General features: G+C 54.0%; 45 protein-coding genes and 1 other RNA gene. 7 read left to right on the top strand and 39 right to left on the bottom strand.

Annotated elements, in window-relative coordinates; all coding sequences use genetic code 11:
- Together VF260_07225 and VF260_07220 are read left to right on the top strand one after the other, a co-directional pair.
- Positions 1-536: hypothetical protein (locus tag VF260_07225; protein HEX7056974.1), on the top strand; the 536-nt coding region annotated here is incomplete at its 5' end.
- A 39-nt stretch (positions 537-575) separates the two neighbouring features.
- The gene (locus VF260_07220) at positions 576-1,655 is read left to right on the top strand and encodes a hypothetical protein (GenBank protein ID HEX7056973.1); all 1,080 of its coding nucleotides are present in this window, start codon (positions 576-578) and stop codon (positions 1,653-1,655) included.
- Here VF260_07220 and VF260_07215 read toward each other — a convergent pair.
- Positions 1,652-3,007, bottom strand: coding sequence for a hypothetical protein (locus VF260_07215; GenBank protein ID HEX7056972.1), 1,356 nt, complete (start codon positions 3,005-3,007; stop codon positions 1,652-1,654). The two genes, VF260_07220 and VF260_07215, sit on opposite strands and share 4 nt — an antisense overlap.
- A gap of 51 nt (positions 3,008-3,058) precedes the next feature.
- A complete protein-coding gene (locus VF260_07210) occupies positions 3,059-4,390 on the bottom strand; it encodes a PhoH family protein (GenBank protein ID HEX7056971.1) in 1,332 nt (443 codons plus the stop codon).
- A 118-nt stretch (positions 4,391-4,508) separates the two neighbouring features.
- On the opposite strand from VF260_07210, the gene VF260_07205 reads away from it, so the two are divergent.
- Positions 4,509-5,051, top strand: a complete 543-nt coding sequence (locus VF260_07205) for a YhcN/YlaJ family sporulation lipoprotein (protein HEX7056970.1) — start codon at positions 4,509-4,511, stop codon at positions 5,049-5,051.
- 31 nt (positions 5,052-5,082) lie between these two features.
- Here VF260_07205 and VF260_07200 read toward each other — a convergent pair whose 3' ends face one another.
- The 9 genes from VF260_07200 to VF260_07160 all read right to left on the bottom strand — a co-directional run bounded on the left by VF260_07200 (position 5,083) and on the right by VF260_07160 (position 12,971).
- Entirely contained in the window at positions 5,083-5,544 is a 462-nt protein-coding gene (locus VF260_07200) for a pyridoxamine 5'-phosphate oxidase family protein (GenBank protein HEX7056969.1), read from the bottom strand.
- Positions 5,545-5,654: 110 nt separating this feature from the next.
- Complete coding sequence (locus VF260_07195) at positions 5,655-6,599, bottom strand: LCP family protein (protein ID HEX7056968.1); 945 nt, start codon at positions 6,597-6,599, stop codon at positions 5,655-5,657.
- Between the two features lie 107 nt (positions 6,600-6,706).
- Positions 6,707-6,985: a hypothetical protein gene (locus tag VF260_07190; GenBank protein HEX7056967.1), complete on the bottom strand. Its 279-nt coding sequence runs from the start codon at positions 6,983-6,985 to the stop codon at positions 6,707-6,709.
- Positions 6,982-7,311: a YlaH-like family protein gene (locus tag VF260_07185; GenBank protein HEX7056966.1), complete on the bottom strand. Its 330-nt coding sequence runs from the start codon at positions 7,309-7,311 to the stop codon at positions 6,982-6,984. Before VF260_07185 ends, VF260_07190 begins: the two co-directional genes overlap by 4 nt.
- A 24-nt stretch (positions 7,312-7,335) precedes the next feature.
- Positions 7,336-9,180: a translational GTPase TypA gene (gene typA / locus VF260_07180; GenBank protein HEX7056965.1), complete on the bottom strand. Its 1,845-nt coding sequence runs from the start codon at positions 9,178-9,180 to the stop codon at positions 7,336-7,338.
- Positions 9,181-9,305: 125 nt separating this feature from the next.
- Positions 9,306-9,791, bottom strand: a complete 486-nt coding sequence (locus VF260_07175) for a hypothetical protein (protein ID HEX7056964.1) — start codon at positions 9,789-9,791, stop codon at positions 9,306-9,308.
- Positions 9,792-9,919: 128 nt separating this feature from the next.
- On the bottom strand, positions 9,920-10,588 hold the full coding sequence (locus tag VF260_07170) for a TerC family protein (GenBank protein ID HEX7056963.1): 669 nt from the start codon (positions 10,586-10,588) through the stop codon (positions 9,920-9,922).
- Positions 10,589-10,608: 20 nt separating this feature from the next.
- Positions 10,609-11,820 (bottom strand): tRNA uracil 4-sulfurtransferase ThiI, encoded by a 1,212-nt coding sequence (gene thiI, locus VF260_07165; protein ID HEX7056962.1) that lies wholly within the window; start codon positions 11,818-11,820, stop codon positions 10,609-10,611.
- Positions 11,817-12,971: a cysteine desulfurase family protein gene (locus VF260_07160; GenBank protein HEX7056961.1), complete on the bottom strand. Its 1,155-nt coding sequence runs from the start codon at positions 12,969-12,971 to the stop codon at positions 11,817-11,819. The genes thiI and VF260_07160 overlap by 4 nt, the downstream gene beginning before the upstream one ends.
- A 207-nt stretch (positions 12,972-13,178) precedes the next feature.
- Between VF260_07160 and VF260_07155 the strand changes: the two genes are divergently transcribed.
- Positions 13,179-14,216 (top strand): anion permease, encoded by a 1,038-nt coding sequence (locus tag VF260_07155; GenBank protein HEX7056960.1) that lies wholly within the window; start codon positions 13,179-13,181, stop codon positions 14,214-14,216.
- A 141-nt stretch (positions 14,217-14,357) separates the two neighbouring features.
- On the opposite strand, the gene VF260_07150 is transcribed toward VF260_07155, so the two are convergent.
- On the bottom strand, positions 14,358-14,891 hold the full coding sequence (locus tag VF260_07150; protein HEX7056959.1) for a hypothetical protein: 534 nt from the start codon (positions 14,889-14,891) through the stop codon (positions 14,358-14,360).
- A 56-nt stretch (positions 14,892-14,947) separates the two neighbouring features.
- Positions 14,948-15,154 (bottom strand): DUF1540 domain-containing protein, encoded by a 207-nt coding sequence (locus VF260_07145; protein ID HEX7056958.1) that lies wholly within the window; start codon positions 15,152-15,154, stop codon positions 14,948-14,950.
- Between the two features lie 156 nt (positions 15,155-15,310).
- Here VF260_07145 and VF260_07140 point away from each other — a divergent pair, with 156 nt between their 5' ends.
- Positions 15,311-17,128 carry a S8 family serine peptidase gene (locus VF260_07140; protein ID HEX7056957.1) on the top strand — a complete coding sequence of 606 codons (1,818 nt, stop codon included), beginning with the start codon at positions 15,311-15,313 and terminating at the stop codon, positions 17,126-17,128.
- A gap of 17 nt (positions 17,129-17,145) precedes the next feature.
- On the opposite strand, the gene rnpB is transcribed toward VF260_07140, so the two are convergent.
- From rnpB to yqfC, 18 genes are all read right to left on the bottom strand, one after another.
- Positions 17,146-17,558, bottom strand: an RNA gene (gene rnpB / locus VF260_07135) — RNase P RNA component class A.
- Positions 17,559-17,615: 57 nt separating this feature from the next.
- Positions 17,616-18,731, bottom strand: coding sequence for a Nif3-like dinuclear metal center hexameric protein (locus VF260_07130; protein HEX7056956.1), 1,116 nt, complete (start codon positions 18,729-18,731; stop codon positions 17,616-17,618).
- The gene (locus VF260_07125) at positions 18,707-19,468 is read right to left on the bottom strand and encodes a class I SAM-dependent methyltransferase (GenBank protein ID HEX7056955.1); all 762 of its coding nucleotides are present in this window, start codon (positions 19,466-19,468) and stop codon (positions 18,707-18,709) included. The genes VF260_07130 and VF260_07125 overlap by 25 nt, the downstream gene beginning before the upstream one ends.
- Positions 19,461-20,288: a hypothetical protein gene (locus VF260_07120; protein HEX7056954.1), complete on the bottom strand. Its 828-nt coding sequence runs from the start codon at positions 20,286-20,288 to the stop codon at positions 19,461-19,463. Before VF260_07120 ends, VF260_07125 begins: the two co-directional genes overlap by 8 nt.
- Positions 20,289-20,393: 105 nt before the next feature.
- A complete protein-coding gene (gene rpoD, locus VF260_07115; protein HEX7056953.1) occupies positions 20,394-21,515 on the bottom strand; it encodes an RNA polymerase sigma factor RpoD in 1,122 nt (373 codons plus the stop codon).
- Between the two features lie 67 nt (positions 21,516-21,582).
- Positions 21,583-23,403 (bottom strand): DNA primase, encoded by a 1,821-nt coding sequence (dnaG, locus tag VF260_07110; GenBank protein HEX7056952.1) that lies wholly within the window; start codon positions 23,401-23,403, stop codon positions 21,583-21,585.
- Between the two features lie 38 nt (positions 23,404-23,441).
- Complete coding sequence (locus VF260_07105; GenBank protein HEX7056951.1) at positions 23,442-23,903, bottom strand: YaiI/YqxD family protein; 462 nt, start codon at positions 23,901-23,903, stop codon at positions 23,442-23,444.
- Positions 23,904-23,978: 75 nt separating this feature from the next.
- On the bottom strand, positions 23,979-26,051 hold the full coding sequence (gene glyS / locus VF260_07100) for a glycine--tRNA ligase subunit beta (protein ID HEX7056950.1): 2,073 nt from the start codon (positions 26,049-26,051) through the stop codon (positions 23,979-23,981).
- On the bottom strand, positions 26,048-26,941 hold the full coding sequence (gene glyQ / locus VF260_07095) for a glycine--tRNA ligase subunit alpha (GenBank protein HEX7056949.1): 894 nt from the start codon (positions 26,939-26,941) through the stop codon (positions 26,048-26,050). Before glyQ ends, glyS begins: the two co-directional genes overlap by 4 nt.
- 286 nt (positions 26,942-27,227) lie before the next feature.
- Complete coding sequence (gene recO / locus VF260_07090; protein ID HEX7056948.1) at positions 27,228-27,977, bottom strand: DNA repair protein RecO; 750 nt, start codon at positions 27,975-27,977, stop codon at positions 27,228-27,230.
- Positions 27,978-28,046: 69 nt separating this feature from the next.
- Positions 28,047-28,205, bottom strand: coding sequence for a YqzL family protein (locus VF260_07085; GenBank protein ID HEX7056947.1), 159 nt, complete (start codon positions 28,203-28,205; stop codon positions 28,047-28,049).
- A gap of 95 nt (positions 28,206-28,300) precedes the next feature.
- Positions 28,301-29,200, bottom strand: a complete 900-nt coding sequence (gene era / locus VF260_07080) for a GTPase Era (GenBank protein HEX7056946.1) — start codon at positions 29,198-29,200, stop codon at positions 28,301-28,303.
- A gap of 23 nt (positions 29,201-29,223) precedes the next feature.
- Positions 29,224-29,931: a diacylglycerol kinase family protein gene (locus tag VF260_07075; protein HEX7056945.1), complete on the bottom strand. Its 708-nt coding sequence runs from the start codon at positions 29,929-29,931 to the stop codon at positions 29,224-29,226.
- Positions 29,928-30,416 carry an rRNA maturation RNase YbeY gene (gene ybeY / locus VF260_07070; protein ID HEX7056944.1) on the bottom strand — a complete coding sequence of 163 codons (489 nt, stop codon included), beginning with the start codon at positions 30,414-30,416 and terminating at the stop codon, positions 29,928-29,930. The genes VF260_07075 and ybeY overlap by 4 nt, the downstream gene beginning before the upstream one ends.
- A 3-nt stretch (positions 30,417-30,419) precedes the next feature.
- Complete coding sequence (locus VF260_07065) at positions 30,420-32,672, bottom strand: HDIG domain-containing protein (GenBank protein ID HEX7056943.1); 2,253 nt, start codon at positions 32,670-32,672, stop codon at positions 30,420-30,422.
- A complete protein-coding gene (locus VF260_07060) occupies positions 32,669-33,655 on the bottom strand; it encodes a PhoH family protein (protein HEX7056942.1) in 987 nt (328 codons plus the stop codon). The genes VF260_07065 and VF260_07060 overlap by 4 nt, the downstream gene beginning before the upstream one ends.
- Positions 33,656-33,658: 3 nt before the next feature.
- Positions 33,659-34,849 carry a sporulation protein YqfD gene (gene yqfD / locus VF260_07055; protein ID HEX7056941.1) on the bottom strand — a complete coding sequence of 397 codons (1,191 nt, stop codon included), beginning with the start codon at positions 34,847-34,849 and terminating at the stop codon, positions 33,659-33,661.
- A gap of 49 nt (positions 34,850-34,898) precedes the next feature.
- Complete coding sequence (gene yqfC / locus VF260_07050) at positions 34,899-35,180, bottom strand: sporulation protein YqfC (GenBank protein HEX7056940.1); 282 nt, start codon at positions 35,178-35,180, stop codon at positions 34,899-34,901.
- Between the two features lie 220 nt (positions 35,181-35,400).
- Between yqfC and VF260_07045 the strand changes: the two genes are divergently transcribed.
- Positions 35,401-36,810, top strand: coding sequence for an NAD-dependent malic enzyme (locus tag VF260_07045; GenBank protein HEX7056939.1), 1,410 nt, complete (start codon positions 35,401-35,403; stop codon positions 36,808-36,810).
- Positions 36,811-36,873: 63 nt separating this feature from the next.
- Here VF260_07045 and VF260_07040 read toward each other — a convergent pair whose 3' ends face one another.
- The 5 genes from VF260_07040 to addB form a co-directional block, all read right to left on the bottom strand.
- A complete protein-coding gene (locus VF260_07040) occupies positions 36,874-37,317 on the bottom strand; it encodes a GatB/YqeY domain-containing protein (GenBank protein HEX7056938.1) in 444 nt (147 codons plus the stop codon).
- Positions 37,318-37,327: 10 nt separating this feature from the next.
- Positions 37,328-37,501: a 30S ribosomal protein S21 gene (gene rpsU / locus VF260_07035; GenBank protein HEX7056937.1), complete on the bottom strand. Its 174-nt coding sequence runs from the start codon at positions 37,499-37,501 to the stop codon at positions 37,328-37,330.
- 137 nt (positions 37,502-37,638) lie between these two features.
- A complete protein-coding gene (locus VF260_07030; protein HEX7056936.1) occupies positions 37,639-37,986 on the bottom strand; it encodes a histidine triad nucleotide-binding protein in 348 nt (115 codons plus the stop codon).
- Between the two features lie 84 nt (positions 37,987-38,070).
- Positions 38,071-41,931 carry a helicase-exonuclease AddAB subunit AddA gene (addA, locus tag VF260_07025; protein ID HEX7056935.1) on the bottom strand — a complete coding sequence of 1,287 codons (3,861 nt, stop codon included), beginning with the start codon at positions 41,929-41,931 and terminating at the stop codon, positions 38,071-38,073.
- Complete coding sequence (addB, locus tag VF260_07020; GenBank protein HEX7056934.1) at positions 41,928-45,482, bottom strand: helicase-exonuclease AddAB subunit AddB; 3,555 nt, start codon at positions 45,480-45,482, stop codon at positions 41,928-41,930. The genes addA and addB overlap by 4 nt, the downstream gene beginning before the upstream one ends.
- Before the next feature lie 204 nt (positions 45,483-45,686).
- On the opposite strand from addB, the gene VF260_07015 reads away from it, so the two are divergent.
- Positions 45,687-46,658, top strand: a complete 972-nt coding sequence (locus VF260_07015; protein ID HEX7056933.1) for a Na/Pi symporter — start codon at positions 45,687-45,689, stop codon at positions 46,656-46,658.
- Here VF260_07015 and VF260_07010 read toward each other — a convergent pair.
- From VF260_07010 to VF260_07000, 3 genes are all read right to left on the bottom strand, one after another.
- Positions 46,655-47,074, bottom strand: coding sequence for an NUDIX hydrolase (locus tag VF260_07010; protein ID HEX7056932.1), 420 nt, complete (start codon positions 47,072-47,074; stop codon positions 46,655-46,657). The genes VF260_07015 and VF260_07010 overlap by 4 nt on opposite strands.
- 44 nt (positions 47,075-47,118) lie before the next feature.
- Positions 47,119-48,465 (bottom strand): tRNA (N(6)-L-threonylcarbamoyladenosine(37)-C(2))-methylthiotransferase MtaB, encoded by a 1,347-nt coding sequence (gene mtaB, locus VF260_07005; protein ID HEX7056931.1) that lies wholly within the window; start codon positions 48,463-48,465, stop codon positions 47,119-47,121.
- 3 nt (positions 48,466-48,468) lie between these two features.
- A partial coding sequence (locus VF260_07000) for an RsmE family RNA methyltransferase (GenBank protein HEX7056930.1) occupies positions 48,469-49,091 on the bottom strand: 623 nt, incomplete at its 5' end.

The following is a 49,091-nucleotide window of genomic DNA, read 5'->3' as shown; positions in this document are numbered from 1 at the left end:
CGAAATCGGCAAACCAAAACCATTCCTTGAACCCCGAGGTCGTCAAGCAAACTTCGCAGGCGATCACGGCGTTCATGAAAATCAGTCTGGACGCGATGGATCCCAAATGGTTCCGCCATGAGAATGAAGACTCCGCAAATGATGGACTAAACCGCATTACGGCAGAGATCAAGCCAGCGGATTGGGGCAAGTTTGTCGCTTCCGCAACAGCCGGTTTACTGCAAACGCAGGCAAACGCAACCGCCGATCAGCCGTTTCGCGGCCAATTGCCGCTTAAAGATTGGGCCGAACTGTTAAAAGGCAGCGAGTTGCAACAACCGGCCGTCTTGAAGCTGGCGATTGACGAGGAAGGATTTGTGCGCAAGGAAAACGTGTTTTTGGCATTGAATCTGCCGCCAAAAGACGGCAAAACAAGAAGCATGATGCTGGATTTGGCCTTGCAAACGGACGATATCAACCAAAATCCGGCTTTTACGATGGAAATCCCCACAAACACGAAGCCGTTTGCCGACGTTTTGCGTTTATTGAATCAATAGATCGGTTGTTTGCCACGCCGCCACAATGGGGGAGTTCACATGCGTTTGCTGTTGAAAATGCTGCCGCCAATTTTAGCGTTCACTTTTATCGCATCGGCTTACGCAACAAATTCAACCGCGGACACATCATGGGATGACACAAAAAAATTGTTGCAAAAAGGGCTGACGATTAACGAAATCGACCGGGAAGTCGAGCGGCTGTCCGCGAGCGAAAAAACAGTCATGGAAAAAATCGCGGCCAACAAACGAGAGATCGCCGCTTTGGAAAACGAGACCAAAATCAGACGCGAAGCGGCTGGAAATGTGCTGCGGGCCTATTATATGGGAGAGCGCGACAACTTATGGCTGTTCATTTTTTACGCGCAAAACTTTCACGATTTGCTTCTCATTTACAACTATTTAAACGCCATCCTCGATGGTGACCGGAAAATACTGAACGGTTATGCCGACAGCATGCGGGAAATCGCCGCCGCGAACGAGCGGTTGGATGAAACTTTGCATGAATTGGCGCAGGTCAAAGCGCAATTTTTGGCGCAGCGCAAACACCTCGTCGAATTGCAAAATGAACTGGACAAAGAGCTTGTGCGGCGCAACGACGCCGAACTGTTGCGGCGGCAAATCGAACAATTGAACGAAACATGGGAAAAAGACGGGCTGCCGCAGTTCAACGAATATCTGGCGACGTTCACGCAGGCGATGGATTTGCTTCCCGATTATTTGAACGAGCACGGCGCAAGTTTAAAGTTTGCCGGATCGGACATTACGCTGGAGCTTGCGGAAAGCGAATTGAACGCTTTTCTGCGGGAGAAAGACGAAAAATTCAAGCGCATCACGATCGCCTTTGGCGACGGAACGCTGACGCTCACCGGCACGCTAAACGATCGCGAGATGGTGATAACAGGCCATTATGTCGTACGCGACAAACCGGAAAACTCCATTCTTTTCCTGATCGACAGTTTGACGTTCGCCGGATACGAATTGCCTGAAACGACCATCGCTTCTTTGGAAGAAAAATATGATTTGGCTATCTATATAAAAAAATTGGTCGCTTTTTATCGAGCGACCGAAGTTAAAATTGAGAAAAACAAGTTGCTGGTGAAACTCGTTTTCGACTTTTAATTTTCCGCCGAATTTCCGGCAGGTTGCGGCTTTTGCCGTTCCGCTTGGGCTTGCCAGAGACGGTCAAACTCTTCGGCAAGCTGCGGCCATGGGCTTCCCCCGGCGTAAAATGCCGCCGCCGCTTGCTCCGTCGCGGCCAGCTTGGCCGGCAAATCGGGATTTCCCGCCAGCGCAACGCCTGATGCGATTGCCTGACGCAAGCCCGGCAAGATTCCGCCATACAGCCTGGAATGTTCGCCGAACACATGTTGCAAAGCCGGAAGGATTTGCGCTTCCTGCAATGCCGCCTCTTCATATTGGGCGGACACGGCTTCATAAATCCAGGAAAACGCCGTTTGCGCATCGTCCGTATAGGCGGATACGACATAACTTTTGCCGGTTAAGACCGGGGCTGAATCCCCTTCTTTATCCTTCGCCGCGTTGAACGGTTGCAAGGCGGTCGCGTCGGACAAATGCCGCAAATAATCGCTGGCCTTCCCCACCATCATGGGCATTTCCCCACTGGCAAGGAGTTCCCACGGGTCAAAATCATTTGTTCCGGGATAATAGTTTTTCAAGATTCCGGCCGCTTTGCCGTCGGGAAAATACAAGCTGGCCAGCGGACCGAGTTCGCCCGCGGCTTCCGCAGCCGCTTGCGCCCCGGAATCTTCGGCGGATTGCGCGCGCATATACCAGGCCAATGTCAAAAATGCGTACGGGTCCGCGGGATTCACATAGATGCCGGAAAATGCGCCGTTAGCTTCCGCAAACTTTTGATTGACTTGCAAAAGCTCCGCCGGGGTTTGCGGAGGCTGCCCGATCCGGTTGTCCGAAAACGCTTTCTTGCTCCAGATCAATACGTACAGTTCGGCCTCCTTCGGTATTCCCCAACTGAACCCGTTCCATTTCACCTGCGCAAGCAATTGGTCAAACGGGCGGCTGTCGGTATTGCCCGCGGCAACCGCCTCCGGTTCCGGGGCGAGCAGGCCCAGCGCGGCAAATTCGCTGACCCAGGCGTTGTCCAACAGGAAAATATCGGCTAATCCGGCGGCGGCGCTCTCTTTCATCCGCGCATACACGTTGCGATCCGTTATATTTTCCAGGGTTACGGTTATTTCCGCATGCTGCCGCTCAAACACCTGATTCATTTTTTGCAACGTAAAAAATTCGTCGGGAGACATGGAAACGATCACTTTCAACTTCCGGGGCGCGTCCGTTTGCCTGGATATATCGGGATCAGCCGGCAAATTCGCCCCGTTTCCGGATGCCGGCGCATTTTTCCCGGGGACATTGCGGTCCATCAATTGCGTGAGCAAAACGACCGAACTTAACGCAACGGCAAATAAGATGACGGCGCTTCTTTTCCCAAACACAACACCAACTCCCCAATTAGTACCAAGGCGCGCGTGGACGGGGCGATGAGCTTACAGCAGATCCGTTGCCAGCTGCGCAATCCGCGAACGCTCGCCCTTTTCCAGCGTGATGTGCCCGCTTGCCGCCTGTTCCTTGAAGCGCTCGACCACGCACGTCAATCCGTTGCTGGTCGAATCCAGATACGGATGGTCAATCTGCTCGGGGTCGCCCATCAGGATGATTTTGCTGCCTTCGCCGACGCGCGACACGATCGTCTTCACTTCATGGCGCGACAGGTTTTGCGCTTCGTCGATAATGATGTACTGGCCCGGGATCGACCTTCCCCGGATATACGTCAACGCTTCCACCTGAATGCTGCCCAGCCCCATTAATATTTTCTCGATATCACCGGGTTTCTTCGTATCGAACAAAAACTCCAGATTATCATAAATGGGCTGCATCCAAGGACGCAATTTCTCGTCTTTTTCGCCCGGCAAAAAGCCGATGTCTTTGCCCATCGGCACAACCGGCCGGGCAATCAACAGCTTTTTGTATTTCCGTTCGTCTTCCACTTTCATTAAACCCGCGGCGAGCGCCAACAGCGTTTTTCCCGTGCCGGCGCGGCCGGTAATCGTCACCAGCGGGATGTCATCGTTCAACAGCAATTCCAGCGCCATGCGCTGCTGCGCGTTGCGCGCGGTAATTCCCCAGATCGCTTCATTGCCCAAATGCAGCGGTTCCAACTTCCTGGCGTCGGGGCTCACCTTGAGCAGCGCCGATTTGGTGCTGCCCATTTCATCTTTTAAGAGGACAAATTCATGGGGATAAAATTCCCTGATTGCTTTGATTGCTTTCGTTTCCAGCACGCGATGCGAGTAAAACGCGTCGATCAGCGAAGGGTGAACCTGTATGGCAATGCAGCCGGTATATAATTCCGAGAACGTTGCGATTCTGTCCGATAAATAGTCTTGCGCGGTTACGCCAAGCACATCGGCCTTAACGCGGACAAGCGTATCTTTGCTGACAAGGATTACCGGTTTGGCCCGTTTTTTGGCTTTTTCCTCCAAATGATAGTTCAACGCGACCGATAAAATCCTGTTGTCGTTCGTCATGTCGCCGAAATGTTCCTGGGTCTTGTTGTAGCTTCGATGATTTAATTCAACCTTGATGCTGCCGCCGTTTTCCAGTTCCACCCCATCGTACAGATGCCCTTTGGCGCGCAATCCGTCAAGCAGCCGGGAAACATGGCGCGCATTGCGGCCAATTTCGTCCACATTCCGCTTTTTCGAATCTATTTCTTCCAAAACGACTGAAGGTATGATAATTTCATTATCCTCAAAAGCAAAAATGGAGTTGGGATCGTGCAGCAGAACATTGGTATCAAGCACATATATTTTTTTCATTTCAGCCCTCCGGATCCGTTCGACTGTGAACCGTATGCTAAAAAGGTGGAAAATACATAGCTTTTTTCAGATTGGACAAAATAGAAAATGCTTAAAATGAAATGAAAGGACGACTTTTATGCCGCGTTTAATCTTGCTGTTTGCCGTCATGCTGTTGCTTGGCGGATGCAACTGGTTTGACAACGGTCAGGCATCCCCTCCCCCGCGCAATCAGATTCGCGTCAAAGAATCAACGCAACAAACGCAAACATCGCCCAATCGGACTGCGGTGGCCGACCGGCTGGAAATGCTGGCTGAGAGCATTCCGCAAGTTCGCAACGCAACGTGCGTCGTTTTCGGCAAAACCGCGGTAGTCGGTATCGATGTGCAAGGAAATCTTGACCGTTCCCGCGTGGGAACAATCAAATATTCCGTGGCGCAGGCGTTGCAAAAAGATCCTTACGGAGCAAACGCCCTCGTAACCGCAGACATCGATTTGAATCACCGGCTCGCCGAATTGCGGGACAAACTGCGGAAGGGTGAGCCGATCGCCGGCTTCGCCGACGAAATGTCCGATATCATCGGCCGCATCATGCCGCAATTCCCGCACGACGTCGCTCCTCCCGCCAAACCGCCGGCAAACGTGGACGAGCGAAGCCGGTTAAAAAACCGCAGCCTGTAACTTGCCAGACGGTATACAAAAAAAGCCGAGTTTAACCAAACCAGGCTTTTTTTATGGCTGCGAACACTTGATTGTCAAGCTTCTCGGCCGCACGCTTGTCATATGTTTTTTCGTATTCCGGCTCAACCGACACGCGCGCGCCGTAAAACATAATATCTTTTACCGACTCGACGGCCATTTCAAAGCAAGCAAGCTTGAACGGAACGCCTTCCAGCGCATCGGCGGCAATTTTTGCCTTGCCGGACGCCGCGTACACGGATCCGCCGGCAAAAAAAGTAATCGTAACATGCGGGGCGGCCTGAATGTTGCTTATCAAGCGCGACCGCTGATCGATGGCAAAGCGAATGCGGCGGGAATCCGGCGCATAAACCCAGGAAATTGCGCTGCTTACCGGGACAGAAGTCTCGGCATCGATCGTGCCAAGCAAAACGAATGGTTCTTTTTGCAATTGATGCAGTTGGAGATCCGACAATTCGGCGACTATTTCAGCCATTGGCATACCTCCCGTTCAACACAGGCCGAATCTTTTTTTACCTTAGAATCAGTATATCATAGCCGGCCGCATCTTCAAATAGCGCCCGTTTCCGCAGCCACGGCGCCGGGCTAGTCCGCTGTCGCCGGCGGTTCGGTTTCTTCCGGCGCGATGTTCCCGTCCTCGCCGCGCAATTCTTCCTGCAGCGCGCTTTTCGCCATATTAAGCGTTTCCGGATTCAATTCGGTATACGGGCTCACCCATTTTCCGTCAAGCGGGATATAACGAATGTGGTCGTTTTTAATGCCGATATAGGTTTTAAGAAAATTTTGCACTTGTTTTTTCGGCATATCCGTTTTGATATTGCTGCCGATCGCTGTAAAAATTTCGCCAAGTTTGAGCACGCCGCCGATTGATTTCAGCTTGCCGACAATGGCCGCCAGCACTTGCTGCTGCCTGCGGTTGCGGTCAAAATCGCTGGAAGGGCCGGTGCCCATGTTTGATTTCCGGTACCTGACAAAATCGAGCGCCTGTTCGCCGTTTAAATGCTGAAAGCCTTTCCGCAAATTGATATCCGTTCCGTCGGCATGATCGACATAACGCATATCCATATCGACATCGACATCAATGCCGCCGAAAGCGTCGATTACGTCCTCAAACGTTTTAAAATCGACAATGGCAACATAGTCAATCGTAACGCCAAGAAAATCGCCGATCCATGTTTTCATTTGCTCCGGCGCATGTTCTTTGTCCGCGCGGACGGCGACGGAATAAAACGCGTTGATTTTGCGCGCCCGGTAGCCTTCCGGCTGAAAATACGTATCGCGCGGTATGGATACGATGGTGGCCGATTTTGTTTGCGGATTGAAAGTTGCCGTCATGATTACGTCGGTGTTCAGCGTGCCCGTTTGCGCCCTTGTGTCCAGCCCGAGCAGCAATATGGTGATCGGTTTGTGCGCAGCCGCCTCCGGTTTCGGGACTTCCGCCGGGGTGCCGGGAAGTTTCGCGTTTTCCAGGGCATTGTCGAACTTGAGGTACAAATAGCCGGCATAACCGGCGCCGGCTAAACAGATCATGAAGAGGAAACCAAAAACCGTTTTCAATAAACGCCGGTTGCCGCGTTTTGCCAACCGGCGGGGAGGCATGGGCGGCAAACTCTCGTTGTACATGATTACACCCGATTTCACTGATTGTTGTACTTGGGATTGGAATTGATGTCGGCCAACAGTTTTTCCGCCAATTCCCGCCGGAATTTCATCGTTTTCTTTTCGCCGTTCTCGACATATTCAACATGAAAATATGAATCAAAAACGCCGGTGACGGCCACTTGCGTCAAATGATGATCGGTAGCAAGCATATCCGCAAAGAAATCCAGCGTATCTTTGGCGGAACGATCATCGGGGCGACCATCCGCCACAATTTTCATTTGCAGCCAGTTAAACAGCGTGTCTTTCAAATTCATGAACGATCCCCCCGCTGAACTTTTATCTGTTCCTGTTTCGATTTTGTCCTGTTTGCCCTGTTTGTGAAAAAATTCCGCACACGCAGCAACAGCATTGCCGCGATAATCGAAAGCAAGCTGTACACAACAGGCAGCTTCGTCGAGAAAATGAGCAGCATAAAAGAGCCCAGCGCGAGCAGCGCATAGACGATGAACTCTTTCAATAGCGGCAGCTTGCGCACGCGAAACACTTTGTTATAAATATATACCAGACAAACAAAGATCAGAATGTAAGTGACCCAAGGATGATACAAAAGCCAAGCGTTCAGGCTTTTCTCCTGATCCATGTTGAACACCTCGCCTTCGGGGGATTACCGGGCTTGCGATTCAGCCATTTTGCGGTGCTTTTCCATGCGCTCCCGCTCGCCTTTAGGCAAAATCTTTTTGCGGAGGCGAACCGATTTCGGCGTAATTTCGCAAAGTTCATCATCGTTCAAGTATTCCAGGGCTTGCTCCAAACTGAACACTTTGGCGGTTTTCATTTTCACCGTCTCGTCTTTGGTGGCGGAACGCACGTTGGTCAAATGCTTTTCCTTGCAAATATTCACGACAATATCGTTATCGCGCGTATGTTCGCCGACGATCATGCCTTCGTAAACATCCACCCCGGGTTGCACAAACAAAATGCCGCGATCTTCCACCGATAAAATGCCATACAGCGTCGACACGCCCGTTTCGCTGGCAATCAGCACCCCTTGCCTGCGTCCGCCCAACTCGCCTAAAACCGCCGGCGCATAATGGTCGAACGCGTGGTTCATCACGCCGTACCCGCGCGTCAACGTGAGAAATTGCGTGCGATACCCGATCAAGCCGCGGGAGGGAATCACAAACTCAATGCGCACATTGCCGTTACCGTATTGGATCATATTGACCATTTCCGCTTTCCGCTGCCCGAGCGATTCCATCACGCCGCCCACCGCATCTTCGGGAATGTCGACAATCAGCCGCTCCATCGGCTCCATCGGCACGCCGTCGATTTCCTTGATAATGACTTCCGGTTTGGAAACCTGCAGTTCGTACCCTTCGCGGCGCATCGTCTCGATTAAAATCCCCAGGTGCAGCTCGCCTCTGCCGGAAACGATAAACGCGTCGGCGTTATCCGTATCCTCGACGCGCAAACTGACATCGCTTTCGAGTTCTTTGTAGAGACGTTCCTTCAACTTGCGCGATGTGACCCATTTGCCTTCTTTCCCGGCAAAAGGACTGTCATTGACGAGGAAGGTCATGCGTATGGTCGGTTCGTCGATGTGCAGCATCGGCATAGCCTCCGGATGCGCCGGATCGCAAACCGTGTCGCCGATCTGAATATCTTTAATGCCTGCGATGGCGACGATGTCGCCCGCGCCCGCTTCCGCGATTTCCAGTCGCTTCAATCCGCGAAAACCGAACAATTTTTCAATGCGCGCCTGTTTACGGCTTCCATCGCCGGACAACACGGCAATGGCTTGCCCGCTTTTCACTATCCCGCGGTTGACGCGTCCAATCCCGATTCTGCCCATGTATTCGTTGTAATCCATCAACGTAATCTGCATCTGCAGCGGTTCATCCCTCGTATCGGGGGGCGCCGGAATATGTTTGATTATCGCCGCAAACAACGGGCGCATGTCATCCGCCAGCGCATCGGGAGAAGTGCCCGCCACGCCTTTCAGCGCGGAAGCGTATACGACCGGGAAGTCAAGCTGCTCGTCGTTTGCTTCGAGTTCGATAAACAATTCCAAAACTTCGTCGACAACTTCTTCCGGACGCGCATTCGGCCGGTCAATCTTATTCAGCACCACGATCGGCGTCAAACCTTGCGCAAGCGCTTTGCGCAGCACAAATTTCGTTTGCGGCATGACTCCTTCGAAAGCATCGACAACAAGGAGAACGCCGTCGACCATTTTCATGATCCGCTCCACTTCGCCGCCAAAATCGGCATGTCCCGGCGTGTCGACAATATTGATCCATATATCCTGATATTCTATGCCGGTGTTTTTCGCCAAAATGGTAATTCCCCGCTCGCGCTCCAGATCGTGTGAATCGAGCACCCGCTCGGCCACGTCTTCGTTATCCCGAAAAATGCCGGATTGCCGCAGCAATTTGTCAACCAATGTTGTTTTTCCATGATCGACATGGGCGATGATGGCAATATTGCGAATTTTATTTCTTGGATTCATCAGGCAAATTCCTCTCGGTGAATAGAAATGAAAAAGCGCCGGACACCGTTCATGACACCGACGCCTGGCATTCTATTATTATACCCTTTCAAACCGCGATATACAAGCAAATCCTAGCATCCCTTTTACCAGGTAACGCGGGATTTTTGCAGCAGCAACAATGCGCCGACTACAATCAGTGCGATGGCGAGCAAATAAACCCCCGCGGAAAACAGGATGCTAAAACTGAAAAAAATGACGGATAAAGCAGTCAGAATAAGCGCCGCGAACATAACGCCCGGAGGCTTGCGCGCGGAAAAAAAGTGCCATTCATACAGGCCCGCGGCCGCTCCCAGGATAAACCCGGGCCAAAGCGCGCCCATCAAGTGCCAGCCAAACCAGGCGCAAACAAAAAACAGCAAAGCGTACACAATCAGCATCCCGCCGGGCACAAGCACTCCCGCGGGCGCCGTCCCGGCAAAAAAGAAATAGTGGAACGCCAACCCCAAGAGCAGAATAAAAGCCGGCCAGAACCAGGCAAACAGCATTCCAATGACGCCAAGTTTGCCCAACAAGATCAATAGACCAACACCCAGCAAAACAAGCCCGCCCGTATACGGATTTCTGGCCATTTGGCCCCCTCCAATTTCCGTCAGTTTTTGACATGCCGATACGTTTATTTTAAACGAATTGTTAAAAAATTACTACCGGCATGATTGAGTGTTGGTTCGGCTTATCCCGCCGATGGAAAAATGCCGGGTTAATGGGGCCCCTTTTTCGCGGCGAATTGTTTGACCAATCCGGCGATAATCACAATCAGCGCTCCGGCTAGCGGGACAAGCCAATGATAGGAGGGATGCGCGTTGTGCAAGAGCTGCGCGATCTTCGCGTCCTCGGTCAGCATTTCGCCGGCGGTGTATCCCAAAATGGCCGCTCCGAGATAAACGAGAACCGGAAATTTATGCAGCAATTTCATGATCAGCGTGCTTCCCCATATAATAAGCGGAATGCTGAGCCCGATACCCAACACGATAAGCAGAAAATCGTTTTTCGCGATGGCGGCGATCGCCAGCACGTTGTCCAAACTCATGACGAAGTCGGCCAAAATGATCGTCCAAACAGCGCTAAACAACGTAGCGGCCGACTTTACATTGGAATGGCCGTTTTCTTCAAGCAGCAATTTCAACGCGATATACATTAACAATAGCGAACCGGCGGCTTGTATGTAAGGAACTTTCAATAACGCCACAGCTACAACCGTCAGGACGACCCGCAGCCCCACCGCGCCAAAGGCGCCCCACCATATTGCTTTTTTCCGCTGATCGAGCGGCAAATTTTTGCTTGCCATGGCAATCACTACGGCATTGTCACCGCTTAGAACGATATTAATCAGCATGATTTCCAAAAACAACAATAACTGTTCGAGCATCGTCGCAACCTCCCAATAATCTAAAACAATTGCTCATTTTTCCGAAAATCCGTTTCATTGCCGCCGATCGTCAACGTCTCCGTGCGCTCAACCGCCAAATTTAGCATGTCCGGCAGCCACAGAAGCCTTCGTTCGATCGTTTCCGTAATACGCAAATTCGGCTTCGTGCTGGGCGATTTGGGAACAAATAATGTGCAGCAATCTTCATATGGTAAAATGGAGGTCGCATACGTGTCGATTTTTTCGGCAATTTTGATAATTTCGCTTTTGTCCATGGCAATGAGCGGGCGCAGCACCGGCAAACGCACCTCCCGGCCAATGACGTGCAAGCTGGCGAGCGTTTGGCTGGCTACCTGCCCCAGGCTTTCGCCCGTAACGATTCCGCCGGCGTCATGTTTTAGCGCCAGCTTTTCCGTGATGGCAAACATCGCCCGGCGCATCAAGGTGATCAACAAATGCTTCATCTTATGCTCGTTCAGCTTTACCTGAATATCCGTAAACGGCACCATATGCAGCTTGATGCTGCCTCCATAAATCGCCAGTTTGCGCGTCAAGTCAATGACTTTCTGCTGCGCGCGTTCGCTCGTGTACGGAAAACTGTGAAAATGCACCGCCTCAAGCAAAAGCCCTTTTCGCATCGCCAGCCATCCCGCAACCGGGCTGTCGATCCCGCCCGATAACATGAGCATCGCTTTGCCGTTGCTGCCGCGCGGGTAGCCGCCAAGTCCAGGGATCGTTTCGCAGTAGACAAACGCTCCTTCCTGCCTCACTTCGGCATGCAGTTCCACCTCGGGCTGATGGACATCAACTTTTAATCCCGGCGTATGTTTCAGCAAATAACCGCCGATCAGATGATTCAGTTCCATCGACGAGTACGGGAATGTCTTGTCGGCGCGCCTTGCGGATACTTTAAATGTGCGGGGCGGCTGCGGCAGCCGGCGCATTTCCGAAAGCGCCGCTTCCCGGATCGCCTGCAGATCGAGCGGCGCCTTGCGCACCGGGCTAAAGCTTACGAGGCCAAAAACAGTCTTGAGTTTTTCCGCCACATCTTCATACGGTTCGCCGTTCAACTCCAGATAGCATCTGCCGAATGCTTTCGTAAATTTAATACGGGGATAAGGCGCCAATGTTTCAGAAATATGACTCATGACCCGGTTTTCAAACACATTGCGGTTTTTCCCTTTTAGCGTCAATTCACCGAATCTGAGCAAAATCATGCCGATACCGCTCAACGCGTTTTCACCACTTTCTTGAATTCATCAACCGTCGCGGCAATCGCTTCGGCAATGCCGGCAATGTCGTCAGCCGTATGCATCGGCGACATGCTGACGCGAATGCCGCTTTTCGCCGCCGCTTCGCTCATGCCCATCGCCATGAGCACGCGGCTTGGTTTTTCTTCGCCCGATGAGCAGGCCGATTGCGACGACACGCAATAGCCTTTCTCCTCCAAAGCGTGTACGACCACTTCCGCCCGCATCCCGGGAAAGGTAAAATGCACAATATGCGGCGCCATTTCCGGCATCTCATGCGATCCGGTAACGGCAATCGCGGAAATGCGGCGCAACCGATCGATTAGCTGCGCCCGATAGCGATATAAGAGTTCCATGTTGTTCGCTTGCTGTTCCATGGTCATGCGCAAAGCTTTGGCCATGCCGACGATTAACGGGACATTTTCCGTCCCCGACCGCAGGCCTTTTTCCTGGCCGCCACCGACAATGAGCGGGGCAATCTCCAGGCCCTCGCGCTTGAGCAAAAAGCCTATCCCTTTGGGCCCGCGAAATTTATGCGCGGACGAACTAAGCAAATCGATTCCCCAATCTTTAAAGTAAACGGGAATTTTGCCGACGCTTTGTACGGCGTCCACGTGGAAGCATATTTTCGGAAACTTTTTTAACATGTTCCCGATTTCGCGGATCGGCTGTATTCTGCCCATCTCATTGTTCACATGCATGATGCTGACCAGAATGGTGTCGTCGGAGAGCGCGCGTTCCACATCTTCCGTGCGCACGGAGCCGGTTTTATCGACCGGCAAATAGGTCACGCGAAAACCTTCGCTGGCAAGTTCGGCAAACGGCTGCAATACGGAAGGATGTTCGATCGCGCTCGTGATCACGTGCCTGCCGCGGGATTTAAACCGCCTGGCGACGCCTTTGATCGCCAGGTTGTTGCTTTCCGTCCCTCCGGATGTAAAAATCACTTCCCCCGGTTTAACCCGCATATGTCGGGCGATCACTTCCCTGGCTTGCTCAAGCAAATTTTCCGCCGCGCCGCCAATTTTGTGCAGCGAAGACGGATTGCCGTAAAATTCGCGCATTACCTGGGCAACCGTTGCCGCCACTTCATCATAAGGGGGGGTCGTGGCGCTATGATCAAAATATTGCATGTACCGTTTCCTCCATCAGCCGAAATGTCCTCAACCATTGTACACCCAATCGCTTGCGCCCGCTAGTTTTTGGGAAAAAGGCGCGGCTATTTATAACTTTTATTGATGAATATGCAAAAAAGGGTTAATAAATCAGACGTTTTGCCGTCACCGTGATAGTTTGTTACCCATATGCTGAGGTATGCGAACCTATGGAGAGTGGAACAGGTGATTTTGGTTTTGGCTACATTTGCCGCGGCATTTTTTTTCGCAGTCAATATCGGAGCCAGCGGGACGGCGGCGGCCATGAGCGCGGCCTATGGAGCGGGCGCGGTGCAAAGCCGCAGGGCTGCTGTTTGGCTTGTGGCCGTATGCGCGTTTCTGGGCGCGAATTTCGGCGGCGCCGAAGTTGTCCGAACGTTGGGGAAAGGAATCATTCCGCACGAACTGTCCGGCAGCGAAATCACGTTGATCATCCTTATTTCCGCCTGCATGACATTGTTTTACGCCAACCGGCTGGGTTTGCCGCTGTCGACAAGCGAGGTGACCGTCGGCAGCATTGTCGGCGTCGGCGTCGCATTTCAACAAATCCATTGGCCGACGCTGTTTGCGATCATTGCGGCTTGGCTTATGCTGCCCGTATGCGCGCTGCTTATCGCCTTTGCAATCCGCAAGCTGTGCGCCAAAATCGGCCGGAAAGAAACTGTCCGCTTGGGGATGAGCGCGAAATGGTTGTCCTGTTTATTAATCGCCGCGGGCTGTTATGAAGCGTTTTCCGCCGGCATGAACAATGTCGGCAATGCCGTCGGGCCGCTGATTGGGGCCGGTCTGATTGACATACGCACAGGCGTTTTCTTTGGGGCCGTCTTTTTGGCGTTAGGGGCGATTACGCTGGGGGGAAAAGTGTTGGAAACGGGCGGCAAAAAAATCGCCAGTCTGACTTTGGCGCAGGGCAGCATAGCTTCGTTTACGAGCGGCTCGCTGGTCATTGCCGCTTCCTTGTTCGGCATTCCCGTGCCGTTGACGCAGGCGACAACGATGGCGATTATCGGCGCCGGCAGCGACGCGCTTTGCTTGCGCGTTTTCAAACAGCCCGTGGTCAGGAAAATCCTGAAAATATGGAGTCTGTCGCCGTTTATTTCAATGCTGGTTTCACTCATACTGGTTGAGGCTTTCATTATGCATTCCGCGCTGTTTTTATGGATATTTGCCAGCGTTTTTGTAACGACCGCATGTTTGCTTTACGTAAAGCTGAAAACGGTCTGAGTTTCGCAACCCGTAAGGAGCGAGCCGGTGCGTATAACGGCAAAAATGCGGATATAGCGCCCCATGCGGAGTGAATCGACGCCTTTGCTGCAGCGTTGGAAAACCCGGCAAGCCTCGCGGCTTTCCGGGTTTTGCGCGTGTTTACGAGTAAAACGGCGTGATGACAACATAAGCGATAAAAGCGATCAGCCCGATGGCGATGGACCAAACTCCCAGCGCCCTGCTCCCCCGCATATACGCGAAAAAGCCCACCACCGCTCCGGCGGGCCCCAATACGGCAGGCCAGACAAATAATGCGGCAACCGCCAATATCAAGGCGACCCAGCCAAGGGTAGCGCTCCCGATACGATTGTTTCGCTCGTTGCCGTTCATACGCTTCGGTTCAGCCGCCGGCGGCCGGGTAATCGGTTCCGGAGCGGCTTCCGCGGCGAACTCGGTATCGGCGAAGCCCCGCCTCCATTCGGTTGCCTCGGGATCCCAATCGAAGTCATCGTTGTTTTTAAGCGCTGCATCCGGATCCGTCGCGGCAGAAGTTCCCGCATACGTTCGGGCTTCGGTCAAGTCGGCATCCGCGCCGAAAGCGTTGATTTTTTCCGCAAACGCGTTTTCCTCGCGCGACTGCGCGTCATCTTGATTTTGACCGTTTTTCCGCGTTGCGTCATCGTTTCCAGCCATGTGTGCAACCTCCCTGCATTTTCCGGGCAAATGATTCACAAATGATTCATTTTAACTTACTTGGCGGTTCGCTTCTTAAACGTATGGCAGCAAGTGTGCGAAACGCTTTCCGCCACATCCTGGTGCTCCGGTTCCCCTGCAAATTCTTCCTTATAATTCGCATTTGCATGCTGATCAATGTCAATCATGATTGCATCCGCCCGACAGTTGTTTCCCGGCGACCAATACTCGCAGTTGGCAACGCTGCACGCGACTTTAGGCATGTTTATCACCCCCAAGTCAAGTTTCCCCGAGGGAATTTCAACATATACCCGGCGGCTTTTTCCGATAACAGAAGGCAATCCTGTTTCCTGAATACGATGCGCGTGCTAAACGGCATAATAGCGCATATCAAGGCAAAAAGGTGGGACATTGGCGTCATGCAAACAAAAATATGGATATTGGCGGCAGCGGCTTTGGCCGTAGCCCTCATTCTCATACCGCGGCAAAATGGCAACCCGCGGCCGCACATTGCGCAAACGGCGGAACACTCGCGCAAAATGTCGCTGCTTGAACAAGATGTGGCGCATACGGACCGTTTGTGCCGCATCCAATGCGCGCGCAATTTCCGGCAAGCTTTAAGCGAAATGGGCGAAAATTCCGGAACAGAAACGATTGCCCGCAAATTGGAGAATATGCTGCGCATGCATCGCCACATGCAAATGCTCATTTACAGCAAACGCGACGAGCCCTTTTCGCAAGGCGTGAAAGCGGTCCAGAACGAAGGGCGGATCGAATGGAACAAAGCCGCAAAACAAATTTCCCGGGCAAAGGAAATCGTAAACCGGGGTAAAATGTACCAATCCAAACCGCTGCGCCTAAACGGCGCAACCTATTTTGTGCTGGGCGTGCCGTCCCGCAACGCGGACGCTTCACTCATCGGCCTGATCAAGCAAGATATTATCGACGAAGTAAGGCGGCATCAGCGCAAAAATTTACGGCTTATCGCTTTGCCCGGCGGGCATGCGGAAAAGCTTGAGACGGTAGACTCCGACACGCTGCGCGGCGTAAAAGTAAAATCGGGCGACGACAACGGCCGGACAAGCCATTTTCATCAATACCAGGTCGTGGTGAAATTCCGGAGCGCGCCTACTCCGCGGCAATTGGCCCGGATTCACCAGGATTTGCAGGCGACGCATGTAAAAAGGCTGGGGTATGCGTATGTATTCGAGTCCCGCAAAAAAACCGCCCGGGAAATGTTGGAATATTTCCGGCAATGGGACGTCGAATATGCCGAGCCGCATTTTTTTTATATGACAAACGATCAAAACGACGGGGTTTTCGTTCCGAATGACGTTTTGTATTCCGAATTCCAATGGAATTTGCCGTTGGTGGATACCGAACAAGGGTGGAGAGTAAACCGCGGCAGCAAAGACGTTATCGTCGGCATTGTCGATACCGGCGTCGACCCGCGACACCCCGATTTGCGCGGACATTTGCTGCCGGGCGTCAACGTAGTCGATGAGCAAAAATCGCCGCTGGACGACGTCGGGCACGGCACGCATGTTGCCGGCATCATCTCGGCGGTGGTAAACAACGGGGAAGGCGTCGCCGGCATGACCTGGCGCAACCCGATTTTGCCCGTTAAAGTGTTGGATCAATCCGGCTCCGGCAGCACGTATTCCGTTGCGCAAGGGATTATTTGGGCGGCGGACCACGGAGCCAAAGTGATCAATATGAGTCTGGGGAATTACGCCAGCTCGCGGTTTTTGCACGATGCGATTCGCTACGCCTTCGCCAAGGATGTGGTGCTGATTGCCGCAAGCGGCAACGACAATACGGAAAAACCGGGCTATCCCGCGGCTTATCCGGAAGTGCTGGCGGTATCGGCAATTGATTTTGCGCAACAGCGGGCGCCTTTCTCCAACTACGGCGATTATATCGACGTGGTCGCGCCCGGCGTCAGCATTGCCAGCACGTTCCCGCAAAACCGCTATGCCGCGCTTTCCGGAACTTCCATGGCCAGCCCGCATGTTGCCGCGTTGGCGGCGCTCATCCGCTCAACCAATCCGAAGCTATCAAATGTGGAGGTGATGGATATCATCCGCAAAACCGCGCAAGATCTTGGCGCGCCGGGAAAAGACAAATATTACGGATACGGACAAATCGACGTGGCGAGGGCGTTAAAGCGGGCGCAGGGAAACGACCGTCCTTTGGTCCATTTTTGGACGAGGCTTTTTGAGCGGTTGTTGGATTAACATGCTTGGGGTTATTTGGGAAAAGTTTGTCTGTAAGCCGGGTTCTGTACTTCCGGTGGTATCGCGGGGGTCTCCCTCCCACCATTGAAGCGACAATCATCTGTCTAGGCCGTCCATTGCTGAACGGCTCGAGCGACCAACCCGAACGCGCCTCGGGCAAAGGCTGCGCCGCAATAGCGGCGCCGCGTTCCTCTTTGGTCTTGCTTCGAGTGGGGTTTACCAGGGAATAAGTCGCCATATTCCCTCGTGGTCTCTTACACCACGGTTCCACCCTTGCCTGTGCGCATCAGCGCCATCGGCGGTCCGTTTCTGTGGCACTATCCTTCAGCTCGCGCTGACTGGACGTTATCCAGCACCCTGCCCTGCGAAGCCCGGACTTTCCTCCCGCACACGCCTTGCGGCGCATGCCGGCGATTGTCCGACAAACTTTTCGCGTCAAAAGCCAGTATAGCAGATCGCGCGCGATCATCCAAGTTCTTTTTTTTGGTTACAAAAACTGAAACGGCTCGGTATTGACCGCGGATACGGCGATTTCCGTCGCGAATTGCTTTTCCGCCAATTTTTCCCGTAACACGCCGGCAACTTTGTCTTTCATGATTTTCTCGGCATGATGTCCGCAATCGATAATGGCAAGTCCGGCAGCCAGCGCATCATGCGCCGTATGGTAATCGATATCGCCGGTGATCAGCACATCGGCGCCCGCCAGCAACGCGTGTTTTACATAGCGCCCGCCCGATCCGCCCAATACGGCAACCTTCCTGATGGAACGGGACAAATCCCCGACTACGCGCACCGCGGATACGGCAAATGACCGTTTTACCGTTTCGGCAAGTTCCCTAAGCTTAACCGCGCCTGGCAACCGCCCGACCCGGCCAAGACCGTACGCTTTGCCGGGCAAATCAAGCGGATACAGATCATAGGCCGGTTCTTCGTACGGATGCGCCGCCAGCATGGCGGCTACGACTTTCTTTTGCAGGCTCTCCGGCACGATCGTTTCAATTCTGACTTCCCGCACTTTTTCGATATTTCCGATCGATCCGACGTAAGGTTTCGCGCCGGCTTGCGGCTTGAACGTGCCCGTACCCGGCAAATGGAAGCTGCAGTGGCTGTACTGACCGATAAAGCCCGCTCCGGCCGCGAAAATCGCATCCATTACCCGCTCATGATGCTCCTCGGGCACAAACACCACCAGCTTGCGCAGCTTGTCCGTATGGATTTCTTCCAGGCAACTGACTTCGGAAAGTCCAAGCGCTTCCGCCAGCAAATCATTGATGCCGCCTTCGGCCACATCCAGGTTTGTATGCGCGATATAAACGGCAATATCCGCTTTGAGCAATTTTTCATATAGCCTGCCTGCGGGCAAATCGGTGCGAAGGTTTACGAGCGGGCGAAAAATGATGGCATGATGCGCGATAATAAGGTCCGCCTTGAGGGCGATCGCTTCTTCCGCGACCTCGTCCGTCACATCCAGCGTAACCAGCACTTTTTTGATTTCTTTCTGCAGGGTGCCAAGCTGCAAGCCGATCCTGTCATCGGGTACGGCATAATATTTGGGGGCGAATTGTTCAAACAGTTGGATTACGGTTTCACCGTTTGCAAACATTGCAGCACCTCCCTGATTTTTCGCGTTTGCTCTTTCATCAGCGCCAATTTCCGCTGCGCATGCGGGTTAATGGAGCGCTTAAGTCCGGCCATTACTTTTTCCCGTTTTATCAGCTCGCCTTCCCATTTGGCGAAAAAAGCCGGCGGCGGGGCGGCCAACAGATGCGGCCCCATCTCCAGCACCAAATCTTCCGCCTGTCCGCCGCCAATTCGCGCGCCGGTTTGCGCAAGCAGCGCGCTGTTCAACCGCCGCGCCTGCGGATGGCAATCGGCGACAATCACTTCATAAATTTTGCCGCCATCCAGCAAAATCGTTTCTTCCGCCAAAAGCCAGCCTTGGGCAATCAACCATTCCCGCACCAGTTTTTCGCCCGCATTGGGCTGCAGCAAAAGCCGGCGAACGTAAGCCAACTTTTCTTTCCCGTCGGCCAAAATCCGAACGATCGTGCCGCCTCCCATTCCGGCTATCACAACCACGTCCGCTTCCCCCGTATGCAGCACGGAAAGCCCGTCGCCGCGGCGGACGGAAATTCGCGCTTGCAAACGATGCTGCCGCACCTGTTCGCATGCCGCCAAATAGGGGCCCTCGTTTATTTCCCCGGCAATGGCTGTGCGGACGATTCCTTGTTCCGCCAAATAACACGGCAGAAGCGCATGGTCGGAACCGATGTCGGCAAGCGCCGCTCCAGCCGGGACGCGGCTCGCGATTGCGGCCAGACGTTCCGATAATTTAATCATGCCGTGAAATCCACCCCGTCCATTTTTTGCGCGATATAAACAACAAGAAAAAGACAACCGCCAGTTTAACGGCGGCCATGATTTGTACGGCAGCCGAGCTTCCCAGCACGGCAAAACCGTATATTTCCGGCATCGCCAGATAGATGAGCGCACTCAGCGAAAACACGCCCCCAACGGATTTATTTTTCCCGGCCGCAGCATGCCCGACCCAGCCGAACAAAAGAACGAAAGGCAGCCAGAAAAGTTCAGCTTCCCAAACGCTCGCCGGCGAAAAAACGGCGTAGACCACACATGCGTAATACACATTAAGCGCCATCCACCCGCTCACATGCCAGAGCACGCTTCCGCACGCAATCCCCAGCGCGACCCAAAGCAGGCCGCAGGCCGCTATATAGAGGGCAGCATCCCACGGCGGATTGCGGTCAAGTTCGCGGACGATATATTCGCCGGCCAAAAGCGTGACAAACGAAGAAAGCCCGATCAGCACATTGGCGGGGACAGGATGGCGCCGCAATAACATGGACCCGCGAATCGAAAGCCCGATAACCGGAATTCCCGCCAGTACGATTTGCAATACGATTGGAAAAGCGTTAAAATTAATAAAGGAAAATGAAATTATGGCAATTATTCCTGCGGCAATCAACCATGTTTTGCCTTTGCTTTCCCGGACGATTGCGGCAAAACCGCGGTTTTTCGGGCCCGCTGAAGAATGCTCGGCGTACAAATTGTGCAAAAAGTCGCAATATTGTTCAGGCAATAGCCTGTTTTTGCGCCAATATTCGATTTCTCGGACAATGACTTTTCTTCGTTCCGGTTCCATAAGCTTCCTCCCGATCTCATCGTAACATATACAGGGGGAAAAAAGGGCCCAGCTGCAAACTAGCAGAAGGCCCGGATGTAGCGCATTTACGGTTTTCGCCCGCGCTTATTCAAGAAAATCTTTCAGCCGTTTGCTGCGGCTTGGATGGCGCAGCTTGCGCAAAGCTTTCGCCTCGATTTGGCGAATCCGCTCGCGCGTAACGCCAAAAACTTTGCCGACTTCTTCCAGCGTTCTTGTCCGCCCGTCATCCAAACCGAACCGCAGCCGCAGCACGTTTTCTTCACGTTCGGTCAGCGTGTCCAGCACGTCTTCCAACTGCTCTTTCAGCAATTCGTAGGCGGCCGCATCGGCGGGGGCGAGCGCTTCCTGGTCTTCGATAAAATCGCCGAGATGCGAATCGTCTTCTTCGCCGATCGGGGTTTCCAGCGAGACGGGCTCTTGGGCGATTTTCATAATTTCCCGCACTTTTTCCGTGCTTAACTCCATTTCCGCGGCAATTTCCTCGGGAGTGGGTTCGCGCCCCAATTCCTGCAGCAGTTGGCGCGATACGCGGATCAACTTGTTGATCGTTTCCACCATATGCACCGGAATCCGAATCGTCCTTGCCTGGTCGGCGATGGCCCGCGTGATTGCCTGCCGAATCCACCAGGTTGCGTACGTGCTGAATTTGAATCCCTTCCGGTAATCAAACTTTTCCACCGCTTTGATCAAACCCATGTTGCCTTCCTGGATAAGGTCCAAAAACAGCATCCCGCGCCCGACATAGCGTTTGGCGATGCTTACGACAAGGCGAAGGTTCGCTTCCGCGAGGCGGCGCTTTGCTTCCTCGTCTCCCTGTTCAATCAGGTTGGCCAATTTCACTTCTTCATCGGCTGACAATAACGGGACGCGCCCGATTTCTTTCAGATACATGCGAACCGGGTCATTGATTTTAACGCCGGGAGGAAGAGCCAAATCATCGTCGAAATTCAAGTCTTCCGCTTCTCTATGTTCGTTGGCGTGCAAGGGCAAATCTTCGTCGTTTTCATTGACGACATCGATTTCCAAATCCGCAAGCTGGTCGAAAAATTCCTCGATTTGCTCCGCGTCTTGTTCGAAAGGGCTAAGCTTATCCATAATTTCTTTATACGTCAGCGAAGAACGTTTTTTGCCCTGTTCAATCAATTGCTCTTTCATTTGTTCCAGCGTCATTTCGTGTTCTGTTTCTGCATGCTGGTCATTCGCCATGGTTATCTTCCTCCTCCCTGGACGCCCATCCGATTCGTTTCTGGTTTCAATTTCGGGAATTTCCATATTATGAATCAAGCTCCCTTTTTAATAATACGATTTCGTTAAAGATACGGGCTGCCTCTATGGAATTCCCGGTGCGGCTCGCTGTCAGCGCCATTTCCTCTTTGGCCTTCAGTTGCTGTAAAACCGGAACTTTCCTGATTTCCTTTATATATTCGTCAATGGGACGGACGTCTACAGCCTCCAACGCGGCGATCGCGGCGGCAACCTGCGCCAATTGTTCATCCGCAAGCATGGTGATGAACTTGCTTATGTCGGGTTCCGGGTTTTCCCCGTAAAATGCATATAAATAAGCAGCCAGTGCTGCATATTCTTCAACGTTGAATTGACCGCCGAGGTGTTCCTGGACATACAGACAAACATCACGGTCAGTCATCATCGCATAAAGCAGGTTTCTTTCCGCAACATGATACGCAGGGAGCAGCGGCGGGGCGCTTTTCCCGCTTTTCCCGTCATTCATAACATTATTCCACGGTTTTTCCTCTTTATCCCTTATTGCCGCATTCTTTTGCAATTCCTGCCTGATTTGATGCAACTGTTCCGTAAGCGAAGCAACGGAGAATTGGAACTCGGCCGATAATTCCTTTACATAAAACTCCCGTTCCGTCGGAGACTTCAGTTCCGCGATTGCCCGCAGAGCCGAGTCAATGTACTTTAATTTCCCCGTGTCTTCTTGTAGTATATGGTTCCGCCGCAAATAAATTAATTTGAATTTAATTGCCGGTACCGCACTTTCGATAATTGCGCTTTTAAATCGTTCACCGCCATTCACAGTAATGTATTCATCCGGATCCATTTTGCCGGGGATGACGGCAATCAATGTTTCCAGGCCGGCCGCTTGCAGAAGCGGAATGCTTTTATACGCGGCGGCCTGACCGGCGTCATCGCCGTCATAACAGACGATAACGGTTTGCACATAACGCTTTAACAATTTGACATGATACTCGGTTAACGCGGTTCCCATCGTGGCGACGCCGTTTTCCACCCCGGCCGCCCATGCTTTCATTACATCGGCATACCCTTCAAATAGTACGGAAGTTTGCGATTTGCGCATTGCGTTTTTTGCTTTGTCGAGATTGAATAGAGTTCGGCTTTTGTTAAATAGCGGGGTTTCCGGAGAATTCAAATATTTCGGTTGCACCTCGGGGTTGAGCACCCTTCCGGCGAAAGCGATCGTTTGCCCTTGGGCATTCCGGATCGGAAACATGATGCGGTCGCGAAACCGGTCGGCGTATCCGCCGCCTTCAATAGGCGTTAACAGGCCGCCTTTTTCCATCAACCGCAAATCTTTTTCCTTGCTTTGCAGCATGCTGTACAGCTTGTCCCGCATAGGCGGGGAGTAGCCAAGTTGAAATTCGTCGATCATTTTGTCGGTGAAGCCACGATCCCGCAAATAATGAAGAGCCGCTCTGGCAATCTTCGCATTTTTCAGGAGATAGTGATACCAGTGGGCGGATAGCTCGTGGCCTTCGATAATGGCGCGCTGTTCCCGCTGCTCTTTCGTCTCCGTTGCGGCAAGCGGCGCCCAATCAGTCGCAATTCCCGCTTCGGCGGCCAAATGGCGAACCGCTTCCGCAAATGACAAGCCTTCTACTTCCATGATAAATGTAACGACGCTGCCGGTTTTCCCGCAACCGAAACAGTGAAAAATCTGTTTATCGGGGGAAACCGTAAAAGACGGGGTTTTCTCTGAATGAAACGGGCATAATCCTTTAAAATACTTGCCCGCCTTCGTAAGTTGCAGATATTTCCGTACCGTTTCTACGATATCGTGACGCTTTAAAACAGCCGCAATCAAATCGTCCGGTAGTCTGCCGTCACGCATAACTTTCACATCCCGATTAACTCGTAAATTACTATTCGCTATCCCGGTTCAATTTCCTGCAAAGCGGTCAAAAGTTTTGTCAAAGCATGTAGAAAAAAATGCCGGTCTTCGTCCGTAAAAGGCTTCGGGCCTTTCCCGTAGCGGCCTTTCCGCCGCAGCTTGGCGTTACGATGCCGTTGTTCCAACAAAAATGCCATCGTTTCATCTTTATAGTTTTGCCCTCTGTTTGACAGAACGTAGGCGCCCTTGCCAAGACCGATGGCGGCCAGCCCAAAGTCCTGGGTGATTAGAACGTCACCGCCTTGCAAATGGTTGGCAATATAAAGGTCCGCGGATTGATCCGAACGGTCAACCTGGACAACTTGTACACCATCTTCGGGAATGAGCCGATGATCAAACGAAGCGACCATCAGCACTTCAATCCCGTGCTTTTTCCCGGCGGCCCTGATTTCATCCTTGACCGGGCAGGCATCCGCATCCACTACGATCTTTGGCAAGATTTGAACAACTCCACCCTTTTGAATAACATCTATAATATACGCTTTAAGCAAGCGGAAATCCTGCTTGTGGACAAATCACCATACAATTTTCTGAAAATCGGCGAATTGGCTTATGTCGTCGGCGATCGCCCGCAGCAAGCCCAACCGGTTGTTCCGCAACGCTTCATCGTCGACCATTACCATAACCGCCGCAAAATATCGGTTGATCGGCTCCCGCAAAGCCGTTAACGCATAAAGCGCGGAAGAAGCGTTTCCTTGCGCCAAAGCATCGGCAAATTGGCCGTGCTGCACGAGAAAGGAATCGTACAATTCGCGTTCGCTCCGATCGGCGAATAGCGCGGCGGAAAATTCGGCCGTAGCCGCTTTCTGGGCCAAATTGCCGACGCGAACAAGCGCGTCCGCGGCTTCTTTAAAGCCGCCCCCGGCAACCGCCTGCATCAGCGCCTCGCCTTTTTGCACCGTCAACGCGACATTGTCGAAACCGGCGGCCATGACGGCATCGGCGACATCATACCGGATGCGGTCGGAAAACAGATTTTTGACCCGCAAGCCGAAAAAGTCGGTTAAATCCTGCACAATTTCATGATGTTCGCGTTTTAATCCGCGGGCGCGTTCCAATACGTCCAATGCGATGGCGAACAGCTCCGATAAACGGAGCGGCAGGCTCTTTTCCAGCAAAATTTGCACGATGCCGGCCGCCTGCCTTCGCAACGCGTACGGATCCTGCGACCCGGTCGGCACGATGCCGATGGAAAAGCAGCCGGCGATCGTGTCGATTTTATCCGCTATGCTTACGATGGCGCCGATTGGCGATTCCGGAACGCTGTCTCCGGAAAAGCGCGGCTTATAATGTTCAAAGATAGCGCGCGCGACTTCCGCCTTTTCCCCGGCTTTGCGGGCGTAGTCTTCGCCCATGATGCCCTGCAGCTCGGGGAACTCGTACACCATTTGCGTCACCAGGTCAAATTTGCAAATCGCCGCGGCGCGGCGAACCAGTTCTGCCGTCTCGCCCGTAAGGGACAGTTTTTCCGCCAAGGCTTCGGCTATGGCGCGTATCCGCCGCACCTTGTCGCCAATGGTGCCCAGCTCCTCATGAAACACAATCGTTTCCAAACGCGAAAGCGCGTTGTCGATCGACAGTTTTTGGTCTTCCACATAAAAGAATTTGGCGTCGGAAAGCCTGGCCCGCAGCACTTTTTCGTTGCCTCTGGCTACCGTATCGAGCGAAACGCTGTCGCCGTTTCTGATGGTGACAAAATGGGGCAAAAGCTTCCCGTCGGCGGAAAATACCGGGAAATAGCGCTGATGCTCCCGCATGGAAGTAATCAGCACTTCCCGGGGGATGCTTAAAAATGCCGGATCAAAGCTGCCGTGAAGCGCCGTCGGCATCTCCACGAGAAACAGCACCTCTTCCAGCAAATCCGCCTTCATCGGAACTTGCCATCCGTTCGCTTGCGCCAATTGTTCAATCTGCGCCACAATCGCCGCCTTGCGTTCGGCAATATCGACAATTACCTGCTGCGCGCGCAGCGCTTCTTTATAGTCATTCGCAACGGCAAGCGCCGTTTCCGTTCCCAAAAAACGGTGCCCGCGCGTTACGCGCCCCGTGCGCACGCCGGATATCGCAAAATCGACAACATCGGCGCCAAACAAAGCGACCAGCCAGCGGATCGGGCGGACGTATTTCAGGTCGTTGCTGCCCCAGCGCATATTTTTCGGAAAATGCAAAGACAACACAAGCTGCTTAAGTCCGTCGGCAAGAATATCGGCGGTTTGCACGCCGACGCTGTGCTTGCGCGCATGCGCGTATTCCACGCCGGAAATTTCCTTAAAATAAAGCTCCTCGGGCTTTACGCCCTGGCTGCGGGCGAATCCGAGCGCCGCTTTGGTCCAGTTGCCCTGATCGTCCTGCGCGATTTTTTTCGCCGGCCCTTTCGCTTCTTCCGTTATGTCTCCTTGTTTTTCCGCGACATCCCGCACATATACGGCGATCCGACGAGGCGTGGCGTACGGGATGACGCTAGCGTGCGCTATCCGGGAGTTTTGCAGCCACTCTTCCGTTTTTTGCGCCAGCTGTTCCACCGCGTCGCGCACAAAACGGGCGGGGATTTCCTCCATGCCGATTTCCAGTAAAAGGTCTTTGCTCATTTGTTTTGCCCTCCGTTTGCCGTAGTCTTGATCAGCGGAAAGCCCAAGCGCTCCCGTTCTTCCAAATAGGCGGACGCACACATTCTGGCGAGATTGCGCACCCTGGCGATATAGCCGGTGCGTTCCGTAACGCTGATTGCGCCGCGGGCATCCAACAAATTAAACGTGTGGGAGCATTTCAGCACATAATCGTATGCCGGGAAAATAAGCCGCGCCTCAAGCGCGCGTTTGGCTTCCGCCTCATACATGCCGAACAGCGTAAACAAAAGCTTGGCGTCGGAGACCTCGAAAGTGTACCTGGAATGTTCGTATTCGGGCTGCAAAAAGACGTCGCCATAAGTCACATTGCCGACCCATTCGAGATCAAACACGTTTTCTTTTTGCTGGATATACGAAGCCAGCCGCTCCAGTCCGTATGTAATTTCGATGGCGACGGGATTGGCGTCGATGCCGCCGACCTGTTGGAAGTACGTAAATTGCGTAATCTCCATTCCGTCCAGCCACACTTCCCAGCCAAGCCCCCATGCTCCCAGCGTGGGCGATTCCCAGTTATCCTCGACAAAACGGATGTCGTGATGCAACGGATCGATGCCCAACCGCTTCAGGCTTTCCAAATATATTTCCTGAATGTTGTCCGGCGACGGCTTCATAATGACCTGGTACTGATGGTGCTGGTACAGCCGGTTCGGGTTTTCTCCGTATCTGCCGTCCGCCGGGCGGCGGGAAGGCTCCACATAAGCCACGTTCCATGGTTCGGGGCCGATGCTGCGCAAAAAGGTCATCGGATTCATCGTGCCGGCGCCTTTTTCCACGTCATACGGTTGCATGATTACGCAGTTTTGTTCCGCCCAAAAATTTTGCAGGGTCAAAATGATCTCCTGAAAATTCACTGCTTCCATCTCCTCATATAATTGATCGTTTCTATCCATGAAAAAACCCGCCTCTATGCGTCTTCCCAACACATAGGGACGGGAGGTTATTTCCCGCGGTTCCACCCTACTTGGCAACCGTTTTTGCCGGCCTAGGCACGGCAAACGCGACTGCCCTCTTTTCGCCAACGTATGCTCTGGAAGCGCCTTTCGCCGGACTTTCGGACCGGGCTTGCACCGCCCCCGGTTCGCTATGCCGAAACTGCCGCGGGTACTCTTTTTCCTTCATCGCAAAACCAATTACATATTATAACTCGTATTTGCTCATCTGGTCAAGAAAACTTCGCGCCTTCCAGCGCGACACTTCCACATGCCCATCCATGTAGCGGCGCAACACTTGCTTCAGTACTCGCTTTGTCTCCGGCTTAACGCTGATCGTGCCGATTCGGCGCAAATCAACACGATTAAGTAAGCGCAGCAATTTCCAAACGCTGTCGGCAAGCGGCATTGCCTGCGCATGCGCATTGGCGCACGCGGCACACAGCACACCCCCCGCCGCCGCGCTGAACATGGCGGAGCCGCCGATATCCTTGCCGCAGTTCGCGCACCGATCCAACACAGGCGCATAACCGGCCAACGCCATCAGTTTCATTTCCATCACATGCGTGGTGATCTGCGGGTCTTTTCCTTCCTCGATCGCCCTAAGCGCCGCCAAAAGCTGCCCAAACAAACCGGCGTTCGGCTCCTCGTCGGCCAAGCGATCGACCAGTTCGGCGATGTAGGCCGAATACGCCGTCTTTTCCAGGTCTTCCCGCAGCAAATGGTGGGAGTCTAGGATCTCGGCAGACTGCAGCGTGCCGATCTGCCCGGATTTATAAAAGGCGTATTCGCCATATGTAAACAATTGCGCGGCAGCGGCAAAGCGGCTGTTCAGCTTTTTCGCGCCGCGCGCCATTACGCTTGTTTTCCCCGCATCACAGGTATATAGCGTCAAGATTTTATGTCCTTCCCCGTAATCGTTGGTGCGGATGACAAGCCCTTCCACCCTTTTCAGCACCGGTTCGTTTCCCCCATGAGCACGCAGACTGGATAATCGGTTAAAAATTGATGATAGCTGGTGGTTCGCTCAATTTGCTTCCGCTTGCCGCTCGTCGCCGTCCTGCCGTTCGCCCTCCTGCGCTTTTTCCACCGTTTCTTCGCCGCCGTTTTCCCCAATGTCCCGATACAACATATACGCGTCTACATTCCCGGTCAATGCGAAAACTTGCCAGGAAAAATCTCTCATATGTTCTCATCCTTTCGCAGAACAGACTGCTCAGGCACACTGTTAGGATGGGCAATACAAGCCGAATCTATCCGGGAAAAAACCGCCAGGACCGCTCAAATTTCCTCATTGCGAAAGCCGAATTCCTGCAACAATTGATCGCGATTGCGCCAATCTTTCTTCACTTTGACCCATAATTGCAAAAACGCTTTGGAACCCAGGAGGCGCTCGATATCGTGGCGCGCTTCTTTGCCGACCTGCTTCAACAGCGCGCCCTGCTTGCCGATTACAATCCCTTTTTGCGAATCGCGTTCGACGAAAATAATGGCGGAAATGTGCACGATCCCGTTTTCCGCGACGCGCATATTTTCGATCGCGACCGCAACCGAATGCGGCACTTCGTCATGGGTCAGCTGCAAAATTTTTTCGCGGATCAACTCCGCGCACACAAACTGCTCGGGATGGTCCGTCACTTGGTCGGCGGGATAATACATCGGGCCTTCGGGCAGCACTTTGCGGATTTGCGCAAGCAAGGTCGCCACGTTATTGCCCAAAAGCGCCGAAACCGGGATGATTTCCGCAAAGTCGTAAAGTTCTTTATATTGCGCGATCATTGGCAACAGTTGTTCGGGATGCACCTGGTCAATTTTGTTTAACACCAAAAAAACGGGAGTTTCAATCCCTTTCAGCCGTTCAATGATAAATCTGTCGCCGCCGCCCAAGCCTTGCGCCACATCGGCCAAAAAAAGCACCGCATCGACTTCCTGAAGCGCGCTTTGCGCCGCCCTTACCATATAATCGCCCAAACGCGACTGCGGCTTATGAATCCCCGGCGTGTCCAAAAATACGATTTGCATGTCTTCCGTCGTGTATACGCCATGGATGCGATTTCGCGTCGTTTGCGGCTTATCCGACATGATGGCGATTTTTTGTCCAATCATTTGGTTTAACAGCGTCGACTTTCCGACGTTCGGCCTGCCGATGATCGCCACAAACCCGGAATGAAACTTGCTCATGCCTGTCTCTCCTTCATGCTTCATCAAATCGTAATATAGCCAATAACGGCGATCAGAATGCCTAATCCGGCGCCGGTGGCAACCGCAAACAGCGAAGCTTTCGATCTCTCCAAAAATAGGACACTGGCAAGCGCCGCCAAGAAAAGCGCCAGAAGCATCATTTCGCGGCGCGCCGCAGCAAGCGAAATCCATCCCGCGGCGGTCCAGGCCAAAGCAACCGGAACGCTCGGCGCGGAAAAACGCCCGCTTTCGCCGCCTTTCTTGCGGCTGCCCGCCGTTTGCAGCAAAAAAGCCGCCAATGCCGTAACTATAAGTAGAATCAAGGCGCGGAACAATCCGGACATGCCCGGTTCGGCAAACGAGCCGCCAAATGCGTCGACTACCGGCTGCCAAAACACAACGATACCCGTCACAACGGCAAAAACCGCGGCGAGAAGCACAGCGGCGGCGGCGACATCCTTTGCGATTTTGGCCAACGGATGAATTTCCCGGCTGGCCAGATCCACGGCTTTTTCCACGGCGGTATTGACCGCCTCGGTCACGGTGACAATGGTGATGGCCAAAAGCAGAAACAAAATTTTCGTTTCGCCGATTCGCAACAGCCAGGAAAGCGTCAGTACGATCAGCGCGGCGCCAAAATGAATGCGCATATTGGGCTGCGTAAGCAATATATACTTCAACCCGTCCACGGCATAGCGGACGGAACGCAGCCACCGGCCAAGCGCATTCACCGTGCGACCCCCGCTTCGCGCAAAATTTCTTCCTGCAAAGTAAACATCGCCTTTTCGGAAGCTTCATCCTGATGGTCATAACCCAACAAATGCAGAAAGCCGTGCACAAACAAAAAACCGATCTCGCGTTCCAGCGAGTGGCCGTATTCTTCGCTTTGCGCCTGCGCCCGCGGCACGGAAATGACGATATCGCCCAGCAATTCGGGCAATGTATCCGCCTCTTTTGCATCGTAGAAAATTTCCGGCTCTTCTTCTTTACTTTCCAGCATGGGGAAAGAAAGAACATCGGTGGCCTTGTCCAACCCCCGGTATTCTTTGTTTAAAGCCCGTATTTTTGCATCATCGACAAACGTTAAGGCGACTTCGCCTTCCGCAATCCCTTCTTTTTTCCCGGCCGTACCGAGCAGCTTATGAAGCATCGCCATCCACTCCGCCGGAATCGCAAAGTCCGGCAATTCGTTGTTCACCATCAGTTGCAAACTCATCGTTCACGCATCCTTTTCCGCCTGTTTGGGAGCAGCCTCTGCGGGATACTCGATTCGCGAATGAAAAATCCCAAGCAAGGTTTCATTTAATGTTTTGGTGATGATATCCAATTCTTTTATCGTCAAATCGCATTCGTTAAATTGCCCGTCGTCCAAACGCTGCTTGACAATTTTGGTAACAACCGCGTCGATTTGCTCGATTGTCGGGTTTTTCAGCGACCGCACGGCGGCTTCCACGCTGTCGGCAATGCCGACGACCGCCGCTTCTTTTGTTTGCGCCTTCGGGCCGGGATAGCGGTAATCTTCCTCGCGAATGTGCGCAGGATCCAAACCTTTTCCCGCCGCCTGTTTTTTCGCCTTGTGGTAAAAATATTGCAACAGCGTCGTGCCGTGGTGCTGCTCGGCAATATCGCGGATCGGCTTCGGAATGTTATGTTCTTTCAACATTTCCACGCCGTCGCGGGCATGCGCGATGATAATCGACTTGCTTAATTGCGGGTCGATTTTATCATGCGGATTTTCCATATTGTTCTGGTTTTCAATAAAATAACTCGGGCGCTTCGTCTTGCCGATATCATGATAAAACGACCCGACTCTGCACAAAAGGCCGTTTGCGTTTATGGCGACAGCCGCCGTTTCCGCCAAATTTCCCACCATCACGCTGTGATGATAAGTCCCCGGCGTTTCCGTAAGCAGTTTGCGCAAAAGCGGATGGTTCGGGTTCGATAATTCAACCATTTTCAGTGGCGATAAAATGCCGAACGCCGCTTCCAGAAACGGCAACAGCCCGATCACCAGAATCGCCGTCAGCAAGCCGCCGATCACGGCGAAAGCAAGCGACAGCATGGCGTTTTTCATCGCAAACTCCTGATCGAGCAAAATGAGCGTGCCGATTGCCAGGCAGGAAGCGAGCGCAATGAAAATCCCCGCGCGCAGCACGGCAGACCGCTGTGTGGCGCCATGCACGGCAAAAATGGAAACATAGCAGGCTACCACGGCGACAAAACCGTAGCGGAAATCAAACGGCAAATCGCTATGGTTAAACGCGATACTTACGATGAGGCCAAACAAAACAGCGGAAATAAAGGCGATTTGTTCATCCAGCAAAATGGCGATCAGCATCGTCCCCATCGCCACCGGTGCGACAAATCCGACGTACGGCGTTTTTTCGTTCACGCCCAGCGCGGTGATGCCGATGGCCGCGATGGTGAGCAAATAAATCAGAAAGAGCAGCAATATTTGCCAATTGCTCTCCAGCAGTCGCGCGCGTCCGTAACGGACAAACATGAACAATACGCCGGCAAAAAGCAATGCCAACAGCGCCGCCCCGATGTAGGGAGGATAGTTGATTTTGCTTTTCAGCAATCCCAAATGATCGAGTCTGTTAAAGATATCCTTCGTAACCATTTCGCCTTTTTTGACGAGGTATTGCCCTTTCTCGATGTACACCGGAGAAACCTGCTCCCGCGCTTTTGCCCTGGCTTCATCCGTGGCCTCTTCATCGGCAAAACGGTTCGGCGTAATGACGAAAGTGGAAATTTCCTGCACCAATTCCCGCTCCGTCTTGCTCGGCAATTGGGAAGCGTTAATGAATTCCGCCACTTTGGTTCGCGCCGTTTGCGCGTCGGTAAGCGGATCGGAAGTCAATCTGTCGACGGTGTCTTTTGCCACCTGTTTCATTGCGGTCAATTGCTTACCCGAAAGCTTCGGCAATTTGAAAAACACGTCTTCCGGAATGCGGTAGCGCTGATCGTCCAATTGCCGGCGGGCTTCCGCCAGCAGTTTGGCCGAATATATATTTTCGTACTGCTTGAGCAAACGGTTGTAATAATCGTTAAACATGTCCGGAATTTCTTCACGGTATATCGCGACTTTTTGCTCAAAAGTGATCGTTTCGTCGGCGTTCAGCTGCTCCAGCTTGTTGAAAATCGTTTCCGCCAAACCGGCGTTTTTCATTGCTATATTCGTATAGACAGGCACGACACGGTCCGCGGCCGCCTCTTTCGCTGTCTCCGTCGCATCCGCGTCATAGATTGTTTTCGGCGCCGCGATGCTGATTTCGCTGATCGCGCCTTCCTTGATATCATAAGTTTGCGGTATCAAATATCCGGAAATCGCCAAATAAAACATAACCGGAAAACTGAGGAACAAGACAAAGCGCAAGTACGCGCTCTGCCGCCATTCCCTGCTCCGGTCGTTCGCGATTTTTTTTCCGGTAAACGATTTTTGGATCATGCCGGAAGTCAATCCCTTCATCGATCATTCGCCGACGAGCTTTTCTGCTCCTTGTTCCTGTAAGCCGTTATGATCTTTTGTACGAGCGAGTGACGGACGACATCCTGTTCGGCAAAACGGACAAACCCGATTTCCGCAATATGCTGCAAAATCCGTTCGGCGTCCACCAATCCGGACACTTTTCCTTTGGGCAGATCGATCTGTGTAATGTCTCCGGTAATAACCATCTTTGAGCCGAAACCGAGCCTGGTCAAGAACATTTTCATCTGCTCGGCGGTCGTATTTTGCGCTTCATCCAATATAATAAACGAATCATCCAGCGTCCTGCCGCGCATATAGGCAAGCGGGGCGATTTCAATGGTGCCGCGTTCGAGCGCCTTCGCCACATGGTCAGGCCCCAATACGTCGTTAAGCGCATCATACAACGGACGCAAATACGGGTCAACCTTTTCCTGCAAATCTCCCGGCAAAAATCCGAGATTTTCGCCGGCCTCCACCGCCGGGCGCGTCAGGATGATGCGCTTGACGGCGCCTTCCCTAAGCGCAACGACCGCCATCGCGACAGCCAAATAGGTTTTTCCGGTGCCGGCGGGGCCGATGCCAAAAACGATATCATGTTTGCGAATAGCCGAAACATATACCTTTTGCCCGAGCGTTTTCGCCCGGATCGGCTTGCCCTTGTACGCGTAGGCGATTTCACCCTTTAGCAAATCCAGCAATTGATCCGCCTGCATTTTTTCCGCCAATTCGATGGCGCATGCGACATCCCGCTCGGACAAGGAGTATCCGCCCCGCACCAGTTCAAGCAGCACCCCGAACAGATGCAGCAGCATGTCGGTTTCGTCGCGGTCGCCCAGGATGGCGATTTCCGCCTCCCTTGTCGTAATCTTGGCGGATACGGCGGATTCGATCAAACGCAGAAACTTGTCCTGCGGACCAAACAAAGCGAGCGCTTCCGCGGCATTTTGCAATGGTATTTTGGCAGTGGCGGGATTTTCCGGCAAATCTCATTCTCCTTGCACAATCGGTTGTTCCATGGCGATATCTTCATCTACTTCAAAAAGCACTTCCAACACCACTTTACCACCTTCGCTGCGCTCTTGCAAAATTTTTTCGCTTTTTACGGTTGCGTCCGCGCCTTTTGTCCGTTCGATTTCCCATTTTGCCTGCGCGATGCCGATTTGCCGCGCCTTCTGTATCGACAGGGTTGCAACTTCGGTGCGGACTTCCCTTAACGTCTGCCGCAAAAAGCCGAATGGCAGCGATTTGCCCCGCCATTGCGGCTTTTTTAACACGTTCATGGTTTCGTATTGCGCAAAGTTGAGCTTGCCGAAACCGGAGATCTTAAGCGCCCAGTTGCCGAAAACAAGGTAATTGCGGGAAGCGGATACGCCCGTATACACCTTTTTCCGTTGCACCAGGGGCACCGCGATTCGATACTGCCGCCATACCAGCCCGCGCACCGTGCCTTTGGCGACCACACTGTGGGTAAATTCGCCCTCCCCCACCAGTCCGGAGACAAGAATTTGCCCCTTTTTCACACGCATATTCGTTTTCACAACCGGCTTGCCCTGTTCAACCTGAATTTTGGTCACGACCGCATCCGCGTCCGCCACCAAATTTCGCGGACTGAGCAAGGGGCGCTTTTCCGGCTTGTTCGCTTCAACCACTTTGATGAGAACGCGCGTTCCGCGCGTTTCAATTCCTACCCACGCGGCGTTCGGCAACTGCGCCGCCATTTTTTTCGCCGCCAAATCCAGATCGCCCAGGCGAAAATTCCATTGAAACTGGTAAATGCCCAAATTTTTGGCCTTTGCCAAAATTTCCTGCGTGGCGATTTTTTCGTTGCCGATCACCTGCACATGCCAGACGAGCAGCGACCCGGTATAAACAACTGCCACAAAAAGCACGAATCCGGCCGCGAAAAACTTCCGTTTTCCCAGTTTGTCCAACAAAAAGGGAAGGCCGTGCCGGCCTGCAACATGAATGCGGCAGCCTGTCTCTTTCAACAGCGGGCGAAGGCGGAAAAAATCGCGCAGCACAATGCCAAAAAAGGCCGTATTCCCTTCGCCGCGCCTGACATCCCAAAACCGGAATTGCCGCTTTGCCAGCAAGTTGAGCAGTTGTTCAATATTTCCGCCGTATATTTCCACATCAGCATATCCCATGATGCGCAAAACGGCCATTGTTTGCCGCATGGTTGTCACTCCTTCATAAGCATTTGCCGCTTATTCTCCACCATCATCGTCACGTATCCAGATACTTCACTTCATCGATTCTGCCCTCGACAAACACCTCTTCCGGCAAAATGGCCCGCATGACCAGTCCGCTGCCCCTGATCGCAAGCTTGCCCTTCGACAAGAGCAATTCCAGCTCCTGGTCGGAAAATCGCACGACCCCGCGGTGATTTTCAATATATGTCTGCATGTTGCCGATCATCGTAATCCGCGGCAAGTCATAAATGACGTCTTTGGGAAGATCAAGCATGCTTCCTGCCCATTTGGACAGCTGACGGCGCAAACGGCGCATTGACGCGTCAACCCTTCCGTATTGTTCCGTGCAATTGCCGGTATCCCGATGCGGTGCACAAGCGGCTGTTTCGTCCGCAATCCGCTTATACAACCATATGCGGCCATGGCGCAATTTATGAAGCGGGATGCTTTGCGCTTTGTTTTGTTTCGGAGCGGAAGGACAAAATAACAGCAAAGCAAAATTCGAGGCAACGGTGATGGCCATGAACCTGGGGGACTTGCAAACGCTGGAAGGGAAAAATGTCATCTATCGCCTGGAAATCCGGACGGACCGGATCCATTTCGGCAAAATCGCCACGTCCATCAACGAAGCGGGCGGGGATATCGTGGCGATCGACGTGATTCAAACATCCCGCAATGTCACCGTGCGCGACCTGACCGTTGCGGTGAAAGATTCCGGGCAAATCACGGCGGTTACGCAAGCGATCAGGCGGTTGCCGCATGTTACGATCATCAATGTCTCGGACCGCACGTTTTTGCTGCATCTCGGCGGAAAAATCGAAGTGAAGCCGAAAAAGCCGATTGCGAACCGGGACGATTTATCGCGCGTGTACACGCCGGATGTCGCCCGCGTTTGCGCCGCCATATCGGAAGAGCCGCAAAAAGCGTTCAGCCTGACGATCAAGCGCAACACCGTCGCCGTCATATCCGACGGCTCCGCCGTATTGGGCCTGGGCAATATCGGCCCGCTCGCGGGCATGCCGGTCATGGAAGGGAAAGCGATGCTGTTCAAGCAATTGGCGGATGTGGACGCATTCCCGATTTGCCTTGACACGCAGGACACGGAAGAAATCATCAGGACGGTAAAGCTGATCGCGCCCGCCTTCGGCGGGATTAATCTGGAGGATATCGCTTCGCCCCGCTGTTTTGAGATCGAACAGCGCTTGCAGGAAGAGTTGGATATTCCGGTGTTTCATGACGACCAACACGGCACATCCGTAGTGCTGCTGGCCGGATTGCTCAGCGCGTTGCAACTGGTCGGCAAAACTTTGGAACAAATAAAAGTTGTCGTTGCGGGCGTCGGCGCGGCGGGGGTGGCCTGCATTAAAATGCTTTTGTCGGCGGGCGTGAAAAACGTCATCGGAGTAGACAAAACAGGGGCGTTAACGGCAAAACAAACATATGGACACGCGGTTTGGGACTGGATCGCCAGGCACACAAACCCGGAGCGGCAACACGGCAGTCTGACCGATTGTCTTATCGGCGCCGATGTGTTTATCGGGCTGTCCGTCGGCAACATTTTGCGCCGCGAGGACGTGCGCAAAATGGCGAAAGATCCGATCGTGTTCGCCATGGCCAACCCGGTGCCGGAAATCAATCCGCAAGAGATCGAGGATATTGCGGCGGTGATCGCCACCGGCCGCTCGGATTATCCGAATCAAATCAACAACGTACTATGCTTTCCGGGAATATTTCGCGGCGCGTTGGATTGCCGCGCCCGCATGATCAATGAGGAAATGAAGATTGCCGCGGCGGAAGCGATCGCCTCGGTCATCGATGACGCGGAGCGAAACCGTTTGTACATCATCCCCGGCGTATTCAACCAGAAGGTCGTGGAAACGGTTCGCGAAAAAGTGATTCAGGCGGCGATTAAAACCGGCGTGGCGCGCCGCATCCCGCGGGACTGAAAGCTTGCGGCGCAAAAAACTCCCGCACCATTAAGATGCCGGAGTTTCATCCGTTATTTATCATCAGCTTAACAGTTGTTGCACCAGCCGGTTGACTTCTTTGCCGTCCGCTTTGCCTTTCACTTTGGGCATCAATGCGCCCATTACCTTTCCCATATCCGCTTTGCCGCTTGCTTTCACTTCGGCGATTGTCGCTTGCACGATCGCCTGCAGTTCCTCGGCGCTCAGCTGGCTCGGCATATATGCACTGATAATGGAAATTTCGCCTTTTACGTTGTCAATCAAATCTTCGCGACCGGCACGTTCGAATTCCTGGAGGGATTCTTTGCGTTGCTTAAGCTCACGATTTAAAATGTCGAGCACTTCATCGTCATTCAAGGCTCTCTTCTGTCCGATTTCTTGATATTTAACCGCGGAACGGATCATACGTAATACGGAGAGTTTGAATTTATCCTGGCTCTTCATCGCCTGCTTCATATCTTCGTCCAATCGTTCGCTAAGACTCATTGCCATCCTCCTAGTACTTACGCTTGCGCGCTGCTTCCGATTTCTTTTTGCGCTTTACGCTCGGCTTTTCATAGTGTTTGCGTTTTTTGATTTCAGCCAGCACACCATCTTTTGCAATCGAACGCTTAAAGCGGCGAAGAGCGGAATCGATCGTTTCGTTTTTGCGAACTTTCGTTTCTGACACCGGATTTCCCTCCCTCCGAACAGACCGTCCCAAACACACACGGTTATCAAACAACATTATAAGTGAAAATAAAATGGGGTGTCAACTTGCGCCGGCTTGCCGGCGAAGCATCCACCCGACAAACAAACCGCATCCGATTACTTTGCGTTGAGCGGCCCCAATTTTTCACCGCCGAGCAAATGGTAATGAATGTGAAAAACAACCTGGCCGGAGTCCTTGCCGCAATTATTAATCAGCCGGTATCCCGATTGGGCGACGCCCAGTTGCTCCGCCGCTTTTTGCGCCGCTTCATGCACTTTTCCGATCACTGCCCAATCGTCCGCTCCGGCGTCGTTCAGCGAAGCGATATGTTTTTTGGGAATAATCAGCACATGCACCGGAGCGGCGGGTTCGATATCATGAAAAACAAGCACATCATCGGTTTCCAGCACTTTTTTTGCCGGCAGTTCGCCTTTGACGATTTTGCAGAAAATGCAGTCGCTCATTTGGAATCCTCCCGAAATCATCAATTTAATTCGTTTCAATTACGCTAAGTATACCAGAACACTGTCCGGCAGCCAATTTGCCCCTCACAGAAATACGGCTTGCGCACCGTCGAAAAAGTACAACGCCTTCGCGACAACGGGCTGCCGCAAAATCCGCTCCACCGCCGCCGCATACAGTTCCAACTGCCGCCGATAGTTCGCGACGGCCTGCTGCAACCTGCCGGCCACCCGATCCGTTTTGTAATCGATCAGCACCCAGCCGTCGTCTTCCTTAAACATGCAGTCGATAACCCCTTGCAGCAGCACGGGTTCGCGGGCGACGTCTCCGCTTATTTCCCGGTGCAATTCGCCAGCCGCAACCGCCAACGAAAACGGAACTTCCCGCAGCACGGTGGACGCGTTCAGCAAACGCCGCCCGATCGCGGTCCGGAAAAAGGCGGCGATAGAGGCGATATCGATTGCCGCGCGTTCCGTTTCCGTCAGCAAGCGCCTTTCGACCATATTCGCGATGGCCTCAGCCACGCGCGCTTCATCGGGCATTCCGTCAAGCGGCAAATGCTGCATGACGGCGTGGTAAGCGACGCCGCGCTCGGTCGGCGACAATTTCTCCTCCGTCAAAAAGCGCGGCCGGCGCAGCAGCGAGACCGTTATTTTTTGCCGGAAAGCCGCATGATCATGTTGCGCTTCCGGCAATTCCGCGGCTTCCATCGCAGCCGACGGATCGGTTTCGCCTAGCCGTTTCCATTCGGATACGGATGTTTTGGCCGGGATCGTCTGTGCGGCATGATGCGGCGAATCCCAGCGCAAACGGCGGTCGATTTCCGCAGCGAGCGCTTCGCTTTGCGCAAGGCCCGCGGCAAGCGGAAGCGGTTCCGCCCGTTTAACCCGTGCAAGGAGCGCGGAATCTTCCCGCGCGACGGCCGCTTCCGCCATATCGGCAAGCTGGCCGGCCGGCACGACGGTTAGCCGCCAACGCGACGGGTCGGTTGCCAGCGTGGCCGGCACCGCGTCAGCGCTGTTGCCAAGCCGGCGCAATTCCGCCATGTGCGGATGCCGCAGCAGCGCGGGCCCAAGCCAATCAAGACAGGACCGGGCGCTTGCCACCGTATCAACCGGAAGCGGCCATTCCCCGCCTTTTGCCTGTCTGCCCCATTTTTCCGCCGCAGCCGGCAAATCTTTGACGGTGCCAAGCAAAAACATGCGCTCGCGGGCGCGGGTTAAGGCGACATAGAGGATGCGCATTTCTTCCGCCAGCAGTTCCGCCTGCTTTATTTGCCTGATCGCGGCATGCGGCAAAGACGGGAAGACGGCGCGATTGGCCGTATCCACAAATCTGGGGCCAAATCCCAGTTGCTTGTGCAGCAAAAAGGGACGCGTACTGTCAAGCATGTTGAACTTGGCGCCCAATCCCGCCACAAACACGACGGGAAACTCAAGCCCTTTGCTGGCGTGAATCGTCATCACGCGCACGACGTTATCCTGTTCGCCAAGCGCCCGCGCCGTGCCCAAATCGCCGCCGCTTTCGGTCAGCCGCGCGATAAACCGCAAAAAGCGGAACAAGCCGCGCGAAGATGTTTCCTCATACTGTCTCGCCCGATCGTACAGCGCGCGCAGGTTTGCCTGCCGCTGCCGGCCTCCGGGATAAGCGCCCACCAAATCAAAATAGCCGGTTTTGGCATAAATATCCCAGATCAGTTCGGACAGCGCGCCCTGTCGGGCGGCGTCCCGCCACCCGTCCAACAACCGCATGAACGACCGCAACGTTTCGCGCAACTTTGTGCTTTCGCCGTTTTCCGCATCGTTGCCGTCATCCGCTTGCAAAAACGCCGTCACCGCATCATAAAAAGCGGCCCGCTTGTCCGCCAAACGGATTTGCGCCAGCTGTTCCGCATTAAGCCCCACGAGCGGCGAGCGCAGCACGCCGGCAAGCGGAATATCCTGCAGCGGATTGTCGATCACTTTCAACAAAGACAGCATCACATCCACTTCGGTAGCGGTAAAATACCCTGTCTTCAGCTCCGCGTATGCCGGAATGCCCGCCGCTTGCAATTGTTCCATAATCGGATGCGCTTTGCTGCGATGACTGCGCAATAAAATGACGATGTCGGAAAAGCGCAACGGGCGGTAAAACCCGCTTTGTTTATCGTAAACCTGTGCGCCGGAGCCATTTGCGCCCATCAGTTCGGTGATTTTTGCGGCGATCGCGCGGCCTTCCAATTCCATCGCCGACAGTTCCGCCGCGTCGCCGTCTTCGTTGCCCGTAATGTTAGCTTCATCCGCTAATTCATTGTTCGCATCCGCGTTTGCCTGATCGACCAAAATGACCTCTACGGCGGCAGAAAAAGATTGTTCCGCTTCCGCTTTGCCCGGGATTAGCTCCGCCTTGTCATCGTAACTGATTTCCGCCGCGTCCTCGCGCATAATTTGCCGGAAAATCCAGTTCACGGCATCCAGGATCGCCTTCGTGCTGCGAAAATTGCTGGATAAATCAATCCGCGTGCCGCTACCCGAAGCGGCATGATTCGCAAATTCGGGCGGCACATTTCCATCGTAAGCCTGAAAGGTTTTATATTTTTCGAGAAAAAGGCCTGGTTCCGCCTGCCGGAAGCGGTAAATGCTTTGCTTCACATCGCCGACCAAAAACAAATTTCCGGGATGTTCGGCCGAAATCAACCGGATGATTTCATCCTGCACCATGCTTGTATCCTGGTACTCGTCCAGCATGATTTCGGCAAACTGGCCGCGGTATTCAAGAGCCGCCGCGGTCGGGCGCAAGTCGCCCGTTTCCGCCGGCTCGCCCAAAATTTGCAGGCAATAATGCTCCATATCGGAAAAATCGAGCAGCCGTTTTTCCCGCTTCGCCGCTTTAAACCGCTCGGCGAACGCGATGACCAATTCCGCGAGTTTGGCCATAACCGGCGCCATTGCCGCCATTTCCTGACGATGTTCCGACAATGAACGCCCGTATACGTCTTCGTTAAGGCTGCCCAATTCTTGCTTCGCCTGCGAACGCAGTTCTTTCGCCCGCTCCTGCAGCGCTTTATCGCCTTCATTGCCGCGGATGGCGGCGAGTTTGGAAAATTCGAACTCTTGCAGTCCGGCGGAAAACCCGTCCCAATCGCCGGCTTGCACAAGTCGCATGAGCGCGCCGACACGCGCGATATCGTCGCGAAGATTATCCCCGTATTTCCCGGGGCCTGCCGGACGTTCCGCCAATTCCAGCGCTTCCGTAAGCAGGCCGAGCGTTTTTGCCAGCGTCCGTTCGGCGCTTTTTAACAGCGTCTTCAGCCACAAGTCGGCCACATCGCCGCCGTTTTGAAAAGCCGCCGCCATTTCTTTCAGCCATGTTTCCGGCTGCGGATGGCCCCGCGAAAATTCGTACAGCTCCACCACCAATTGCAAAACCGGTTCATCGGAGCGCTCGCTGCCAAACCAGTCCAACACTTGCCAAAACGGATCCTGCTCGGGGCATTCCGCATAGCATTCTTCGAAAAGTTGTTCCAGCACATCCTGTTTTAGCAGTTCGTTCTCCGTTTCATTGGCGATGCGGAAGCCGGGATCCAATTCCAGCTTTTCGTAATGGCGTCTGACCACATCCAGGCAAAAGGAATGCAGCGTCGTAATCGGCGCTTGCTGCAGCAAAGCGATTTGCCGGCGCAAATGGCCCGAGTTCGGATTTTTTATGAGTTCGCGCTCCAGCGCCTCGCGAATCCGCTGCCGCATTTCCGCGGCCGCGGCATTCGTAAAGGTGGCGATCAGAAGCTTGTCGACATCGAGCGGCCTGTTTTCATCCGTTATTTTTCGCACGATCCGCTCGACCAGCACCGCCGTTTTGCCCGAGCCGGCCGCCGCCGCGACCAACACGCTGCCGCCGGTTGCGGTAATCGCCGCTTCTTGCGCTTTTGTCCATTTTTTTACACTCGTTCCGTTTTGCTGTTCAGTCACGGCGTCCACCTTCCGATCGTCCCATACTCCGAGTCCGCCGCCGTTTCCGCCAACGCCCGCCAAAACTCGTCTTTGCTGAAACGCCGCAATTGGCGGCACGCGTCGGGGTTCGTTTGCGGGTCGATTTGGCAAACCGCTTTGAACGGGCAGCCGGCGCAACGGTGCTCCGCTTTTGTCCCGTACACTTTCAAATCGACATTGCCGGCGGTTATTTCCGAGCCGATACGCCGAAATGTGTCGTGCAAATGCCGCCGCAAAGCCCGCCACTGTTCCGGCGCAAAAGTTTTCGATGATTTGCCGAGTTCGCCGCTTTTTAAAATGTTGACCGGTATGATCGCGGAATGGCCGGTCAGATCACGATCCATCAGGCGGATGATATCGCGATCGGCAAGCACCAACCCGTCCATTTTAAATCGTTTGAAACGTTCCCGCTGAGCCGCCTCGGCGGAAACAATCCGTCCGTTAATGAGCGGATTGTGCACATGGAAATAAAATGCGCCCGCCGGAAGCGCGTATTCGCCCGAACTTTCGGCGTAGCTGACAATGGCGTCCAGATAGGTCAACAGCTGCAGCGCCAAGCCATGGTAAATTTCCGTGTAATCAAGCGTCGCTTTGCCCGATTTGTAATCAATAATCCGGTAATACACCTGTTCGCCCAGTCGCGCCCGATCGATCCTGTCGATCTGTCCGGCGATCTCCGCCGTCGCTCCGCCCGCAAGCGGAATCGATAAAGCGGGCACGTCCGCCGCAGGGCCGAACTTGAGCTCAAAGCCATAGGGAACAAATTCTCCGCGCCGCGCCTGCTCGCTGAGCGCCGCGGCGGTTTGGCCGACCGTATCGCGCAATTTTCGCGCTATGTATTTATACCGGTTCGAGCTGAGCAAAATTTCCCCTTGCAGTTTCGGCGCCAGCGCCTCCACGGCCTTTGCCGCCCACGCCTGGCAATCCGCCGGGGTTAAGTCGCCCCACGATTTGCCCATATTCAGCAAATCGACGCCGATCTTGCGGAGAGCGCCATGAAAGAGCACGCCTACGTCGGGAGCTTGCAGACGGTATATTTTCCGCTCCTTCAAGCGCAAACCGTAAGCGGCAAAATGCGCGAACGGGCAAGCGGCAAACTGCTCCATCCGCGATACGGTCGTGATGAGCGGGCTTCCGTACAGCTTCAGGGCCGTTTCCCGCCTGAGCGGCTTTTCCACATTGGCGGCCGCAAGCCCCGGCGTCAAGCGGGCCAGCTTTTCCCGCCACGCCTTATTTTCGGCAAACCAATTGTATACTTGCCACCAGACGGCGGGCATCTCTTCCCCGGCTTTCCACCGGCGCAGATGAACCAGCAAACAGGTAAGAGCGTTTCCGGGGCGAACGATATAATCCGTTTGCCGCTCCGCGGGCTCGTCCGTCGGGTCCGCGGCAAGTTGCCGAAGCGTAAGCGTCGGGAACATGCGGGCCACCCGGCGCATAAACGGCGCCGGCAACAGCGCCTTTCCTTCTTCGTCGGCAAGCGGAAAACTGAGCCATAACTGTTCCGAAGGCAATGTAACGAGCGTGTAAAAGACAAATTGTTCGTCCAACAGCTTGCGCGTGCTGCCCGGCGCGAGCTTCATTCCGGTCCTGGCCAGCCAATCCCGTTCCGTCTCCGACAATGCGCCGCCTTCCGCCGTTTTCGCGGGGTAGACACCTTCGCTTACCCCCAACAAAAAGCAGCAGCGCACATCCGCGGGACGTGTGCGATCGGCGTTGCCGATCAGCACTTGATCAAGCGACGGCGGCACAAGGCTTAGCCGAATCGCTTCCAGCCCGGTTTCCAGAACGTTGGCAAACATGCCGATGCTGATTGTGTCGTCGCCCATGGTTTCAACCAACTGGTCCAGCGTATCGACAATGGCGCCCCATACCGCCGTATGCGTCCTGGCCTCCTCCGGATTACCCGCCGCCAGCGCGCGGTTTGCCCATACTTCCAGCTTGCGCGGAACCTGCAGCGTCATGAGCAGCGCAAAAACCGCTTCCACCATTTCCTTCACATGGGCCGCGTTCGCCATCGCCTGCTGAAATTGCCGCAGCGGCTCGGCAATCCGCAATCTGTCGCGGTGAATGAGCTCCTCCAATGCGGCGGGATTTTCCGCTTCCGGCGTTTCGTCTTCCAGCGACCGGTACATTCGCACGTTCCACGGCGCGGGATCGGTCCATTTTGCGGCGCCGCTTACGCCAAAAGCGAGCACGACATTTTCCAGCCTGTCCATTCGATTGCGCAGCGCGCGGAGCCGGTCGCCTTCAGCCGGTTCATGCCGCTCGTTTAGCGGCAGCAGCAAATCGGTTTTCACGCAACGAAAAACCGCCTCATAACGCCAATTGTGCGTGACAACTTCCAGCGCTGAACGGATGAATTCGACAACGGGGTGGTGGGCGGCATGTTTTTTCGCATCAAAAAAATACGGAATCCCGTAGTCTGTCAGCACATTTTCGAGCAGATGCCGATAGTGCTCCTCATCGCGAATCATGACAACCATATCCCGAAAGCGGTATCCTTCATCGCGCACAAGCCGGATCATCTCGCGAGCAGCGCCCTCCACTTCCGCCTGCCGGTGAACCGCCGCGTAAAGCCGCAGCCCTTGCGTTTTTGCTCCTTCCGGGTAGGCGCGCATGCGGGAAAAATGCCGCTCCAGATGGGACAGCACGGGCCTAGCGGCAAATCGCGGGGACGGATGCTCGGTTAGGCAAACCGTTTTTTCCACACGAACGCCCAACTCCGCCGCCATTTCTTTGAGCTTGACCATCGTCGCCGCGCCGGGATAAAACAAGTTGAGCTCGTCCAACTGCTCACCCGCCGCATATTCCCGATCCGCGCAAATCGTCAGATGGATGTCCCGGCAAATTTGCATTAATTCGCGCAAAACGGCGTACTCCTGCGGAGTGAAGCCATGAAAACCGTCAATCCAGATTTCCGCGTTGGCCAGCATGCCGGATGCTTTCGCGTTTGCCGCCAGCTTGTTCAGCAAATCTTCTCCGTCGCTGTAATGCCCTGCCAGCGCTTCTTCATATTGCTCGTAAATCAACGCGAGGTCATGCAGCTTGTCCGGCAGCATGTTCGCCCGTTCGGCAAAAAAACCGTTGTATTTTCCGGCATGCGCGCGAAGCTCCGCCGCCGAGACCAGATAACGCTTCAGCTCATTAAACATGTCCAAAAAACGGTCGATCAGCCCCGGGGCCCGCTCGGCGTTCCGATAAATCCGCAATTGTCCGGCGCTTTGCCGGAGGATGCGATACAGCAGCATTTTTTTGCCCGTTTCACTAATCGGTACGCCGGCCAATCCTCCCGTCTCCTGCAGCACCCGATGGGCAAGCCGGCGAAAACTGAGCACCTGCGCGCGAATGACGCCTTGCACGCCGGGAGTAGTCGCAAGCTTCACCTCCGTTTGGAAAGTGGCCTGCTCGGGAACCAGCATGATGAGCGGGGAACCGAACGGCTCCGCCGTCAATTTGTTTTGTATCGCTGCCAAACAAGCGGCGGTTTTGCCGCTGCCCGAACGCCCGACGATAAACTGAATCGGCATATGCCTCACCTGCAATCGGAATGAAATGCGAAATGCCATGCGGATATGCGGCGCGCTTATCGCCGGCTTTGCCGAAAACATATGGCCGATAAGCTTGTCATGCCTGTCCGCAAGCAGTCATATATATGGTAACTGAACATTGGCGCTTGATGTTGTTATCCGCTCTCAGTATACACGAATTCGGACGAAAGGGGATACCCGTCCATGTTTAGAGACATATTGCTTCCGCTCCTGGCGGGTCTCTCCGTGTTTCTGTTCGGCTTGAAGGTGATGGAGCTTGCGCTGCATGTATGGGCGGCGCCGTTTTTACGACGCGTCCTGCAAAACTTGACGCGCAACCCGTGGCGCGGGCTGGTAACCGGAACCGCGATTACGGCCGCGTTGCAAAGCAGCAGCGCCGTCACGGTCATAACGATCGGTCTGGTAAATGCCGGAGTCATCACGTTTCCGCAAACATTGGGCATCATTCTCGGCACCAATATCGGCACTTGCCTCACGACGGAATTGATCGGATTAAACATCTCCCATCTGGCGCTGCCCTTGCTGCTCGTTACGGCCGCCATATGGCTGATCGCCTGGGGGCTGCCGGCGGAAAAATTCACGCCGTTGGGCGAAAAGTCCGTGTGGATCATTCGCCATCTGTCGCTTGCGTTAGCTGGTTTTGCCTGCATTTTAATAGGCATGAAGATCATGGAGGCATTCGTTCCAGCCGTGCAAACACGCGGGTTGTTCGCCTGGTTTCTGGAGCAATCACAAAAAAGTCTGGTGTGGGGTATATTGGCCGGAGCCGCTTTGACGGCAGTCATCCAAAGCAGCGCCGCTTCCATTGCGATTACGATGGGGCTTGCGTCCGTACAGGCAATTTCGGTTGAACTTGGCGTCGCCATCATTCTGGGCGCCAACATCGGCACATGCGTGACCGCTCTCATCGCCAGTATCGGCGGCAGCAAATACGGACAGCTCGTCGCCTGGGCGCACGTGCTGTTAAACATTGGCGGAGCCATTGTGTTCTATCCGCTGATCGGCGAGCTCAGACACATAACCGAATGGCTGGCGGCAAATCCGTCCGGCCAGCTGGCCCACGCCCAGACGATTTACAACATCGTCTGCTCGTTATTGGCGCTTCCCTTCTGCTACATGCCGTGGCTCTCCCGTATCCAAAACGGGAACCGTTAATGGCGCAGCGCGGCCAACGCTTTGGCCAACACTTCATCGTTGTTCCGGTATCCGAACTTAAGCTGTTGTTGTTGCGCCTCTTTAACGGAAAACCAGGCGACTGCGCGAATTTCCGCCAGCTGCGGCTGAATTTCCCCTTGCACAGCCTCCACAAGAAAATAATGCACTTCTTTGTCTACGCGCCCGCGTTCCGCGTGGTCAAATTGATAAGCCACCGTCGCAAGCGGCGCCACGATTCTGCCGACAATTCCCGTTTCCTCGCGGATTTCCCGCAGCGCCGCCGCTTCCATCGTTTCGCCATGCTCCAGCTTGCCCTTGGGCAGCGTCATATTCCCAAACCGGTCCTGAATCAACAGTATCCGCATATCGCCATTGTCCCGCCGATATACAACGCCGCCCGCTGAAAGTTCGTTCATATTTCGTTCACTCCATTCACTTTTTGCAAGCGGAATCGACGCTGTTATTCGTTGGCCGCCCATGCCCGCCTGTCTTCCAATACCCGGGCCAATTCGCCTTTGCAGGTTTCCACGCCCGCTTCCGTAACTTTAACCCGGCAAATCTTGCCGATCATATCGCTTGTTCCGTGGAAAGCGACATGCAGGTAGTTGTCGGCGTGGCCGGCCAACAATCCGTTTGCGATAGCCATCGATCCACGTTCCGGAATGACCTCAAGCACCTGTCCGACCTGGGTTTCGGCATATTTGAGCTGCAACCGTTCCGACAGCCCGATCAGCATTTGGACGCGGCGGTGTTTTTCTTCCTCGTCCACCTGGCCGTCCATGCGCGCGGCGGGAGTGCCGTTGCGCCGCGAATACGGAAACACATGCAAGCGGGAAAACGCAAGCTCCTCCATCAACCGGTAACCGTTCATAAACATTTCGTCGGTTTCCCCGGGAAAACCGACGATTACATCGGTCGTGATGGCGACGCCGGGCATGGCCTGTTTAATTTTGGCGATTTTCTCGGCGTATTCCTCGGCCGTATATTTTCTTCGCATTCTCCTCAGCACATCGTTGTCGCCGGCCTGCAGCGGGATATGCAAGTGGCGGCACATTTTCGGCGTTTCTTGCAAAACGGCAATCATCTCGTCGGAAACCTGGCTCGCTTCGATCGAGCTGATGCGGATGCGGCTTAACCCTTCGATTTTGCTCAAATCCTGCAACAGATGATGCAGCTTGTAATTTTCCAGATCGTCGCCATAGCCGCCGGTGTGAATGCCGGTCAGCACAATTTCCTTATAACCGGACGCAACCAGCTGCCGGGCCTGATGCAGCACACTGTCGGCGGCGCGGCTGCGGGAAAGTCCCCGCGACCAGGGGATGATGCAAAAGGTGCAGAAGTTGTTGCAACCGTCCTGTATTTTCAAATATGCCCGCGTGCGGTCGGAAAAATCGGGAACGTTCAACTCCTCAAACTCCCGCGCCTTCATAATGTTATGCACGCCGTTGATTGGCTGCCGCTCTTTTTGAATTTTGTAAACGTACGGCAAAATTTTATCGCGGTCCTGCGTGCCGACAACCAGATCAACCCCGGGAATGTCCATGATTTCCTTGGGCGACGTTTGCGCGTAGCAGCCGGTCACGGCAATGATCGCTTCGGGATTGCGGCGGATCGCCCGGCGGATGACTTGCCGGCTCTTTTTGTCACCCGTGTTGGTGACGGTGCACGTGTTGATCAAATACACGTCGGCGTCGTCTTCTTCAAAGTCCACCCGCTCCCAGCCGTCTTGTTTAAACATTTGCCAAATGGCTTCCGAATCGTAAAAATTCACCTTGCAACCCAACGTATAAAAAGCAATTTTCGGCATTGTTTATCCTCCCATTTCGTCAGTTTCATATAAAAAGCACGTAAGCGCCGCCATCGCGGCTGTTTCCGTGCGCAAGATCCGATTTCCCAGCCCTACGGGAATGAAGCCCGCGTTTTGCGCGCTTAAAGCTTCCTCTGGGGCAATACCGCCTTCGGGACCCGTCACGATGAGCACATCCAACGCCCGATCCGCCGGGCCAAACGCGGCGAGGGCGCGGCGCAAAGCCGCTTTGAATGACGCATGGCGCGTCTGTTCATAAAGCAGGAAGGCGATATCCGCTTTTGCCGCAAGCTTCACCAACTCCGGCCATGTTACCGGCGAAGCGATCTCGGGTATTTTCCCGCGATGCGCTTGTTCTGCGGCTTCCTTGGCGATTTTGCGCCAACGTTCCACGCGCTTTGCCGCCTGCTTTTCATCATATCGGACAACCGTCCGGCTGGAGGAAAACGGGATGAACCGGGCGGCGCCAAGCTCGGTGCATTTTTGCACAACGGTCTCCATTTTGTCCGCCTTCGGCAAACCCTGCGCAATCCAGACGCGGTGCTTCGGTTCGCCGTCCGCCTGCCGTCGTTCGATTACCTTGCAATACACTTCATGGTCGCGCAGTTCGCGAATTTCCGCTTCCG

The organism is Bacilli bacterium, assembly GCA_036381315.1.
In the GTDB taxonomy this organism is placed as follows: Bacteria; Bacillota; Bacilli; order Paenibacillales; family KCTC-25726; genus DASVDB01.
The sequence above is the reverse complement of the archived record's forward strand: the minus strand, read 5'-3'. Positions and strand labels throughout refer to the sequence as shown.

What these genes read in the sequence shown, in the direction of transcription:
- VF260_07220 (HEX7056973.1), top strand. Translation starts at nt 576, where the DNA reads ATGCGTTTGCTGTTGAAAATGCTGCCGCCAATTTTAGCGTTCACTTTT.
- VF260_07210 (HEX7056971.1), bottom strand. Translation starts at nt 4,390, where the DNA reads ATGAAAAAAATATATGTGCTTGATACCAATGTTCTGCTGCACGATCCC.
- VF260_07205 (HEX7056970.1), top strand. Translation starts at nt 4,509, where the DNA reads ATGCCGCGTTTAATCTTGCTGTTTGCCGTCATGCTGTTGCTTGGCGGA.
- VF260_07200 (HEX7056969.1), bottom strand. Translation starts at nt 5,544, where the DNA reads ATGGCTGAAATAGTCGCCGAATTGTCGGATCTCCAACTGCATCAATTG.
- VF260_07195 (HEX7056968.1), bottom strand. Translation starts at nt 6,599, where the DNA reads ATGATCTGTTTAGCCGGCGCCGGTTATGCCGGCTATTTGTACCTCAAG.
- VF260_07190 (HEX7056967.1), bottom strand. Translation starts at nt 6,985, where the DNA reads ATGAATTTGAAAGACACGCTGTTTAACTGGCTGCAAATGAAAATTGTG.
- VF260_07185 (HEX7056966.1), bottom strand. Translation starts at nt 7,311, where the DNA reads ATGGATCAGGAGAAAAGCCTGAACGCTTGGCTTTTGTATCATCCTTGG.
- typA (HEX7056965.1), bottom strand. Translation starts at nt 9,180, where the DNA reads ATGAATCCAAGAAATAAAATTCGCAATATTGCCATCATCGCCCATGTC.
- VF260_07175 (HEX7056964.1), bottom strand. Translation starts at nt 9,791, where the DNA reads ATGGCCAGAAATCCGTATACGGGCGGGCTTGTTTTGCTGGGTGTTGGT.
- VF260_07170 (HEX7056963.1), bottom strand. Translation starts at nt 10,588, where the DNA reads ATGCTCGAACAGTTATTGTTGTTTTTGGAAATCATGCTGATTAATATC.
- VF260_07160 (HEX7056961.1), bottom strand. Translation starts at nt 12,971, where the DNA reads ATGCAATATTTTGATCATAGCGCCACGACCCCCCCTTATGATGAAGTG.
- VF260_07150 (HEX7056959.1), bottom strand. Translation starts at nt 14,891, where the DNA reads ATGGCTGGAAACGATGACGCAACGCGGAAAAACGGTCAAAATCAAGAT.
- VF260_07145 (HEX7056958.1), bottom strand. Translation starts at nt 15,154, where the DNA reads ATGCCTAAAGTCGCGTGCAGCGTTGCCAACTGCGAGTATTGGTCGCCG.
- VF260_07140 (HEX7056957.1), top strand. Translation starts at nt 15,311, where the DNA reads ATGCAAACAAAAATATGGATATTGGCGGCAGCGGCTTTGGCCGTAGCC.
- VF260_07130 (HEX7056956.1), bottom strand. Translation starts at nt 18,731, where the DNA reads ATGTTTGCAAACGGTGAAACCGTAATCCAACTGTTTGAACAATTCGCC.
- VF260_07125 (HEX7056955.1), bottom strand. Translation starts at nt 19,468, where the DNA reads ATGATTAAATTATCGGAACGTCTGGCCGCAATCGCGAGCCGCGTCCCG.
- VF260_07120 (HEX7056954.1), bottom strand. Translation starts at nt 20,288, where the DNA reads ATGGAACCGGAACGAAGAAAAGTCATTGTCCGAGAAATCGAATATTGG.
- rpoD (HEX7056953.1), bottom strand. Translation starts at nt 21,515, where the DNA reads ATGGCGAATGACCAGCATGCAGAAACAGAACACGAAATGACGCTGGAA.
- dnaG (HEX7056952.1), bottom strand. Translation starts at nt 23,403, where the DNA reads ATGCGTGACGGCAGACTACCGGACGATTTGATTGCGGCTGTTTTAAAG.
- glyS (HEX7056950.1), bottom strand. Translation starts at nt 26,051, where the DNA reads ATGAGCAAAGACCTTTTACTGGAAATCGGCATGGAGGAAATCCCCGCC.
- VF260_07085 (HEX7056947.1), bottom strand. Translation starts at nt 28,205, where the DNA reads ATGAGAGATTTTTCCTGGCAAGTTTTCGCATTGACCGGGAATGTAGAC.
- era (HEX7056946.1), bottom strand. Translation starts at nt 29,200, where the DNA reads ATGAGCAAGTTTCATTCCGGGTTTGTGGCGATCATCGGCAGGCCGAAC.
- ybeY (HEX7056944.1), bottom strand. Translation starts at nt 30,416, where the DNA reads ATGAGTTTGCAACTGATGGTGAACAACGAATTGCCGGACTTTGCGATT.
- VF260_07065 (HEX7056943.1), bottom strand. Translation starts at nt 32,672, where the DNA reads ATGAAGGGATTGACTTCCGGCATGATCCAAAAATCGTTTACCGGAAAA.
- yqfD (HEX7056941.1), bottom strand. Translation starts at nt 34,849, where the DNA reads ATGCGGCAAACAATGGCCGTTTTGCGCATCATGGGATATGCTGATGTG.
- yqfC (HEX7056940.1), bottom strand. Translation starts at nt 35,180, where the DNA reads ATGCGCCGTTTGCGCCGTCAGCTGTCCAAATGGGCAGGAAGCATGCTT.
- VF260_07040 (HEX7056938.1), bottom strand. Translation starts at nt 37,317, where the DNA reads ATGAGTCTTAGCGAACGATTGGACGAAGATATGAAGCAGGCGATGAAG.
- VF260_07030 (HEX7056936.1), bottom strand. Translation starts at nt 37,986, where the DNA reads ATGAGCGACTGCATTTTCTGCAAAATCGTCAAAGGCGAACTGCCGGCA.
- addB (HEX7056934.1), bottom strand. Translation starts at nt 45,482, where the DNA reads ATGCCGATTCAGTTTATCGTCGGGCGTTCGGGCAGCGGCAAAACCGCC.
- VF260_07015 (HEX7056933.1), top strand. Translation starts at nt 45,687, where the DNA reads ATGTTTAGAGACATATTGCTTCCGCTCCTGGCGGGTCTCTCCGTGTTT.
- VF260_07010 (HEX7056932.1), bottom strand. Translation starts at nt 47,074, where the DNA reads ATGAACGAACTTTCAGCGGGCGGCGTTGTATATCGGCGGGACAATGGC.
- mtaB (HEX7056931.1), bottom strand. Translation starts at nt 48,465, where the DNA reads ATGCCGAAAATTGCTTTTTATACGTTGGGTTGCAAGGTGAATTTTTAC.